Raw genomic sequence first — 54,588 nt, 5'->3', positions numbered from 1 at the left:
GGTTGAAAACCGCCAGGGCTGGGCCACGGATTGGGTGTTGGGTATCAGGGCGTCGGCACTCCAACTGGTGCCATCGAAAGACGTGTACCGGAGGTTGGCGTCACCAACGGGTCGATACGCGCAGTACAGCTTGTTGTCGAATACCGCGATCCCCGGACCGGCCGCCGATTGGTAGTTCGAGATCGGGTTGTCGGGCGTCCACTTGCCTCCGTCGAATGACGTGTACCACAGAGTGGCGTCATTACCGCCCCGATGCACACAGTACAGACGGTCGTTGAAAACCGCCAGGGCTGGAGCGGCCACCGATTGGGTGTTGGGTATCGGGGCGCCAGTGCTCCATGCCATACCGTCATAGGACAGGTACCGGAGATTCAGGTCAGCCATTTGTTTTTCCATCCCCTCTCGATCGATTTTAGTGCAGTACGAACTTTTCGGTTCCCGAGAAGATGAGATCGCACATCAAGGGCGACGCAATACGCCAGGCCGGAATGCGGGGACTCCGTTCTAGTCCTTCGACACTGGTATCGCTGATGATGATCGGCTCAACGCTTCGCTCTCCAAGAGCAGATCTTCTTAGATATTTGATGGCGGGAAGGCGCTCGTCAAGTCCGCGCATCATGATTTTTTAGCGGCTACTCAAAGGGTCCAGTTTGGGTGGTGGCACACTGTGACCAAGCGGGCTTTCGACTAAAAGTTGTTGCAGAAATCCGCGTGTGGCTGAGTTTGAAAGGCTGAGGTTACGGCGGTTTGAGGATGAGGCCGGTCTGGGCGATGAAGCCGTCGAGCAGCACGGGACGATACCGCATCCGTTTGAGTTTGGTCTTGATCAGCATGGTGAGCTGGTCGGTGTCATGGGGAGCGAGGTTGGCCAAGCCGCGTTTGAGGACCGACCACACCCCTTCGGCAGGGTTCAGCTCCGGGGCGTAGGCGGGCAGCTGGAAGACCGTCAGCCAGGGGCGGGCCTCGATCGCGGTGCGCATCGCCCGTGACAGGTGCCGGCGGTCATTGTCCCACACCAGCACGAGCGCGCCACCGAGCTGGGCATGAGCGGCATCCAGCAGCGCCGTGAACCGCGCAGGGCCGAGCCCTTGGCCTCACCCGGCTGCCCACGCCGGATCAGGACCCGATACATCAGCCGGGTACGCTCACCCGGCTTGGCGCACACCAGCCCGGCCGGCGCCACCCTGCCATAGCCCTTGCCGGTCACCGTCACCACCGGAGTGCGGCCGCGCGGCGCCCAAGTGGTCGCCCTGGGCGGTCTCAGACTCTGCCCGGCCTCGTCTTCCCAGCACAGCCAGGCGCCCAGGTCGAGCGCCGCCCTTTTATCACCGGCCATTCCTCGGCGACCCACGACTCGATCACCCCCTCGCCGCGCTCAACGGCCCGCTGCACGGGAATCTGCGGACTCCAGCCGAGGCGGTGCAGCAGATACGACACCCCGCGCAGGGTGTAGCGGACGCGGAACAAGACCGCGATCAGGTCGGCGACCCGGGCCAGCGTCCAACGCTGGTCCTCGAGGTATCCGTGCGCAGCCGGACCACGCTCCAACTCGGCCCGCAGCCGCTGCAGGCGCCGCTCATCCAACCGGCACTTCTCCCCGCCCGGCCCCCTGGAGGCCAGCGCCTCCACACCACCGGCCTGCCAGGCGCGGTACCAGCGATTGGCCGACATCCGGCTCACCCGAAACCGCCGCGCCACCTCCGGCGCCGGCACTCCTTGCGCGAACAGGTCCGCGGCCGCGAAACGCAACCGCTCCCGCCGGGCGCGTTCTGCGGCGGTCAGCCCGCCGCCCTCGGCATACCTCATACCTCCGGGATAACCGATCGCCGTAAGCCACCGCCCGGCGCCCCCGCCGTAACACCGGTCTTTCAAGCTCAGCAGCAAGGACGTCACCAGCGAGATCAGGCGAGAGCTCCTCGACCGGCATATCCGCGACGGCGACGCCTACATCGGTGAGGCGGCCCGCCAAGTCAAGCACCGCGGTTCACTGCCCATGATCCCCGGCCGGTTCGCCGGCCCGCTGCACCGCCGAGTTCAGGGTGCTCAACGTGATCGCCAGGCCCCACCGTTCGCCGAGTTCCTCGAAGCCGGTCAGCGCGCTCGACAGCGCCGCCACCGGCGGATGGGACCTGCACGACCTGCGTCACTCGCGGCTGACGCACGCCGGTGAGGATGGCGCCACCGAGGCCGACCTGATGAACCGGTCCGGCCATGAGAACCGCCGCACCCTCCAGCGCTATCTCAAACCCCGCAAAGACGGCACCCATCGCCGCCTCGACGCCATCGATGCCCGCCGTGGCCCGGGAGTGGCCGAGAGCGCCGAACCGCCGGATGGCCGCGGTCTCGTCCAGGAGGGCCCGGTCAGACTCCGAACGCCGCCGGGTAGCGGATGGTGCCGGACGGCACGGGCCGGGTGGGGTCGAAGACGAGCGCCATCATGTACTTGTCCTCGACGTCGAAGGGCGGTCGGATGGCATGGCGCGAGGCCGGGACGAAGCCGAAGCGGGGGTAGTACTCGGCGTGGCCGAGCACGAGCACGAGGTTTTCGCCCTGCTGCCGGGCGGCGTCGAGGGCGGCGTGAATGGCGGCCGAACCGGCGCCGCGCCGCTGGTGCTCGGGCCGTACGGCGCACGGGCCCAGGGTGAGCGCCGGAGAGCCGTCGACGTGGCAGCGGGTGAGCAGCGCGAATCCGGCGATGGAGCCGTCGGGCGCCTCGGTGACCCAGGACAGGCCGGGGATCCACGCCTGCCGGTCGGCGCGCAGGGCCTCGACCAGGTCGGCCTCGTGAGCGGTGGGGAAGGCGGCGAGGTTGACCTCGCGGATCTGGGCGAGGTCGGCGGTGGTCTCGGGGCGGGTGATCCAGGAAGTGGTCATGGGAGTGTTCGAGTCCGTTTCTGTGCTCGCCTGCGGGCGCAGGACGTAGCCGGTGTACTGGTAGTCCGTGCCGTGCTCGTGGCGCATGGCGATCTCTTGCAGGGTGGCCGCGACCGCTTCGCGCATCCCGGCCACGGTGAGGTCGGCCGCGTGGGCTCGTTCCGACAGCGGCGTGTAGTACTCCTCGAACCAGTCGTTGTCGGGGAGCGGGTACAGCGCGGTGACGGCATATCCGGCAGCGCGCGCCGCGGCGGCGTTCCGGTCCTGGGTGCGCAGCCGGTAGTGCCGGTCCCAGAACACCCGTGCCTCGGCGGACGGGGAATCGGTGGTCCATTCGCATTCGGTGACGACCAGCGTGCCGCCGGGGGCGAGCAGCCGCCGCCAGGAGCGCAGCGCGGTGTCGAAGCCGATGTGGTAGGCGGATCCTTCAGCCCAGATCAGATCGAAGCTCTCATCGGGGAAGGGCAGGTCCGCCATCGACGCCCGGACGATGCGGACGGCGTGGCCGACGCCGCGGGCGGCGGCGGCTTGTGTCAGCTCGTCGAGGAACGGCTGGTGCACATCGAGCGCGGTAACCTCGGCGGCGGCCTCCTCGGCCAGCACCAGGCAGGCGCGGCCCGGCCCGCAGCCGATGTCCAGCACGCGCGGACGCGGCGGAAGCGGTCCGGCCAGGGCCAGCAGCCGGCGGGTGGTCGCGTCGGAGCCGGGACCCTGGCGGGGCAGGCCGTGGTGCAGAGCGAAGAACGCCGCCACGACGGGGTCGGTGACCGCGTCACGCAGACCGCGATCCACCGGCGAGATCCGGGCCGGTACCAGGCCGGTCTCGCGGTGTTCGGCGCAGGCGTTGTGGAGTGTTTCCGTCCGTCCGTACCGGGACAGGCCGGCGTCGGAAGGATCCGTGAAGGGATTGGGCAACGTGAGACACCTTGCGGGAAGGGGCCCCGACGAGACGCAGACACCACCCCCGCCTCGTAAGCCGGACGGCTCACGGCGAGGGGAAGAAGTGGGTCAGACCGGGGCCCGGGACGTGAGGAATGTCCGGGCGCTGCACACGGCAGCGGTCTTCACCGCGGTCATCAGACCTCACCTCCCTCTCATCCGGCAATCCGACACCAAACGATCAGTAGCTTAACACTCCCGGCGGAATGCCTGCCACGGGTTCCTGCGCCGGAGGGTCAGGAACCTCGTGTTCCGGCTCCTGCCGCAGGTCGTCACGGGGCGAGTTCGCCGGTGGAGGTGGGTCCGGTCCCCGGCAGTGCCGTTGTGCTCCAGGACGCTCTCGCCGATCGGACAGGAGAACATCCTGAACGAGACGGTTCCGTTCGGCTCCGCCTCGGAGGAGCGATACAGATGGCCCTGCGGACCGTGGATGGTGCGGCCTCTGCCCACCCGGCAAGCGGCCACGACATTTGGCAGGACTTGTCTGATGAGTGTTGACACTCATCTGTCTAATCCCCACTATGGTGGCCACTGGAGTGAACGGGACAGACCGGCGCTCGCTCGAGCAGCAGGGATGTGTCCCGGCCTGCGTCATCACCGGCCATCCGCTCGTGAGAGGCACCGCAGGCCCGGTCGTGAAGGAGAGATCGACGTGACTCGGCGACATCGGACCCTGGCCGTGCAGGTCCGCGACCGGCTCCGGACTCTGGTCGTCGAGGAGGGATTGCGCCCCGGCGACAAGCTGCCCTCCGAGAACGACCTGATCGCACGCTTCAACGTGGGCCGCACGAGTGTCCGTGAGGCTCTCAAACTCCTCGAGCAGGAAGGACTCATCCAGACGCGCCACGGCGACGGGCGTTACCTGACCTCCCAGCCCAGCCTCGATCGGCCGCTGACCCGGCTGGAAGGCGTCACCGAGATGCTGGCCAGCCGCGGCTACAAGGGGGACAACACGGTGCTTGGCGTCTCGGTCCTGGAGCCCGACAGCCGCCAGCGTGAGATCCTGCGGTTGTCGGCCGGGCAGGCGATCGTACGGCTGGAGCGTTTGCGCCGGCACGAGCATGACGTGCTGCTCTATTCGATCGACTTCTTCTCCCGGTCGCTGATCCCGCGCCCACTGGACGAGGTCGACTGGACCGGGTCGCTGTTTCAGCTCTTCACCGAGCATGGGCACACCATCGCGTACGCGGTGACGCATGTCCGGGCCGTCACCCTGACCGATGAGCAGGCGGCACGGGTCGGGCGCGAGGAATCCGGCGGGGCCTGGCTGGCGCTGCTGCAGACCCACCACGACAGCGGAGGGCAGCCGTTGCTCTACTCCGAGGACTACCACAGGGGCACCGACTTCGCCTTCCACCTGGTGAGGCGCCGTGACTAGCCGCACGGCCCGCCGCCCGGTGCTCTTCGACCACGACGGCGCTCTCGACGACCTCCTGTCGCTCCTCCTCCTCACCCAGTACGACACGGTCGACCTGCGCGGGGTCACCGTCACACCGGCCGACTGCCTGCCCGCGCCGGCCCTGTCGGCCACCCGCAAGATCCTCGAGCTGACCGGGTTGCCGCATGTGCCCACGGCCGTCGGCGAGCTGGCGGGGCGCAATCCCTTCCCGCTCGTCTGGCGCGTCGACGCCCTTCGGGTCGACGCGTTACCCGTGCTCAACCGGCGCGAGCCGGCGACCCCGCCGGTCGCGCCTTCCACGACCACGGCGGCCGGGCCGCCGGCCGGCGCGCTTCCTGCCCACGAGCGCCTCGCCGCGTGGTTGCTGGAGGCGGGCGAACCCGTCACCGTCCTCGCCACCGGCCCGCTGACCAATCTCGCCTGGTGCCTCGATCACCACCCGGAGGTCGAGGCCAGGATCGAGGAAGTGGTGTTCATGGGCGGAGCCCTGGACGTCCCGGGCAACGTCGATCAGCCCGGGCACGATGGCTCCGCGGAGTGGAACGTCTACTGGGACCCCGAAGCCGCCAAGCGTGTCTTCGACTCGTCGCTCCCCATCACGCTCTTCCCCCTGGACGTGACCGACCGGGTCCCGGTGACCACCGCCTTCGCCCACGCCTTCGGCCGCCACTACGGCAAGCCGCTCAGCGACCTGGCCGGGTCGCTGCTCGCGCTGACGTTCGGCACCCTCGAGACCACGGGCCTGCCCTACTGCTGCTGGGACAGCCTCACCACCTCGTACCTGGCCGAGCCCGGCATCTGTGACTTCGACGTGGTCCACTGCGACGTCGTCACCGAGGGAGCCGGCCAGGGGCGCACCGTGCGCGACGCCGCCGGGCGGCCGGTCAGATCCGCCGTCGCCGTGGACCCCGACCGGTTCTATCGGCACTGCCTGGACGTCCTCACCCGATGACGAAGGAGTCGTTGTGCTTCACCTCGATGCCCGGCCCGGTTTTGACGAGCTGCTTGAGGCGCCGAAAGTCCTCCTGCACGACCACCTCGACGGCGGCCTGCGCCCCTCGACCATTGTGGATCTCGCCGCTCGTGACGGGTACCGCGACCTGCCCAGCATGGATCCGGAGGAACTGCGCCGTTGGTTCGCCAGGGCCCGCGAGAGTTCGTCGCTCCCCGTCTACCTCTCCGGGTTCCACCACGCCTACGGCGTGCTGCAGACTCGCCAGGCCCTCGTACGAGCCGCCAGGGAGAACGTGCAGGATCTCGCGGCCGACGGAGTCGTCTATGCGGAGACCCGGTTCGCCCCCGAACTTCACCTTCAGCGTGGGCTCACCGGCGCCCAGGTGCTGGACGCGGTCCTGGCCGGCACGAGAGAAGGAGTGGAGGAGGCGGCGGGACGCATCGACGTACGCGTGATCGTCTGCGCGATGCGTGACCGCGCCTACGTGCGGCAAGCCGCCGAGCTCGTTCACGGTGCCAAGAACACCCGGGTCGTCGCTTTCGACCTCGGCGGTCCGGAGGCGGGCAACTCGGCGCGGAAGTTCCGGGAGACCTTCCTCGGCCTGCGTGAGCGGGGCATCCACGTCACCATCCATGCAGGTGAGGGCGACGGCCTCGCGTCGATCCAGGCCGCGCTCGACTGCGGCGCCGAACGGCTCGGCCATGGTGTTCGCATCGTTGAGGACCTCGACAGCGCGACCGCCCGCCGTGTCCGCGATCAGCGGATCATCTTGGAGACATCGCCCTCGTCGAACGTGCACACCGGCGCGGCGGCGTCGTTCCGGCAGCATCCCGCGCTCCGCCTTTCGAGAGCGGGCTTTGCGGTGACCGTCAACACCGACAATCGCCTGATGAGCCAGACCACGCTCACCCAGGACTTCCACGAGCTCGCCCGTCACCAGGACCTCACGTGGTCCGACGTGGTCCGCATGACCACGGTCGCGGCGCACGGCGCGTTCCTGCCTCCCGACGAACGTCGGAGCCTGCGCGACCGCGTCACCGGCTGGTACCGGGACCGCGGGCTGATGTGAGAGGCCCGGGAGCGGGTGGGGCGGATCACCGCCGCTTCACCCGCTCCCCGACGTCGGCGAGCACCGTACGACGAGGGCCGCCCATGCAACCTAGGCAGGCGTGCGGTTCACCAGGACGCGGGCGAGGACGACGGTGATGACGCCGGCCAGGACGACGGAGAGCAGGCCGACGCGCAGGCTGACGAGGTCGGCGACGAAGCCGACGAGGGGTGGGGACAGCAGGAACCCTCCACGCAGCAGCCAGCTGACGATGGTCAGGCCGGTGCCGGCGGGCAGCCCGGGCAGTTCGTCAGCGGTGTGCATGGCGGCAGGGACGAGGGTGGCGACACCGAGCCCGGCCAGGGCGAAACCGGTCAGCGCGGTCGCGACCGACGGCACGGCCAGGGCGGCGCCCATGCCGACGGCGGCCAGGGCCCCTCCGGTGCGGACGACGGTGCGCTGGCCGAAGCGGTCCACGGCGCGGTCGCCGGCGAGGCGGCCGACGGTCATGGCGACCTGGAGCGCCACGAAGGCCAGGCCGGCGGTGGCGGCATCGGTGCGCAGGTCGCCGCTGAGGTAGATGGCGCCCCAGGACGCGCCGGCATCCTCGACGAGTGCGCCGCAGGCGGCCAGCACACCGAGCGCGGCGAGCATCCGCGTGGTCGCGCCGGCGAAGGCGCGCCGGCCCCCGCGACGGGCGGGCGGGGCGTCCGGGTGGCCGTCGGCAGCGGCGGGGTCCGGGGCTTCGGCGGGGCGTCCGGTATCTTCCGGGCCGGGCAGCAGGAACCGGTAGGCGACCAGGGCGACGACGCTGAACAGCACTGCGGAGACGCTCAGGTGGACCATGAGGGGGACGCGGAGGCCGGCGGCGGCCGAGCCCATCAGGCCGCCCAGGACCGCGCCGATGCTCCACACGCCGTGCAGGGAGTTGACGATGGACCGGCCGTAGAGGCGCTGCACCCGCAGACCGTGCGCGTTCTGCGCGACGTCGACGATGGCGTCGAGGGCGCCGACGGCGAACAGCACGGCGGCGAAGGTGATCCAGTTCGGCGCGATGGGGATGACCAGCGTCGTGGCGGCGAGCAGCACGACCCCGAGCGCCGCCACGCGTGCGGAGCGGAAGCGGCGGATCGCGGCGGCCGCGAGAAGCCCGGCCAGCAGCGCGCCGAGCGGCAACGCGGCCAGTGCGGTACCGAGGACGGCGTTGCTCAGGCCGAGGTCGGCCTTGATCTGCGGGTATCGCGGCACGACGTTGGCGAACAGGGCACCGTTGGTCAGGAACACCGCAGCGACGGCGGCGCGGGCCAGGCGCGCCTGCCGCGTGGGCGCGGCAGGCGGGGTGAGAGGAAGGGCGGCAGCGGACATCGGCTTTTCCGATCACGGAGGTGCAGGCGAAGAGCGGGAAGGGGAGGGGGAGAGGGGTCAGCGCAGGTATCGGTGGATGGCATGGCGGATCTGCTCGGGCGTCATCGGGTCGGTCGACAGGGCGCTGTGCAGCACGAGCCCTTCGATGAGCGCGTCCAGTTCCCGGGCGGTGGTGGCGTCGAAGTGGCGTTCCAGCGCCTGGCGGCTGCGCGCCATCCACGCCTGGGTGACGGCTTTCAGGACGGGGTTACGCGCTGCGGCCACGTACAACTCCACGCTGAGGACGAGGTCGTGCCGTGAGCCGAGCAGGTCGTCCGAGACCAGCGTGATGACGGCCTCGACCGCCGCGTCACGATCCCGGGCGGCGCCCAGACGCTCGTCGAAGACGCGGGCCACCGACTCGGCGTGCCGGGTGAACGCCTCGATGAGGACCTCCTCCAGGGAGGTGAAGTGGTAGGTCATCGAGCCCAGCGGCACGTCCGCGACGCGGGCGATCTCCCGGTGCGTTGTCCCGGCGACGCCGCGCTCGGCGATGACGGCGAGGGCGGCGTCGATCAGCCGGTCCCGCCGTGCGGGGTCGTGCCGACGAGGCCGCCGTGGGACTGACGGCCGCGGGGTGGCGGCGGGGCCGCTCATGCCGTGCCCGGCTCGATCGTGCGGATCACGCGGGCGGGATTGCCCACCGCCACGACGTTCGCCGACAGGTCACGGGTGACTACCGCGCCGGCGCCGACGACGGTGTTCTCCCCGATCGTGACCCCGGCCAGGATGATCGCCCCGCTGCCCAGCCACACGTTGTCGCCGATGGTGATCGGTCCGGCGGCCTCCCACTTGACCCGGCGGAGCTCCGGATCGACCGGGTGCGTCGGGGTGAGCAGCTGGACGTTCGTGCCGATCTGCACGTCGTCGCCGATGGTGATCGGCGCGACGTCGAGTGCGACGAGACCGAAGTTGGCGAACGACCGGGCGCCGATGCGGATGTGGCTGCCGTAGTCGACCCGCAGCGGCGGCCTGATCACCGTGCCCTCGCCGACCGCGCCGAGCAGCTCGGTGAGCAGCCGGCGCCGCTCTTGCGGGTCGCGGGCCGACGTCGCGTTGAAGGCGTCCATCAGGTCCATGGCCCGCAGCATGTGCTCGGCCAGCTCCGGGTCGTCGGCGATGTACAGGTCACCGGCGAGCATTCGCTCGCGCATCGAGCGACCAGCCGGATCAGATGTCATGTGTACGAGTGTACATATAGTACGTACGCCTGTACATAATGGGGAAGATGCGGCGTCGGTAACGCTCAGGCGCGCACGCACGGCGTCGGCACCGCGCCCCCGGCGCCATGCCCGCGCGCAGCCGGCGAAGGGAGAATCGTCGAACAACCATGGTTTTTGCCGATCAGTGCCTGGCCCCACCCCACGCCCGGGGGTTCCGTCAAGAAACGTGTCACCAGCCACCAACGAGAGAAGACGCAGGTCAGCGGCTTGCGCTGAGGAACTGCGACGGATCCGACGGGTCGATGCCTCTGCGCAGGCACACCTTCCCGACCTGCGCGGACGCTCTCCTTTCCGCTGGTCGCACGGACCTGGGTCGAGGGCTGAGGTGACCGGTGATCCCGTCTTCCGGCGTCGACTCCGGCACCGGCCTCGTCAGGGTCTCCAGTACTCGTTCCGTCCCCCCGTGCCGAAACCCTGAGCGGACACCTTGAAATGATTTTCGCTCAGTTCGAGCGTGGTGAGGTTGGGGAGGTCGTCCAGTGTTTCGGGCAGAGTATCCAGCATGTTGTCGCTCAGTTCGAGCGTGACGAGCGAGGTGAGGTCGCCCAGCGTTTCGGGCACGGCGGTCAACTTGTTGACGTCCCGGTAGAGGCTGGTGAGGGCGGTGAGGTCGCCCAGTGATGTGGGCAGGGCGGTCAGCTGGTTACCGTGCAGGTTGAGGGCGGTCAGGTGAGCGAGGTCGCCCAGCGACTCGGGAACTGTCCACAGGCGGAGACCGGCCAGGTCGAGCGTGCTGAGCCGACCTGTGCACGCCCCGCCGTATCCGCTTGTTCGTCAGCTCCGCGAACCACCGACGGCACCTACCTCGTCGAGGTTTTCACATCGCCCCGAGGACTCGACCTCGAGGCGCTGCTTGACGTGCCTGTGGAACTATTCGGATGGGATCGTCCGGGTGGCTTGGATGGCGCGGCGCAGCCGACCGTCGGCAGCCAACTCCCCGAACATGTAGATCTCGGTGGTGATGGTGCCGCCCTTACGCAGTTCCGCGATGAGCCGGTACCGGGCGGCGACCTGGTCACCGTCCACCAGTGCCTGCTCCACCTCGACACGGAGACCGGCGGCCCGTTTGCGGGCCGGGCGGATGTGGTCGAGCAGCCGCTTCCGGTCCAGCCGCACACCGTCGTTGACCAGCTCGTAGTCCGGCGTGTGATAACGGTCCAGCACGGTCGCCGCATCCTCGTCACCCAGCCCTGCCTCCTGTGGATAGCGGACCAGATAGCCGGCCAGATCGGTGCGGGGCGTCATTCGGTCTCCTTGAGGCGACTTATCTTTGACATGGCGTCTACGATAATGCGAGGAGGTAGATCAGACAACGTGTCAGAGATAACAGGTGGCCGGCGCCGCCGGCGGCGTTCGGACGCCGAGCGCAGCGCCGCCGCCGTACTCGCCGCCGCCGTCCAGGTGCTCGGCCGGCATCCGGACGCGAAGGTGGAACAGGTCGCCGCCGCAGCCGGCGTCACCCGCCAGACCGTGTACGCCCATTACCCGTCCCGGCCGTTGCTGGTGGCCGCGGTCATCGGCCACATCACCGCCGAAGCCGTCGCCGCCCTCGACGCCGCCGACGTGGACAGCGGCACCGCCAGGGAGGCGCTGCTGCGCTGGCTGGACGTCACCTGGCTGCTGTTCGACCGGTACCCGCTGCTCCTGCACCCCTTGGCGACCGCCGCCGACCCGGCGGACTCCGACCGCCGGCATGCCCCGATCATCGAGCGTCTTGAGAGGCTGATCAGGCGCGGCCAGGCCACCGGCGAGTTCGACGGCACCCTCAACCCGGCCTGGCTGGTCTCCGCGACCATCGCGCTCGGTCATGCGGCCGGCGGCGAGGTCCCCGCCGGCCGCATGACCACCGCGCAGACGGCGGCAGCGCTGCGCCACAGCATCCTGCGCGTGTACGGCGCCCGCGAGCCCTGATCGGCGACGGCCTCCTGCCCCTCCCATGTCCGCTCGATATTGATCGGAGCACCCGGCACGCCGGCTACCGTGGCCGGGGGGCCACGGGCCGTGGCGGCCACCGCTCACGCCAAGGTCCGCCGCGGCGGTCACCGGCACCGCGTCGCGCCCGTCGTCCTGGCGGCTGTTCGTGTCCCCGCAGTGGGATGAGCGCACCGATCCGCGCCGCGCGCGCACGGGCATGCCCAAGCAGGCCAGGCATGCTCGAGCAGGCGGGGCACGCGGAGAAGTGGCGGCCGGCGGTTGAGCTCCTGCGGGAAGTGACGGCCTGGGGGCTGGCGCCGAAGGTCGGGGCCCCCTTTCACGTGTCCGTCGGCGCCATCGATTGGGTGGCCGCTCGCCGCAGTGCGTGGCGGCATGCCTGGACGGCGGGGTGCTGGCTGCGGCCGCGGCGTACCGCGGTGAAGATGCGGCGTGTCCGCCGGCCGGGGGGAAGCGGGCGCAGCGCCACGGTCGGGGGCTGCCCGTTCCACATGAGGTCGGGGAGCAGAGCGGCGGCGTGGCCTTGCTCGACGAGGCGCAGATGGATCAGGAGGTCGGTGGTTTCGAACCGTACATCGGGTTCGAAACCGGCGGTGCGGCACAGAGTCATGGCCCAGTGCCGGGCGGCCGTGCCCTCGGGTTCCATGGCCCAGGGATGGTCGGCGAGTGAGCGCAGTGACGCCGTGGGGTCGCTCCCGTCGGCGTCGCCCGCCGAGGCGGGCAGCGCGAGGCGGAGGGGGTCGTCGAGCAGGTCTTCTTGTTCCAGTCCGGCGGGACGCCGGTTGGGGTTGCCCGGGTACTCCTCGGCGATGACCAGGTCGAAGTCGCGGGCCTGAAGTGCCGGCAGGGCCATTTCCGGTGGCATCTGCGTGACGTGTATCCGCAGGCCGGGATGGATGTCGCGCAGCAGGCTCAGTGCGCCGGGCACCAGGGTGAGGGCGGCCGTCTGGAACGAGGCGATACGCAGGGTTCCGGTCAGATCGGTCAGGGAGGCGGCCAGGTCCGCCTCGGCGCGCTCCAGGCGCTCCAGCACCGCCTCGGTGTGGGCGACCAGGATCTCCGCCTGGTCGGTCAGCCTCACGCGCCGCCCGACCGGTTCCAGCAGCCGCACGCCGACCTCTGCCTCCAGCTGGGAGAGCTGCTGGGAGACGGAGGAAGGGCTGTAGGAGAGGGCGGCGGCGACGGCCGCGAGGGTGCCACGGTGTTTGAGCTCGCGCAGCAGGCGCAGTCGGTGCAGGTCGAACATCGGCGGTGCTCTCTCCGGAGTCGCGACGAACTTTGATTGATCGGTTCAGCTGACGAATATAGGTCAGAAACATTCGCTGGACTGATCGGATGTGCGGGCCGCATGCTGGCTGCGTGTCCGAGACAGCTTCTTCCTCCCGCGCGGTGCCGTGGTGGGCGCGGCCCGCCGCCCGGTCCTGGACCTGCGTGCCCGCCCCTGCCGAGGCGCAGGCCTTCCACGCCTCCCTGCCCGAGTACGCCCCGACCCCGCTGACCGAACTCCCGTCTCTGGCCGCCGAGCTGGCGGTCGGGCGAGTCTTCGTCAAGGACGAGTCGTCCCGTCTGGGCCTGCCCGCTTTCAAGGCGCTGGGCGTGTCCTGGGCGGTGCACCGCGTCCTCGCCGAGCGAGCGGCGCGCGGCGAGGACGCGGGAGCGGTCACGCTGGTGAGCGCCACCGACGGCAACCACGGCCGCGCCGTGGCCCGGACGGCCCGCCTGCTCGGGCGGCGCGCTCACATCTTCGTCCCGAAGGGTGTCCATCCCGACGCCGTGACGGCCATCGCCGCCGAGAAGGCGGAGGTCACCCAGGCTCCGGGCTCCTACGACGAGGCCGTGCGCCAGGCGGCCGAGGCGGCCGCCGCACCGGACGCGGTCCTGATCCAGGACACCGCCTGGCCGGGCTATGAGAAGGTCCCCGGCTGGATCGTGGAGGGCTACTCCACTCTCTGTGTCGAGATCGACGAGCAGCTCGCCGCCGCCGGAGTTTCGGCGCCGGAACTGGTCGCCGTCCCGGTGGGTGTGGGGTCCTTGGCCCAGGCCGTCGTCACCCACTACCGCAGCCGTCCTTCCGGGCGGGCTCCGGCGCTGCTGTCGGTCGAGCCGGAGGCCGCGGCCTGCGTCCTGGAAAGCCTCACCGGTGGCGAACCGGTCAGCGTCGCCACCGGTGACACCACCATGGCCGGGCTGAACTGCGGCACGCCGTCCAGCATCGCCTGGCCCTACCTGCACGGCGGGCTGGACGCCGCGGTCGCCGTCACCGATGGCGACAGCGCCCGCGCGGCCGGTGACCTCGCCGCACTCGGCGTCTCCTCGGGCCCCTGCGGGGCCGCCACGCTCGCCGGCGTCCGCGCGGTGCTCACCGGCGTCGGCGCCGGGGAACGCCGCACCGCACTGGGGCTCGGCCCGACCTCGGTTGTCGTGCTGCTGAGCACCGAGGGCACGGCCGCCAACCCGTACCCCGCCGTCGATCGCTGAACGCGCAACACCGGAAGATCCCTGTGTCGAACAACCGCACCTCCGTCCCCTCTCCCACCGCTGGGCCGGCCCCCGGGGAGGCCGTGGCGTGCTGACCCACTTCGCGGCCTCGCTCGGCGTCCTCGGCCTGCTGACCATCGTTCCCGGCCCGGACATGGCGGTGGTGACCCGGCGCGCCGTCGCGGCCGGGCCTGGTGATGCCCTGCGGACCGTGGGCGGCATCACGGCCGGACTGCTGGTCTGGGGCGTGCTGACCGTGGCCGGCCTCGCGGCCGTCCTGGCCGCCTCACCCGCGGCGCACCTGGTCGTCAGGCTCCTGGGAGGCGGCTACCTGGTCTTCCTCGGAATGCAGGCGCTGCGGCAGAACCGCCACGCCCACGCGGCCGCCGCCCCGGCCGACACCGGCACCCGCCGCGCCGGCGGCAACCCGTGGCGGACCGGCCTGGTCGGCAACATCCTCAACCCGAAGATCGCCGTCTTCTACACCGGGCTGCTGCCCACGCTCGTCCCCGCCCGGATGCCCGCCGTCTGGGCCATGACGCTCCTCGTGCTTCTCCACGCCGCCCTGACCCTCGCATGGCTGAGCGGCTACGTGTTCCTGCTCTCCAAGATCCGGCCGGTCCTGGAACGGCCGCGGATCCGCCGCGCTCTCGGGCGGATCACAGGCATCGTGCTGATCGGCTTCGGCCTCGCGGCCGCGTTCGCCTCCGGGGCGTCGCCTGGATGGAACAGGCCGGGCTGACCGTCCGCATCGACCGGATGGGCGACCTCCACGGCCCGGCGGCGCGGCACCTACCGGGGTGGTGTACGCCGAGCAGCAGACGAACGTCCGCGTGCCGCAGTCGTTGCAGAAGGGACTCGCCGCCGAAGCCGTGGACGCCGATTGCCACCACCCCGAGCACCGGAGATCACCCACCTGCCTGCTGCTCGCGGCGGTTCGACCGGCGGCCCTGCCGGAGGCGGCGCGGTCGCATCAGGCGACGGCGGTCCCCTCAAGCTCGACCATCAGGTCGGGGATCGCCAGCCGTGCCACCCCGAGCATCGTGGTGGACGGTGCCACCCCGGCGGCGCCCAACCGCGACGCCAGCACGCCGTAGTGCTCGAAGAGCCGATCGACGTCGGTGGTGTAGACGTTGAGCCGGACGAGGTTCGCGAGGGACATGCCGGCCTCGCCGAGCACGGCCTCCAGGTTGTCGAGGCTCAGCGCCAACTGCGCCGCCATGTCACCGGCGTGCTGGGGCTTGCCGTCGCCGCTCATCGCGGCCTGCCCGGCGCAGTACAGGGTCCGGGTGTGCCCGGAGACGATCTCACCCTGGTTGTACCCCATCTCCACCGACCACGCCCACGGGTTGACCGCCGTTCGCTCCATTGCCACATCAGCTCCATTCGATTCGTCGACATCACGTATGTCGATCGGCTCGGTAGCCGCCATCTTTCTGGTCGTGTTGATCAGCCTCCCAACAAATCACGACATCCTGTGTCGTGTATTTCAGTAGAGTTCCTGTATGCGCGCCGACCGGTTGGTCTCGCTGGTACTGCTGCTGCGACAGCACGGTCGGCTGTCCGCGGCCGCGCTGGCCCGCGAACTGGAGGTATCCACCCGCACCGTGCTGCGTGACATCGAGGCGCTGTCCGCAGCCGGCGTCCCGGTCTACGCCGAACGCGGCCGGCACGGCGGTTTCGCGTTGTTGCCCGGGTTCCGGACCGAGCTCACCGGACTGAACCCCGACGAGGCCCTCGCCCTGCTGGTCGCCGGATCGCGGCGCGGCGCGCAGGCATTCGGCCTCGGCTCGGCGCTCGCTTCGGCGATGCTCAAGGTGGTTGACGCGTTACCCGAAAGCTATCGGGACACCGCGGCCGGCGCGGCCGAGCGATTGCTCATCGACCCGGAGACCGACCTCCTCTCGCGTCGGCTGGTCGCGGAGGAGGTGCCTGACGCCATAGCGGCCGAGGTCCTGCGCGCGGTGTTCGCCGGACACAAGCTGCGCATCCACTACGCGGCTGCGGACCAGACCCCGAAGTGGCGCACGGTGGACCCGATCGGCCTGGTCACCGTACGCGACCGGGGCTACCTGTTGGCCACGAGGTCTGGCGCGGACCGCACCTACCGGCTGTCCCGGGTCTTGGCCGCCGAGCAGCTCGCCGAACCCGCACAGCGACCGGACCGGGTCGATCTGGACCGGGTCTGGCAGGAACGCGGCACGCGGTTCCGGACCGGCGGCGACCAAGTCACCGTGCTGGTACGGGTGGACCCGGCGCGGCGGGAGGACCTGGTGGGCACCGCGCTGGCCGTCCGCGCCGAAGAAGCCGACTCGGACGGCTGGCTGCGACTGGAGGTGACCTTCCAGGATCCGAGACACGCCGAATGGGCGCTGTGGCAGCTCACCACGGACGCGGAAGCCCTGGCCCCGCAGTGGTTGCGCGACTCCCTGCGCAACCGCGCCGCCGCGATCGCCACCCGCTACGGAGTGTCATCCTGAGAGTTGTCGCCTTCCGCGGGCCGCCGCTACGCCACCGGTGGGGTAGCCCTCGCCGACCCGGCGGCCGAATACAGCGTCGGGCGCCCCACCATCCACCGCATCGTCCACGGCCCGGCGCACGGAAAAATCTGATCGACCAGCCCTCTGCCGGGCGGGTCAGTCGCTACCGACCGTTCCGGTCCTCCTCGCGGGCCGATCGGGCCGACATCGGTTGAACAGGGCGGCTCAGGCGTCCTTTGCGGACAGCCGGCCGGCGGAATCAGCCCGCGTTGCCGGGTTCTCCGATTCACGCCGGGTGAGCACCAAGGGGGCGTCCTCGGTGATGGCCACCGTGTGCTCGGAGTGGGCCGTGCGCGAGCCGTCCGCCGACCGAATGGTCCAGCCGTCGGGGTCGTAGACGATCCGGTCGGTCGTGCGGGCGAACCAGGGTTCGAGCGCGAGGGTCAGGCCCGGCCGGAGCGTAAGGCCGCGCCCTGCCCGGCCCTTGTTCGAAACGTGGGGCCCCTCGTGCATGGTGCGGCCGATGCCGTGGCCACCGAACTCGGTGTTGACCGGGTAACCGTGGTCGTGGGCTACCGCCCAGATGGCCGCCGAGATGTCACCCAGGCGGTTGCCCGGACGTGCCACCTCGATCGCCGCCTCCAACGCTTCCTCGGTGGCGCGGATGATCCGCAGGTCCTCCTCGGCGGCGGTCCCGACGACGACCGTGCGCGCCGAGTCGGCCACCCAGCCGTCGATGCTGACCGCGAGGTCCGCGCTGAGTACGTCGCCGTCACGCAGCGTGTAGTCGTGGGGCAGGCCGTGCAGGACGGCGTCGTTGACCGACAGGCAGATGACGTTGCGGAACGGGCCGCGTCCGAAGGACGGGGCGTAGTCCCAGTAGCACGACTCCGCCCCGCGCCGTTTGATCATGCCGCGCACGTGGTGCTCCAGGTCCAGGAGGTTGACGCCCACGTCGGCGAGTCGGCCGACCTCGGAGAGCACTTCGGCGACGAAACGCCCGGTCACGTGCATGCGTTGGATCTCCGCAGGCGTCTTCAGTTCAATCACGAATACCTCGCGTCACAGGGTGTTGGTATTACTATACCGGTACCCTAACACTTGCCGGTATAGTAATACCACTCCTATCCTGGGAGCATGGTCCGCCAACCGCTCACACCTGAGCAGATCGAAGCCGGCAGGCGTCTCGGCGCCCTGCTGCGCCACGCGCGAGCGGGACGCGACCTGGCGGAAGTCGCGCACGCGGCCGGCATCTCGCCGGAAACCCTGCGCAAGATCGAGGCCGGACGACTGCCGTCCCCCGGATTCGGCACGATCGTCTGCCTCGGCGAGGCGCTCAACGTGCCGGTTCAGGAGTTGGCAGCTACCTGGCGCGGCAACGACCTACCGCTGGAAGCCGTCTCGTAGCCGCCGTTGCGCCCGCCCACGGAGTCCCGGTGGACACCGGCCGACCCGCTGGCACCCTGCCTTCGGGTGGCCGACGCACAGGGACCGTTGTGCGCCTTTTGCTGCGTTTATCTAATGGTGGCGGCTGCTGGCAGTGACCCGCCGTACCGGCATCGACTACGGGCTGACCAGCCTGCTCTCCTGACTCGGCGAGCTGCCTTGCGGCTCGCCGTAGCCGTAGGTGCCGAGTTCCGGGCCGTGACGTGGTAGCCCGCGCACTACAGTTCTGCCATGGACAGCGAGAGCAATGATCTCGCCGGAGACGTGCGCGGCATCGTGGCTTCGCACCTGCCCGGCTATCGGATCGACTCCGTGGCGCTGCTCGGCGAGGGTGCGGACAACATCGCCTACGAGATCAACAAGGAGTTGATCGTCCGCTTCGGCAAAGACCCCGACCCGGCGAGCCGGACCGCTCACGTCACCCGCGAGAGTCGCCTGCTCGCCGCCGTCGTCGACATATCGCCGCTACCCGTCCCGAAGCCAAGCTTCACCGCCGCGGAGCAGGGCTGCCTGGCCTACTTCAAACTCCCCGGCCTGCCCCTGATCCACTTGCCCCTTCCGCAACGATCGGCGCACGACGCCGTAATCGGCAGGAGAGTCGGCGAACTGCTCGCCGCGCTGCACCACGCTCCGATCGACCGGATGGCCGAACTGGTGGACGTCGATGATCAGCCGGTCGCACTCTGGCTCGAAGAGGCCGCCCAGACCTACGCCATGATCGCCGCAAAGGTGCCGGAAGCGCACCGCCCGGCCATCGAGGCATTCCTTGACGCGCCACCGCCCGCCGACGGATACGCTCTGGCGTTCTCCCACAACGACCTGGGGATCGAACACCTTCTCGTCGACCCTGTCACGATGGCCGTGACCGGCGTCATCGACTGGAGCGACGCGGCGATCTGCGATCCGGCCCATGACTTCGGTCTCCTCTACCGCGACCTTGGCCCCGCCGCGCTCCACAGCGCTCTGCGAAGCTACCGAACCGACGTCCACCAGAGCGAAGTGATCGGTGCGCGCGCCGCCTTCTACGCCAAGTGCGGCGTCCTGGAGGACATGGCCTACGGGATCGAAACCGGGCAGAACGTCTACCTCGACAAGAGCCTCGCCGCGCTGGACTGGCTCTACCCGGCGTAACGAGGGGCGAGGAACGGTCATCGGCGGTGAGCCGCCACCCCGGACAGGCCGGCCGGATCGCGTCGGCGCCCTCGGCCGGGGGACGTTGAAAATCTTCGCTGTGCCGCCGAGACCCCGGTGCGTGTGCGGGTAGGCCGGTGGCATGCTCGCCGTGCTGGTCCGCTGGGGTCTCCGCCTCCTCGCCTCCCTGGTCGGCGCCTGCCTGGCCCTGGCGTTTCCGGCCGTCAACGCGTGGTGGTGGGCGTGGGTGGGGCTCGTTCCCCTTCTGCTGCTCCTGGCCCGCGCGGGATCTTTCCGGGAGGCGGCCTGGCGCAGTTGGTTCGCGGCGGGCGGCTTCTTCGTGACGCTGCACCACTGGGTGCTTCCCTACCTGGGGGTGTTCTCCGTGGCGGCGGCCGGGGTGGTCGGTTTGGTGTGGGTGCCCTTCGGGCTTGCCGCCCACGGGCTGCTCCGGCGGGCCTCGCCCGCCAGGGTGCTGGTGGCGATGCTCGTGCTGCCCTCGGTGTGGGTGACCGCGGAGGCACTGCGCTCCTGGAAGCACCTGGGCGGGGCGTGGGGGCTCCTCGGCCTCAGCCAGTGGACGGCGCAGCCGGTGCTCGCCGTCGCCGCCCTCGGCGGGGTGTGGCTGCTGAGCTTCCTGCTGGTCGCCGTCAACACCGGAGTCGCCGCCGCGCTGGTCCCCGGCGCCGTGCTCCGGACCCGGCTGGCCGGCGGGGGAGCCGCCGTCGCCCTGGCCGCGGCCGCGGTCGGTTACGGGATGCTCCGGCCGGAGCCGGTGGTGACCGGCGACATGCGGGTGGCGGGCGTGCAGACCGGCATCGTCCCCGGCCCGGAACAGCGCATCGCCGCTCACCTGCGGCTCACCCGTGAACTCGCGGGACTCGACCACGACGTCATCGTGTGGGGTCAGAGCAGCGTCGGGCTCGACCCCGCGCAGCGGCCCGACGTCGATCGCCGGTTGCGCCGGGCCGCCGCCGAGGCGGGTAGCGACCTGCTGGTCAACGTGGACGCCCGTAACCCGTCCGGGCAGGTCACCAAGTCGACCTACCAGTACACCGGCGAGGGGATCGTGGCCACGTACGCCAAGCAGCGGCTGGCGCCCTTCGGCGAGTACATACCGCTGCGACCGCTGCTCGGCTGGATAGCCGACTACACCGGGGCCCCCGAGCAGGACCGGTCCGCCGGCGACAGGCTGACGACGCTGGACGTCTCCGGTACGAAGGTCAGCCCGCTGATCTCCTACGAGTCGACCTTCCCCGACATGCGACGCGGCCTCGCCCGCCTGGGCGCCGACATCACCATCGTGCAGGGCTCGCTCACCACGTTCCACGGCAGCTGGGCGCACTCCCAGCAGGCCGGCTTCGAGGCCGTGCGCGCGGTGGAGTCCGGCCGCCCGGCGGTGCTGGTGGAGCTCGACGGGACCTCGGCGGCGTTCGACGCGCGAGGCAGGATGCTGGCGTGGGTCCCGCCCGGGTATCGCGGCACCTTCGTGGTCGACGTGCCGCTCTCCCGTGAGGAGACGCCGTACGTCCGGCTGGGCGACTGGGTGCCGGTCATGTCCGGTGCGATCGTGGTCACGGCCGTCCTTTTCCTCCTGCGCGGCCGCCGCCCGGGGTTCCTGCGCGGCCGCCGGCCGGGCTGAGGCGGCGGTACCCGGTGCCCGGGTCGCGTCCGGGGGTCAGGAGGCCGGCGGACTCCCGGAGACGCGGGGCGGACGCGCGCGCACCGAGGTGGGCGGCCACCGCTCCGACGCGCATGCGAAGCATGGGCGATCGCCGGGTGCGCGGTGGCGCCTGTCATGCTGCGCCGGATGGCGCGGCGCGAGTCCGGTTCGAGCGTGGATACGCGACGGAGAAAAGCCGTGCAACAGCCGTTGTAGGCTTGCCCGGTTACCTCCTTGCAGCATAAATCATCAGTCGAGGATGGAAGGGTTCCGTGGTCCCCAACCACCAGGAAAGCAGCGTTCAGCACCCTGACGATCTCCGCAGATCGGATCACACCGCAGCGGACAGCCACGATCTCATCCAGGTCCGCGGCGCCCGGGAGAACAATCTGACCGGCGTCTCCCTGGACATCCCCAAACGACGGCTCACCGTGTTCACCGGGGTCTCCGGTTCCGGCAAGTCCTCACTCGTCTTCGACACGATCGCCGCCGAGTCGCGGCGACTGATCAACGAGACCTACACGGCGTTCATCCAGAACTTCATGCCGAGTCTCGGCCGCCCGGACGTCGACTCGCTGCGCAACCTGAGCGCGGCGATCATCGTCGACCAGGAGCGGATCGGCGGCAACGCCCGTTCCACCGTGGGCACCGTCACCGACGCCCACACCATGTTACGGATCATGTTCAGCCGGATCGGCACCCCGCACGTCGGCCCGCCCTCCGTTTTCAGCTTCAACAGGGCCGAGGGCATGTGCCCGGAGTGCGAGGGGCTCGGCAAGGTCTCCGAGATCGACATCGACCAGCTGGTCGACAGGGAGCTGTCGCTGAACGACGGGGCGATCAAAGTCCCCGGGTTCGGAGTGGACAACTGGTACTGGCAGGTGATGGCGCACTCCGGCCTCGTCGACCCCACCCGCAAGCTCAAGGACTACACCCCCGAGCAGTGGGAGGACTTCCTCCACAAGCCCGCCACCAAGGTGAAGGTCGGGTCGAACAGCTTCACCTACGAAGGTCTCGTCATCAAGGTCAAGCGGCTCTATCTCGCCAAGGACCGGGAGTCGATGCAGCCCCAGGCGCGCGCGTTCGCCGACCGGGCGGTCAAACTCGCCACCTGCCCCGCCTGCGACGGTTCCCGGCTGAACGAGGCCGCCCGGTCCGCCATGATCGACGGCCGCACCATCACGCAGTGCTCGGCCATGCAGATCGACGACCTGGCCGAGTTCGTCCGGAGCATCCGGAACACCTCCGTCGGGCCGGTGCTGGAGACCCTCCGCGAAACGCTGGACTCGCTGGCCGGGATCGGCCTCGGGTACCTGAGTCTCGACCGGGAGTCCTCCACGCTGTCCGGCGGTGAGGCCCAGCGCGTGAAGATGGTCCGGCACCTCAGTTCGAGCCTGACCGACGTCACGTACGTCTTCGACGAGCCCACGGCCGGGCTGCACCCGCACGACATCCGGCGGATGAACGACCTGCTGCTCCAGCTGCGCGACAAGGGCAACACGGTGCTCGTCGTGGAGCACAAGCCGGAGACGATCCGGATCGCCGACCACGTCGTCGATCTCGGCCCCGGTGCCGGTACGGCGGGCGGCCGGATCTGCTTCGCCGGCGACCTGGCCGGGCTGCGCAAGTCCGGCACCCTGACCGGCCGCTACCTCGACCACCGCGTGCCGCTGCGCGAGAAGGCGCGCCGCCCCGACGGGCACCTGCCGGTCAGGAACGCCTCCCTGCACAACCTGCGGGACGTGAACGTCGACATCCCCCTCGGCGTGCTCACCGTCATCACCGGCGTCGCCGGGTCCGGCAAGAGCTCCCTGATCCACGGGTACGTCGCCGGGCAGGACGGCGTGGTCGTCGCCGACCAGTCGCCGATCCGCGGCTCCCGCCGGAGCAACCCGGCGACGTACACGGGGCTGCTCGACCCGATCCGGTCGGCGTTCGCCAAGGCCAACGGTGTGAAGCCCGGTCTGTTCAGCGCCAACTCCGAGGGCGCCTGCCCCGCGTGCAAGGGCATCGGCCTGATCTACACCGACCTCGCCATGATGGCCGAGGTGGCCGCGGTGTGCGAGGAGTGCGAGGGGAAGCGGTTCACCCCGAAGGTGTTGTCGTACCAGTTGCGCGGCAAGAACATCAGCGAGGTCCTCGGCATGTCGGTGACCGAGGCCCGCGAGTTCTTCCCCACCGGTCAGGCCCGGGTGATCCTCGACCGCCTCGGGGCGGTGGGGCTCGGCTACCTCGGCCTCGGCCAGCCGCTCACCACGCTGTCCGGCGGCGAACGGCAACGGCTCAAGCTCGCCATCCACATGGCGAAGAACGGCACGACCTACGTTCTGGACGAGCCGACCACCGGCCTGCACCTCGCCGACGTGGACCAGTTGCTCGCCCTGCTCGACCGCCTCGTCGACGACGGCAACACGGTCATCGTCATCGAGCACCACCAGGCCGTGATGGCCCACGCGGACTGGATCATCGACCTCGGTCCGGGCGCCGGCCACGACGGCGGACAGGTCGTCTTCACCGGCACCCCCGCCGAACTCGTCGACACCGGAACGTCCCTCACCGCCGTGCATCTCCGCGACTACGTCACCCAACGGTAGGGACTCGCCGTACGACCGCGAGGACCGCGATCACAGAGGCCGCCGGGGCCGAGCGGTCGTGCGGAAGCCGGCCGACGGCCGGGGGCGCCGCGGTGGCGCTCCCGGCCGCGGGGCCACGGCGGTCAGGGTCAGCGCGCCCGCGAGATCCGTGAGGTCGTCGTCCGCATCTCTCTGTTTGCTGATTCGGCAAGGAGCTTTGTCAAACTTCCGGGTGTGGGCGGATCATCTCCGTGAACGGAGGTACCGGACATGACCGTACAAACAGAACAGATGATGACCGCCGCCCCCGGCGGCGAGGAAAAGCGCTACGACGTCGTGGTCGTCGGCGGCGGCGCCGCCGGGCTGAGCGGGGCGTTGACCCTGGCCCGGGCACGACGCTCGGTGCTGGTGATCGACGCCGGCCGGCCGCGTAACGCTCCGGCGGCCGGCGTCCACTCCTACCTGACGCGTGAGGGCACGCCCCCCGCGGAGTTGCTGGCCGCGGGCCGCGCGGAGGTGACCGGCTACGGCGGCGAGATCGTGACGGGCCACGTCACGGCAGCCGAGCGCCCGGAGAGCGGGGGCTTCCGCGTCGTCCTCGACGACGGGTCCGCGGTCCTGGCGGACCGGCTGCTGGTGACCACCGGCCTGGTCGACGAACTGCCCCGGATACCCGGCCTGGCGGAGCGCTGGGGACGCGAGGTGCTGCACTGCCCGTACTGCCACGGCTGGGAGGTGCGCGACCAGGCGATCGGCATCCTGGCCACCGGGCCGCTGGCGGTCCACCAGGCCCTGATGTGGCGGCAGTGGAGCAAGGACGTGACCTTCTTCCTGCACACCGCGCCCGAACTCGGCCGCGACGGGTACGAACAGCTGGCAGCCCGCGACATCGCCGTGCTGGACGGGCACGTGACGGCGCTGGAGGTGACGGACGACCGGCTCACCGGCGTACGCCTGGCCGACGACCGGGTGATCCCCTGCCGGGCTCTCGCGGTGACCCCGCGCTTCGTCGCCCGCGCCGACGTCCTCACCGGCCTGGGCCTTGAGGCGACCGAGCAGGAGGTGAACGGACACGTGATCGGCAGCCACATCGCCGCCGACGCGACCGGGGCGACCGCCGTCCCCGGAGTGTGGGTGGCCGGCAACGTGGCCGCCCTGACCGAGCAGGTCATCGGCGCCGCCGGTGCGGGGGTGCGCGCCGCCGCGGCGATCAACGCCGACCTGATCGCCGAGGAGACCCGCCGGGCCGTCGCCGCCCGCCGCGCGTCCCTCTCCGCGGAGACGGAACGGGAGGCCGACGGGCACCGGCACGGGCGGTGACTCCGCCCGGCATGAGGCCACGCGGGAGGACACGCCGCGGCGGGTGCAGCGCGGTGAACACGCCGCGGCGGGTACGGCGCCGGGCGCCGGGCCGGGGGAGTCGCCCCCCCGGCCGCCGCGGCGGGCCCGGTGAGAAAGTCTTCACGGGTGTGTCCATATGGCCGCGTCCCGTTCGTCGTCATGGCATACGGCGACCTCGCCGCGCGAGAACATGACACAACAGGACACACAGGAGTCGAACCGTGAAGTACATGCTGCTGATCCACAGTGCCGCGACGACCGATGCGCCCCAGTGCTCGTTCGAGGACTGGATCGCCTACGACAAGACCGTGCAGGAGGCCGGGATCCTGGTCGCCTCGCACTCGCTGGCGGACCTGACCACCGCCACGACCGTCCGGGTCGGCCCGGCAGGTGACCGGATCATCACCACGGACGGGCCGTTCGCCGAGACGCGCGAGATCCTCGGCGGCTACTACGTCATCGACGTGCCGGACCTCGACGTCGCGCTTGACTGGGCCGCCCGCTGCCCCGGGGCCCGCGACGGCGGATCGGTCGTGGTGCGGCCGGTCGCCGAGTTCGACGTCTGACGGCGATGGACGAGCGGGCCGGCGACATCGTGACGTCTGTGGAGTCGACCGTGGAGGCGATGTTCCGGGAGGAACGCGGCCGGTTACTGGCCTCCCTGGTCCGCCGCTTCGGCGACCTGGACCTGGCCGAGGAGGTCGCCTCCGAGGCGATCGAGGCGGCCCTGGCGCACTGGCCGGCCGAAGGCGTTCCGTCCAGGCCCGGGGCCTGGCTGATGACCACGGCACGACGCAAGGCCGTCGACCGGCTGCGGCGGGACAAGACCTACGCCGCCCGGCTCGCCGTCATGCAGGTGGAGGTGGAGCGGGCCGCCCCCGCTCCACCCGCGGACGCCGCCGGCGACCTGCCCGACGAGCGGCTGCAACTGTTCTTCACCTGCGCCCACCCGGCTCTTCCCGCCGAGGACCGCGCGGCGCTGACCCTGCGCTGCCTGGCCGGGTTGACGACACCCGAGGTCGCGCGGGCCTTTCTCGTCCCGTCCGCGGCGATGGCCAAGCGGATCGTGCGGGCGAAGAAGAAGATCCGCGAAGCCCGCATCCCGTTCCGCGTGCCCGGCCCGGACGAGTTACCCGAACGGCTGCCGGTGGTCCTCCAGGTCATCTACTCGATCTTCACCGAGGGCTACGCGGCCAGCTCGGGCCCGGACCTGCAACGGCTCGACCTCGCCGAGGAGGCCATCCGGCTGGCGCGGATCCTGCGCCGGTTGCTGCCCGCCGAGCGTGAGGTCGCGGGCCTGCTCGGGCTGATGCTGTCGATCCACGCGCGCCGTGCCGCCCGGACCGGTCCGGGCGGCGAGCTTGTCCTGCTCGATGAGCAGGACCGCGGCCGCTGGGATCGCACGATGATCGACGAGGGCCGTGGCCTGGTGCCGGTCGCGCTGACCGGCGGGCCGCCCGGCCCGTACGGGGTGCAGGCGGCGATCGCCGCCCTGCACGACGAGGCCGCGGACCTCGCGACCACCGACTGGCCGCAGATCGTGGCGCTCTACGACGTGCTGCTCGCGCTGGCGCCGTCCCCGGTCGTCGCGCTGAACCGGGCCGCGGCCGTGGCGATGCGCGACGGCCCGGAGGCGGGCCTGGCGCTGCTCGACGAACTGGCCGGCGAGCCTCGGCTGCGCGGCTACCACCCCTACCCGGCCGCCCGGGCGGACCTGCTGCACCGGCTCGGCCGACGCCACGAGGCCGCGGCGGCCTACCGGGAGGCGCTCGACCTCGCCGGCACCGAACCCGAACGGGCCCACCTGCGGCGCAGGCTGAACGCGGTCGAGACGTCCGGCCCGGACGGTGCGGCCGGCGCATGACGGCGCGGCGTCCCGGCCCGTCCCCCGCCTCGCCGCGCCGCCCGGCGAGCGCCGCGGTTCACGCCCGGCCGGACCTGGCCAGGGCGGCGCCTTCCAGGGTGCCGGAGGCGATCAGGCGGCCCACGACGAGCCAGTAGACGCCGGTGATCAGCCCTCCGCCGTCCTGGGACAGGATGATCTCGCAGATCCACAGCACCGGAAGGAGCGCCGCGACGAGGCGGGGAACCCGTCCGGACCGCCACAGCGACACCGCCATCACGATCGCCCCGACGAGCATGGCCAGGTTCGCCGGGATGGCCACGGCGCCGAACCACGGGTAGTCGATGCCGTTCAGGTTGGACGCCGTGGAGCCGAACGCCAGCAGGACGTGACCGACCGAGACGGCGACGGCCGCACCGAAAGCGACACGGGTGCCATGGCGAGCCAGCGCGAGGAAGCCGGGGATGAGCAGGAGCAGCGAGACCGCGAACAACCCGAGGATGACATGTTCTTCCCCGAGGATCTCGGGCTCGTCGTCATCGGGCCGTACCGCCTGCATCACTCCCATGACGGCCATGGCCAGGCCGCCCGCCATCGTCGCAAAACCCGCTGAGGTGCGCCCACGAGGCGCTGTTTCGTTCGAGGTCACGGCGCGACGGTAGACGGCGCCGAGGTCCGGGCGCGTCCGGCGGAGGGCTCGATCACCTACCACCGGAAGCTGACCCGGCTACCTCGGACGGCTGACGCCCCCGCCCCGATCGGGCAGTACGGTTCTCCGTGTGGATCCCCTCGCGCAGCTCGCCCGGGTGCCCCGGCGCCCGCTCCGCTCGGACCTGGTGCTCGCCGCGCTGCTGGCCGCCTGGGCCGTCGCGGAGGTGCTGCCCGCGGGCCCGGACCCGCTCTGGGTCGAGATACCGTTCGCCCTGGTGATGACGGTGCCCCTGGTGTTCCGGCGGCACGTGCCGCTGCTCGTGCTGGGGGTCACGGTGGCCGCGCTGCTGGCGCGGGTGGTCACCGCCGGCGGGCCGCCGACCACCGTCGCGCCGTTCCCGACGATCCTGGTGGCCGCGTTCTCGGCCGCGCTGCACGTGCGGACCCTGGTGGCGGCGGTCGCGGCGTGGGTCGTCGCGGTCGGGGGCATGGCCGTCGCGATCATCCTGCGGTTCTACAGCCCCGAGCCGGACCTCGGATCGGGGCTGGTCATGGTCTTCTTCGTGACCGGCGCGTGGACGTCCGGTCTGCTGCTGCGCCGCCGGGAGGTCCAGTTGCGCAACGCCGAGGAACGCACACGCGAGGAGGCCAGGGAGGCGGTCGCCGCCGAGCGGCTGCGGATCGCGCGCGAGCTGCACGACGTGGTCGCGCACTCGCTGTCGATCATCGCGGTGAACGCCGGGGCCGCGCGCGAGCTCGGCGCCCTCGACCCGGAACGGGCACGTGAGCACATGGACGCGGTGGCGGGGACGGCGCGCGAGGCGCTGGTGGAGATGCGGCACCTGCTGGAGGCACTGCGCGACGAGGGCGACGACGGGCTGGCGCCGCAGCCCACCCTGGACCGGCTGCCCGAACTGGTGGAGCAGGTGCGCACGAGCGGGCTGCCGGTGCGCCTGGTCGAGCAGGGCGACCGGCGCCCGCTGCCGGCCGGGCTGGAGCTCACCGCCTACCGGATCGTCCAGGAGGCGCTCACGAACGTCCGGCGGCACGCGGGTGCGGCCGACACCGAGGTACGGGTGACCTACGGCGGAACGGAACTCGGCCTGGAGGTCGTCAACGCGCCCGGAACCCGTCAGCCGCCGCCCACCGCCCCCGGGCACGGCCTGGTCGGAATGCGCGAGCGGGCCCGCCTCTATGGCGGTGCGCTACACGCCGGTCGCGCGGGGGACGGCGGGTACGCCGTCCGTCTCCGGCTGCCCGTGGAGCCGCAGTGACATTCTCCGCCCGCCCGAAAGCGGAGGATTCCGACCCGCCGCTGTACACAGAGAGGAGGCCGGGGTGATCCGTGTCCTGATCGCCGACGATCACGCGCTGGCGCGCTCGGGGTTGTCGGCCATGCTCGGCGTCCAGCCCGACATCGAGGTGGTGGGGATGACCGCGGACGGCGCCGAGGCGGTGGCGGACGCGCGGCGGCTCCGTCCCGACCTGGTGCTGATGGACATCCGGATGCCCAAGATGGACGGGATCGAGGCCACCCGGCGCATCCGCGGCGAGCCCGACGCCCCGGCGGTGCTGGTGCTCACCACCTTCGACCTCGACCAGTACGTGTACGAGGCGCTGCGCGCGGGCGCGGGCGGTTTCCTGCTGAAGGACGCCCCGCCGGGCCAGCTCGCCGAGGCCGTCCGGACCGTCGCCGGCGGGCAGGCGCTGCTCGCACCGGCGGTGACCCGGCGGCTGATCGAGCGTTTCCTGAGCGTTCCGCCCGGCGGCGGGGCGGCCCTGGAGCGCCTCACCGACCGCGAGCGGGAAGTGCTGACGCACGTCGGGTGGGGCCGGTCGAACGCGGAGATCGCCGAGGCACTGCACCTGTCCGAGGCCACGGTGAAGACCCACCTGTCGCGGGTGCTGACCAAGACCGGGTTGCGTGACCGGGTGGCGGCGGTGGTCTTCGCCTACGAACAGGGCCTGGTCCGGGTGGGCGAGGCGACGCGGCGATCACCTGGGTGATCCGCCGGGGAGAAGGGCGGGGTGCCGGTTCGTACCGGGATTATCCGGTGGATTCGCCCTGCCCGTTCCCCCTACAGTCACCGGAGCGCCACGACGTTCCCGGGAGCAGATCATGCGAGTGCACTACCCCCGCACTCCCCACCTGCCCTGGTCGCCGGGGGCGACCTCGGACGACGTGCGCGCCGGCGGCCTGGCCGGGCTGGTGGGCCGGGAGGTCGTCGTCACCGAGAAGCTCGACGGGGAGAACACGACCATGTATCCGGACGGGCTGCACGCCCGTTCGCTGGACTCGGGGCACCATCCGTCCCGCGCGTGGGTCAAGGCCCTGCACGGCAGGATCGCCCGTGCCATCCCGCCGGGCTGGCGGGTGTGCGGGGAGAACCTGCACGCCCGGCACTCGATCGGGTACCGGGATCTGGAGAGCTGGTTCTACGCCTTCTCCGTCTGGGACGGAGACCACTGCCTGGACTGGGACCGGACCGTGCGCTTCACCCGGCGGCTGGGGGTCCCCGTCCCGCGGGTACTGTGGCGCGGCACCTTCGACGAGCGGGCGCTGCGGGCCCTGCGCCCGGACACCTCGCGGCAGGAGGGGTACGTCGTACGGACCGTCGAAGGGTTCCGCCGGGAGGAGTTCGCGCACCGCGTGGCCAAATGGGTACGGCCCGGACATGTGCAGACGGACCAGCACTGGATGCTCGCGCCCGTCGTCGAGAACGGCCTGGGTCCGGCCGCCGCGCTGTGGGAGGTGCGGTCGGGAGCCGGTCCGGACGTCTCGGCGCTCCTCACCGCCATGGGGATGACGACCGGCGACCTCCGCGGTCCCGCCGCGGCGGGACCCGCCGCCGAGCGCGCCGGGGCGGCCGTGGCCGACGCCTCCGCCCGGCTGGACCTGCTGGGCCGGTCGGGGGACGCCCGGCTGGCGGGTGTGCTGGCGGCCCTGCTGCACGGCACACACCGGGCCTGGCTGGCGCCCCGGCTGGTGGCCCCCCTCGGCATGCCCCTGGCGCGGCGGGTCGCCGACCTGGTCGAGCTGCACGCCGTCCTGCACCGCCGTTTTCCCGACGAGGCGCGCAGGACCGGTCTGGTACGGCTGGCCGTCGCGGCCGACCTGGGAGTCCTGCACGCGGTCGCCGCCGCGGTCCTGGCCGGGCGCGATGACGGCGACGCCGCCGAGGCGCGCGAGCAGGTCGACTGGTCGGAGCTCCACGCCGAGGAGGCCGGGCTGCTCGGCGAGGCCCCGCTGAGGCCGCTGCGCGCGGGCCTGCGCCGGGCGCTCCGCGGACGCGCCCCCGGCGCGGCGGGCGAGGAGGGGCGTCCCGGTGCGGTGGGCGCGGGACAGACCGGCGAGGAGGGGGATCCGGAGGCGGCGGACCGGTGCTGGGCCGAGGCGCGGGAAGCCTACGCGCTGGGCCGGATCGCCACGGCCGAGGAGGCCCTGGCGTTCAGCTGGCGGTGGCGCTCCGGCGACTTCCCCCGGCTCGTCATCACGGTGGGGCCGTCAGGCAGCGGGAAGAGCACCTTCGCCCGGAACCTGCCGGGAACCGACGCCGTCGTCTCCCTCGACGACCTGCGCCAGGCCCGGGGATCCCGCGCGGACCAGCGGGCCAATCCGGAGATCCTCCGCGAGGGCCTGCACCGCCTCGACACGCTTCTGGCGGGTGGCGGGACCGTCGTCTGGGACGCCACGGCACTGAACAAACACCAGCGCTCCCTGGTGCACGCCGTGGCCCGCCGCCGCGACGCGCTGACGACGCACGCGGTCATGCTGGTCCCCGACGACGTGCTGACCAGGCGTAACGCCGACCGTGCGCACCGGGTGCCGCCGGAGGTGCTCACCGCCCAGCTCCACCGGTTCTCCCCGCCCTACCCGGGGGAGGCGCACCGCACCTGGTACATCGGATCGGAGGGGGACGTCCGCGACGTCGCCGGGGCTCTCGACGGCGAGGAGGAGTAAGCATGCGGACGAGCGAGGAGATCTACCACCGGATCCGCTGGGACGCGCGCTTCGACCCGGCGCGGTTCGTCCTGGGGATCAACGTGCGCGGAGCCGCTCCCAAGCGTGTGCCGCTGTCCGCGTTCGTCCCCGGGGGCGACATCCCCTGGCACCGGATCCTGTTCGTCGAGGCGGACGGCGAGGTGGTCTGGGACCGGTCGACGGGCCTGGACCGCATCGACGTCTCGCAGGCCGGCCGGGCGCGGGATCCGCGCAGGCTCCGGGCGCCGTTCTTCGCGGCCGGGACGCCCTTCGCGTGGGACCCGGTCACGGGCTGGCGTCCCGCGGAGGCGGTACCGGCCGGGCGGGCGCCGACGGCGGCCCGCCTGCGCGTGCTGACCTGGAACACCCTGTGGGACCGCTACGACAGCGCCCGGATCGACACCGCCCGGCGCAGGCCGTTGCTGCTGGAGGCGCTGGAGCGGGCCGACGCGGACGTCATCGCGCTGCAGGAGGTCGAAACCGAACTGCTCGGCATGCTGCTGCGCGCCCGGTGGGTCCGCTCCGGCTACACGCTGGGCACCGACCCGGTGGGCCGGGACATCGACGACGACAGCGGGCTCCTGCTGCTCAGCCGCCTGCCGGTGCGGGAGGCCGGCCGGCATGTCCTCGGCCCGCACAAGACCGTCACGGCCGTCACCGTGGAGTCCGCCGCCGGACCGATCGTGGTGGCCACCACGCACCTGACCAGCGACCATACCGACAACGGTCCCGCCCGGCGCGAGGCCGAGCTTTCCCGGCTCGCCGAGGTGCTGGCCGGTGTGGACGGGGACGTCATCCTGCTGGGCGACTTCAACGACGGCGGGAGCGGGCCCACCGGGGTGCTCGGCCTGCGGGACGCCTGGACCGAGGTCCACGGGCCCGGCGACCTGACCCCGACCTTCGACCCGCAGGTCAATCCGCTGGCGGCGATCTCCTCGCTCTCCGGCCGCGCGTCCCGTCTTGACCGCGTACTGCTGCGTGGTCACGATCTGCGGGCCACCGCCGCGGTCGTGCGGGGCGACTCTCCCGCGACCCCGGACGGCCTGTTCGTGTCGGACCACTACGGCGTCGCCGTGGACGTCGTCATCGGCGGGAGCGAGCACGGAACCGCCGGATCCTCCGGGTTCCCCGGCACCCTGGACGCGCGGCCGACGGCACGGACGGCGGTGGCCTGGATCCCGCCGGAGGAGCTCTGGCCGGCGATCCAGGAGATCCGCCGGAAGCATGACCCGCAGGTCGACAGGTGGCCGCCGCATGTCACGGTGATGCTGGGTTTCGTCCCGGAATCCGACTTCGTGGAGGCGGCGCCGCTCCTGGCCGCCGCCGCGGCCGAGATCGCCCCGTTCACCGCCCGTCTCCAGGGCGTGCGTGCCTTCCCGCACCGTGACAGCTCCACGGTCTGGCTCGACCCGGCCGCGGCGGGGCCGGAACCGTGGGCCGGACTGCGCCACGCGCTGGAGCGCCGGTTCCCGCACTGCCGGGGCCGCGCCGAGGGCTACACCCCGCACCTGACCCTGGGAAAGGTGCGGGATCCGGAGCGGCTCGTCGCGGACTGCGCGGCGCGGCTCGGCGGCAGGTCCGCGCACGTCGGCGAGCTGGTCCTGCTGTCACGCCGGGGCGCGGAGCCCATGCGGCCCCGGGCGACCGTCGCACTGGGGACGGGTGAGGTGCGCTGGCTCGACCATGAGCTCGATGCCGGGACGACCCGCCGGACCTGGCACGGGACGGACGTGTCCGGTGCCCGCGGGGCGGTCCGCGAAGATGCGGCGCGCGCTCCCGAGGCGGTCCGCGAAGATGCGGCGCGCGCTCCCGAGGACGGCCCGGGGGCCGGGACGCGCGCTCCGGCGCGGGGCGGTCCCGGGGCGGGGGAGCGCCGCCGGGCCGAGCGGGCCCGGGAGGTCGTGGAGCGGCTGCGGGACGCGCTGCCGGAAGGGGCCGTCCACGTCACCGGGTCGCGGCGCCTGGGCTGCGAGCTGCCCGGCGCGGACCTGGACCTGGTGGTGGCGCTGCCGGGAGCGGCCGACCTCGCGGACGTCGAGGGGCGGGTGAAGGCGGCGCTACCGGAGGCGACCGGGGTACGGCGCGTGGTCGGCGCGCGGGTGCCCGGACTGCGGCTGCGGATCGCCGGCCCGGACACCGGCCTGGACGTCGATCTGACCCTCGTCGCGACGGCGGACATCGCCCCCGCCGAGGCGGTGTCCCTCCGTGCCGGGCTGGACGAGGCTTCCGCGATCGCGCTGAGCGCGGTCAGCGACGCGGACGCGGTGCTCGCCGCGGTCGGCGCGAGCCGGACCGGATTCGTCGGGCTGGCCCGTGAGGTGAAGGCGTGGGCGAAGGCACGGGGACTGGACTCGGCGCCGTTCGGCGGGTTGCCGGGCCTGGCCTGGACCATCCTGGTGGCGCGGACGGTGCGCGAGGCCGGCGACCTCCCACCGGACGAGCTGCTCCGGCACTTCTTCGGCGGGTGGGCCGCCTGGGACTGGCGCCGGCCGATCGAGCTCCGGCCGGACGCCTCGCCGCAGGGGCAGGACGGGCCACCGGACGGGGGTTCCGGCGCGGCCGTGCAGATCATGACCCCTACGGCCCCGATCCGCCTGTGCAGCGATCAGGTCGGCGCCGGTGGGCGTGACCTGCTGACGCAGGAGCTCTACGACGCCTGGGAGATCGTGGAAGCGGCGGCGGAGACCGGCCGGGACCCCCGGCCCGGCCTGCTGTCGCCGCCGCCGCTCCACCGGCGGCACGCGGCGTGGGCGATCGTGACCGTACGGGCGAGGTCGGCGGAGGAACTCGGCGTGGCCGTGGGTCGCGTCCGGGGCCGGGTGCGTGGGCTGCTCACCTCCATGGAACGTGCCGGGGTGCGGGACTCGCACGCGTGGCCCCGGCCGTTCGAGACCGGGCCGGGACTGACCCGGTTCGCGATAGGGCTCGGCCGCACACCGCCCGGCGCCACCGAGCTCGCCGAGATCGCCGATCCGTGGGTCGCGGGCCTGCGCGGGGCGGAGGTGGAACGGGCGGAGTGCGGCGAGGTGCCGACCCTCCGCTGAGCACGGCCGTGGCGCGGCAGGTGTGGGACACGGCCCGTGGAGGGCGTCGGTCTCGCCGTGGAGTCCGGCACCCACCGCGCCCGGTTCAGAGCAGGAGGCGTAGCGCTGCGAGGACGGTGAAGGCCAGGGTGATCCGTTCGAACCATGTCCTGTCGATGTGACCGACGACCGTGCGCCCGGCCACCGCCCCGGCCAGGACGGCAGGGGCGGTGAGCGCGGCGAAGACGAGGGTGGCCGGGGTGATGAGGCCGAGCGCGGCGCTGAACGGCACCTTGAAGGCGTTGATCGTCAGGAAGAACCACGCGCTGGTGCCGAGGAAGCCCAGCATCGGCAGGCCCGCCGCGAGGAGGTACAGGGCCATGATCGGTCCTGCCGCGTTGGCCGTCATGGTGGCGAAACCGGAGAACAGTCCTGCCAGGGCGGCCACCGGCCGGTGGTGGGCGAGTGAGGCGTCGGGACCGCGGCGGCGGTTCCACAGATGGACGGCGGTGATCGCCAGCAGGATCCCGCCGATGAGCCGTCTCATCTGGTCGTCGTCGACCCAGCGGACGACGACGGCGCCGACGACGACCCCCGCGGCCACCCACGGGAACAGCCGCAGCAACCTGGGCCAGTCCGCGTGGCGGCGGTAGGAGGCCACGGCGACCACGTCGCCCACGAGCAGCAGCGGCAGCAGCATGCCGGTGGACTGCTTGGTCGGCAGGACGAGGGCGAACAGGGCGACCGCCACCGTCCCGGTGCCGGAGACGCCGGTCTTGGAGAAGCCGACCAGGAACAGGGAGAGCAGCACCACCGCCCACTGGGTGACGTCGAGGGAGGGCATCAGCCTCGCCGGGGGGCGCGTGCGGCCGCGGGTGCCGGTCCCATGGTCACGGGACGGGTCCGGTGGCCGGTGCCGGCCGCCGCGGCGCGCTCGCCGCGGCCGGGGTGGCGACGGTGCGGGGTGCCGCGGCCGGTGCCGGCCGCCTCGGCGACGTCGGCGAGCGTCACCGCGCGGTCACGGGCGGGTGCCGAGACGGCCGCGCTCGGGATGACGCGCCGGGTGTGCTCCCCCTCTCCGGACTGCGGCGATGCGGTGGGGCTCATACCCCGACCGTATCACTGGCCCCATAATGGGTTTATCAATTATCAAAGATGAACATTTAAGGCCCAAAATAGTAATTCGAAGTGCTGGATGTGGCGTGGATCGTCAACCGCGCGTGCCGGAAAAGGTGCGGGACCGTTCGTGGTCGAAGAGCGGCGCAGACGCCGTGCGGCACGTACGCCCCGGACGGGTTCGACCTGTGGTCCCTCCGGGAGTCGCAGATGAGCACCCCCGGTCGCCTCGCGGGCCGGCCTGGGGTCGGTGATCGCCACCGCCGACGTGGCCGCCGATGCCGCCCGCCGTCGGCGACGGGGAGCCCGCCGGTCAGCAGCCGGGATCACCGTGTTGCCCCCTCAATCACCATCTCCTACGCTATTTCGTAGATTTACGGGGGAACGTCGATGGGTGACAGAGCGGCCACGACGGAGCCGTTCGAGGCGTCCGCCTCCGTCGGCAAGGCGTCGGCCGGCGGCAGACGACGCGAACCGACGGATCCGCCGGCCCGGGGCGAACGCTCAGCCGAGGCCCCCCACCCAAGCCGCCGGGCCGGGGCCGGCCACCGTCTCCGGCCGTCCGCAGATGCTCAAGGCGGCCACGTGAACCACGACACCGCAGGTGAGCCTGTGGTTCTGGACGGCGGCGACCGCCGCTGCGTCCAGCTACTGATCGAGCTGCGCCGCCTGGTCGGCGACCTGGCCCCCGGCAGCGTCGTCCATCTGATCGCCACCGACCCGGCCGCGCCGATCGACCTGCCCGCCTGGTGCCACCTGACCGGCCACACCTACCTCGGCCCCCTGCCCGCCTCCGATCGGCCGGCCTACGCTCTGCGGGTGGAGCCTGCGGCCCTTCCCACCCGGGATCAGGCCCCCTGGCACCCCGCCGACCGCTGACCACCTGCCGGTCATGCCGCGGACGTGGGAAAATGGAGGGGTTGACACCGCTTCCCCCTGAGCGGCACTTCCATGAAAGGGGGCGGCCATGGCGACCACCGCACATCGCGCGGCCACAGGCGCGGAGTCCGGCGCACTGCGGCTCGGCGCGTCGCTCATGGCACTCGCGGGCCTGGCGTTCATCGGGTACGCCGTGATCTTCTTCGCCCGCAACTTCACGGGCGCGTTCCTGGAGCTCGGCATCGGCCCGGCCGAGGTCGACGTCGGCCGGCCCCAGATCCGTGCGTTCAGTCCCGATCTGTACGAGTACATCTCGCACCTGCACATCGCGGTGTCGGGGTTCATCGCGGCCACCGGGCTGGCCACCGCGGCACTCGCCTGGTTCGGGGTCCGGCACGGCCTGTGGTGGGCGTACGTGACGGCGGTCGCGGTGCCCGTGCTCGCCCTGGCCGTCGCGCTTCCCGCGCACTACCCGTACGGCCTGGCCACGCTCGGCCACCTCGGGCTCATCTACCTGGCCACAGCGGTCTTCGCCGTGGGCGCCCTGGTGGCGCTCAAGCCGATGCTGCAGGTACGGCGAACCTGATCAGGGGGCAGCCCGCCGGCATTGTTCGTCGAGATGGAACGCACCTTCACCGCCGAGCGCGCCGCCGACGCCGTCCGGTTCGTCATCCGCCGCCTCAGGGCACCACGGACTCCAGCAAGGCGGAGGCCACGGCGCACAAACCGGTCGCGCCGAGCCCGAATACGACCGCCCGCGCCGTCGCCCCCGTCCAGATCGCGTACACGGCCAGCGCGATCAGGGCAAGGTCGGCCGGCGGGCCCACGACGATGAGCATGCTGGTGACGTTCTGGCAGACTTCGGCGTCCCCGCAGACGCCGGAGACGAAGACCGATGAAAACCAGACCCAGACCGTCGAGAGCAGACCCAGAATGACGACGACCGCAGTGGCCAGAGTACGCATATCGGCCAGGATGGCCCCGCGTGTTTAGAGTCGGTTCCCTCGGTGTCGCTCAGTGTCGCGGAGTGACATTTTGTGTCGTTGTAGACGGAATTCTCCGCGCCGTCGTGTCGGAAAGTGATGATGGATGCCGTGCTGTATTGCGTACACGCGAGCAACCACCGAGCAACCGCGCGTTCTTGACCATCGGCATTATGTGCTGTTTGTCCGCTATCTCGGCCTGGCTGCGTAGGGCTGGGCTTGCGTGATGAGCTCGCGTTCCCAGCAGATCGAATGCCTACGAGCAATCACCGAGCAGCCGTATGCAAGCGATGCTCGCCGTTCAGCTACTGGATGGCGAGGACGCAGACGCGTCGGACCGGTGCCTCGAAGCGGCGCTCGGCACCGTGCTCGACGGCCATGCCACGGCGGCGACCACCTGCCCTTCAGGCTCTCCGACCAGTTGCCGTCCCGCCTTCCGGGTCAGGCTCGCGCGAATCGACTCTCCGGGTCAAACTCACAACCGGGTCAGTCAGCCGGCCTGGTCCGGCCTCGAGGCCGGTCGGTACTCGCCCTCCTCCGGACCGCGTGGACTCCCATTGGCGGCATCGCGATACAGATCTCCCTCCAGAGGATCACGGCACCAGCACCGTTGCATGCCTTGCCCTGGTGAGCGCGACGTAGAGCCGACGGTGCGCATTGAGGTTGTTTCGGAGGCCGTTGGCGAGTGCTCGATGGTCGTCCTCAGTCGCCTTGTAGCCGACGACATTCCACTCTTGTCCCTTGGCTTGGTGGACCGTCAGCCCTGGGATGTAGCTGAGAGCATTTGCAGCTGTACGAAGACGGATACGTTCGATGTACGCCGCAAGATGAGGGCGTTGCAAACGAAGGCGGGCGTTGCTGCGTCGAAGTATGGCAATCATCTCTTCTGACGCAGCCTCGGTCGCTCCATTCGGTCGTTGCAGCACACTTAGCGCTTGGTCCATCGCATCAGACAGATTCGTTTCTGGCGCTAGCCCGAGACGGTTTAGAGCCTCGTGCAGATAGACCGCTGACGTATTGAGGACCTTCCGCGTGATATGGTTCAGCAGCAATGTCGCGGCGGCCATCCCATTGGTCGTGGGTTGGCCGAAGGAAAGCGGCAGCACGTGTGGCCCGGCCTCCCATAGGTCCTCCCACCGGCTGGCCAATATCACATCGATCTGCTGTTCTGGTTCTATAAACGGAACGTTCGCCGGTATACCGGACCGCATTGCGGCGGACAAGCTTTGGGTGGCGGCACTGCGGAAGCGGAACGATCTCGTCAGCGAGTGGGAGAGGAACCCAAAGTCTGCGATTAGCTTTGGTACTTCTGCAGGCGTTGCGCCGCGGAACGCATACAGGGCCTGCCACGGGTCGCCGATGAGCGTCACTGGGATCCCCAGATCGCAGGCGAGACGGATGATCTGAAGGTCGAGTTCGTTACCGTCGAAGACCTCATCGACTACGAGCGCCCGAACGGCGTCAAGCATGTAGTCCGCGATCGCCCTGGATAGCGCTCCCTCTTTAAGAATCGCAGTTATAAGTGCTCGAACCTCCTCATGTGTGCAGTGTCCATCTGCAAGGGCCTCGGCAAAGACGCTGGTCTCTCGGTAGCTGACCCGGCCATTGGCGATCGTGAGATGTGGATAGATGGGTTTCCTTGGATTGATCTTGATACCCCAGATCTCCCACTTGTCGCTGACTGTTAGAACTTGGTGTCCGCCAGGCCACTGGAGGAGCCCGCGCCGAAGTAGGTTCGTGACTAGGTCGCGCAGAAAGGCGTCGAACGTGTCGACGCGGTGGGGCCAGGCTAGTGCGGTCCCACCCCACCGATGCTTGATGCGTTGCTTGAGCTCGGCGACCGCTGCCCGCGTGAAGCTAAGGGCGACCACCGCGCGCGTATCGGGTCGTGTTGTGAAGCGCAACGTGCCGAAGCGTTCCGCGGCGACCGCTGTCTTACCTGATCCCGGCGACGCCTCGATGTAAAGACGTGAGTTCCTAGATGTTACGGCGGAGAGCTGCTCACGAGTCAGGTACGTGCTGCTAATCCTGGACAAGGCTAGTCCAGATGAAGTCGTCAAGGGGCTGCTGATCGAACTCTTCCAGCGGGATACCGCCATCCTGCTCAGGGCTGGCTGCAGTCACCGGTGCGACATTCGGGTCATAGAGGAAGTCGAAGAGGTCGGCCATGTGTTTCGGCACTTGAACTGATTGGGGATCATGGTTGATGCGATCCTCAAGTTCTGCCGCAAGGTGAAGAGCAAACTCGCCTTTGTCTTTCGCGGCGGCACCTGGTGGGAGGGCAACTCCGTTATTCCTACTCGCTGCCACACCGCTGCGAAAAAGCTCGTGAATCGTGGTGGGGGAGATGGGGACTGGGTGGGGGACACCGATGGCGGTCAGTGCCTCAGCCACGGCCATCTCGTTTCCCTTGACGATGGCGGGTTCCAGTGTTGGATGGCTTGGGAAGTATCCAACAACGTCGGGAGAGTGATCTGCGAGCCACTTAGGGCGTGTGGGCACCTGCCCCATGGGCTGATCGCTGTCCCGCATGATCGCGAGACGGTCGCAGATTTCCTGGCCTTGGGCCGCCAGTAGTCGAACGGCCCATGAGCCGACTTTGTGACCCATTGGAATGATGCCTAGGGCATTAACGAACGACTGCTTCTTTCGATCCATGCCCGCCCATGACCTACCGAACTGGCGCAGGATCGTGACATCTGTGACGCCCTCAACAAGGACGAGGCGCTCGGCAAATAGAGCCGATGACCGCATCGCGTCCATATGAAGGCGCGCCTTCGTCAATACCGTGTCGCGATCCACAATGGGCAAGCTAGCCACCGTACGCGTTGCTCGTCCGCCGTTCCGGAGCTGGCGCATAATGATCAGCTCTGTGGGTGCACAGGCGGAGATGATGTCGGACGCGCTGGTCGTCAGGATAACCTGGAGCTCGGGGCGAGTCTTAACCATGCCTCGGAGGTAGCGGACAAGCCCGTGTTGCAGTTGGGGGTGCAAATGTGCCTCAGGTTCCTCGATGACCACAGTCGCGTGAAAAGCGGGCGTTGGGAAGAAGGCGTCCTCCTCCAGTTCGCGCTCTTCGTCCGCGATCCGAAGTTCCGCTTCGGGGTCCAGTTCCGCCTCTCGATCCTCGGGCGTGTCTTCGCGATCGCCGTCCTCGCCGGCACATGCTGCCAACTGGCCTGACGGAGCAGTGAGATCGGGGATGGCTGCTAGCGTCACCGCGATATGGAGCAGGTTCACATAGCCCAGGCTGCTGATCTCCAGCCGGTGAGCTTCCATACGATCGTCCGTGGCGGCGAGCAGCAACTCCAGCACGCGAGCCAGGTACGCATCATCTATTTGTTGGCCACGAACGAAGGGAACGTGCGGGTTGATCCCATCAGATAGCTCCGCGAGATACTCCCCGATCCTGCCCTCGACTTCTTGGATCAAAGGGTCCTTTGAGAGTTCCTCCAGCAGGTACTCAGCCCGGCGCCTCAAGCCGTAGAGACTGCGTCGTCCGCTGATTCGCTGCTGGTGAGCGCGGAGGAGTTCGATGAGCACTCGCGCTTCGCGCCTCGCTAGTTCGTCGACGGGGTTGCGATCGGCGGGCAGGTAAACCAACCGGATGTAGTTCTCTCCTTGCGGAAGAGCATGATCAAACTCTCTGCCGACCTGTCCCATGCGACGGAAGAGTCGCCGAGACCAGGTGATCGAGGCGCCGCTCGTCCCCACGCCTTGGGCGCCCAGCAGTGCGTCAAGAGGACCTGCGCCTGGGCTGGAGGACCCCGCCTGCTCATACGTGACGGAAACTCGGCGGGGTGTGGCCCCAAGCAGAGACCCCGGGAACCGGCCGATCCAGGGAAAGACCTCGCGATGCGCGAGGTAGATGGCCTCGCTGACCGTGCTCTTCCCCGCGTTGTTGGGGCCCGCGAGGACGCTGAACCGCCCGGGGAATTCACACTCGATGGGGCTCGTGGCGCTTGCCCGAAATCCACTCACCGTGACTCGCTTGAGAAGCATCTTTCGCTATGCTCCCATCCATGGCAGTAGCCCCGTTGTAACCCGCTAAACCCCCGTACAACAAATGATGCCGCGAGCGTACGGTGTCTCGGACACTTTGTGTTCTGATCAGAGGGTCCAGGAGCTGCCGAGTTCCGATCCCTGCACGTCATGCGAGAGGTGAGCGATAGGCCCTCATGTTGGAGATGTCGGGAGCACATGGGCAAGCTTGCAGCTGCCAGTCAGCCCGGCGGGCGAGCTGGCGTGGGCCTGCCAGTGCTGCCGGGCTCGGTGCACGACGTAACCATCACTCGGACGGCCAGCTTGATCGACGCCTTGACCCACGCTGGACTTATAGACCTCGAATGCATCCAACTACAGCTGTAGTGTCGTCATGCTTTCCCGATTCGCCCCGTCTTGTAGTAGTGGAGAGGGAGCAAGATAGGCGAGCCGGTGGTGTACAAGCGGTGTGGTCGCTTAGCTCAGTACAGGACCTGCCCCGATCTGGCTGACGAAGGTCACGGTTCGTGGTACTTCGCGATCCAGGTATTGGGCCCGAGCGGATGTAGGGAGCGGGTACGGCGGGGCGGCTTCCGCATCGCGGCACTGGCTGACCATCCTCCAGCCCGTCTGTGAGCGCACCCGCAGGGCTACGCCGATCATGTTCGGATCCACTTGATCCCCGGCTTGGGTCGAGTCCGGCTGGCGGAGCTGTCGCCGGTCAACCTGCGTCGCTTCTTCGCCAGCCGGGCTTGTTATTCGGATGCTTGCTCCCTTTGTCGCTTATAGTTGGCTCATGGCATAAGGGCAACGCGGACTACCCTCCTGATACTTAAAGTCGGAGATTGCTCCGAATGGGCTATTTGTCGTGAAGCTCTCGCGGTTGATGGCTGTCCGGCGACCCGTTTTTGTCGGTGGCGAGGCCTATGCTGCCCCGCATGGCGCAACGCACGTCGTCGACTGAGGAAACGACAGAGCCGGCCCGGCCGTGGCCTTCCGAGTGGAACACGGTGGCGATCAGCCTTGTGGCCAGTGGGTTTGTCGAACTGTCGCAGAAACTTGACCGGCAGGGGGCCTTCCCGGTGCCGTATCCGTCAGCCTTGCAACGCGGTCTCGACCGGTTGACGGCGATGGGTGTCGTGGCCGAGGCGGAAGTACCACGCAGCGTCATGGATTTGGCGGCGTGGGCGCACCGCCCGTTCTCGGAGTGGCCTTTCCGGCCCGACGTGGAGGGCCTGAACGACGACGAGTCGCTTCTGATGGACGGCAAGCCCAGCAAGGCGTGCCTGGAATGGGCGGTGGTAAGTGGAGACGTCGAGGGCGAGATCCGCGAACGCTTGCTGATCCACGGCGTACTGGACGTGTGCAAGGCGAACGACGATCCCGACGCCTACGTTCGCTTTCGGCAGCTGTTGGTGGAGAAGCCAGCCATGTCGGAGCGGGAACTGCTGGTCACAATGGCCAAACCCGGCTACGCGGTACTCGCTCACCATCTACGTAACGCCTACCGCTCCGCGCCCGCGGAAGCGCTGGTCGACGGCGAGGCGGTGGTGTGTGGAGGTTGCGGACACCTGTGGACCGTGCAGGTTGACGGTGCACGCCGGTGCGGTGAGTGGGACTGCCCAGCGCCTACGTCCATCAGGAAGCGCCTGCCCGCCTCGGAGGGTGTGGTGTGGCTGAGCCGTGAACTGCGCATGTTCGTGTCCGGCCCTGGACGTGCGGAGCTACGGATCGCAAAGGCGCTGGAGCGCGCCGGAGTCACCGTACGGTTGTGGCCCGACTTCGACGCCTGCGATGTCCTGCCGGTGGAGGTGCCGTGGGCGGCTGACGTCAAGTCGTGGACGAACCCGGTGCGGCTGGCCTGGCGGTTGACCGAGCGCCCCTTCATGATCCCGCGTGGCGCGGAACGCGGCTTCATCGTGATCGCGAAGGAGCAGACGGCGGGTCGACCCGAGTACCTGCGGGCTCTGCGAAACCACTGCACCTGGTTGAAGGGGCAGTCCCGCGTTGAGGCGGTGTCGGAGAAGACGTTCATCGAGCGGGTGGTCCGCGAGTTCCGGAAGGCGCAGGCGTGAGGGACAGCAGCACGTGGAAGAAGGACTTCGCCAGGACCCTGCGGCGTGAATCGGATGCCCCGGAAGGGCGAGCGCTCCTCCGGCTGATCGACATTGAGCTGGTGCTGTTTCTGGTCCAGCGGGTCGCGCCAGGCCAATCGATCCTCGATGCGTGGGCCTTGCTGGGTGGATACCCCTTTCTGAACACCGTCCGCACACTCATCCCCGCCGAACACGAATCCATGATCGGCGTGGCCCGGCACCTGGTGTTGTGGTTCAAGGACCGTGAGGACTGGCGTACTGCGCTGGAGGAGTACGTCGACTACCCGGAGAGCATCCGGGGCTACGAGGTGGACCTGATCACCGGTGCGGCCTCACAGCGGGAGCCCACCGTGCTGGACAACCGCTTCGACTACTTTGAGGACGTCCTGTCCAACGCGCCGCCGGATCTGACGAGCAAAATCACGACTGCCGGCCCTGGGCGCTTTTTCAACCAGGCCGAGCCGACGACCAGTGTGACGATCCCGGACTGGTTTCCCAGCCGCCCTCGTGGCCGCAGCCACGATGTGCTGGCCCGACGCGACCGCGAGCCGATTGACCTGAAGTGGTCGGAACTGGTCGCCGCGGCGCAGTGGGGCGACGATCGCGAGGCCGAGCTCGAGTGGCCTGAGAAGATGCGGTCGAACTGGGTGGACAGGCTGACGCGGGTGACGCTCGAAGTCCGCCAAGCCGATGACAGCTTCTCCGAGTCGAAGGAGCTGACGATCGCCGGGATCATGCACATGATCGGCATGGTCGGGGCTGGTAAGAGCACACTGGTGGAGGTGCTGCTTCTGTGGTGCCACCTCAACAACAAGCGCGTGTGCGTGGTCGCCGACAACGTGACGTCGGTGCTGCGTAAGACGGTGCACCTACAGGCTCTCGGCGTACGCGCGGCTCCCGTGCTGGGACAGTCCAACCGCGTCCAACACCTGACGCGCCTGCACCGGTTGACCAACCCTCGCAATGGCCGTATCGCCCCCGTGGGCGACCGAATGTTCGACCTGACCAGCACCGCCTGCTCACTGGACGGGTTGCGCGACCACGCCGCGACGCCCTGGGAACTGCGGCACTCACCCTGCTCGGGTCTGATCCCCGAAGCCGGTGACGGCGTGGACGACAAGTTGAAAGTCCAGTCGTGTCCGGCGTGGCACACCTGTCAACGGCATGAGCCCTCGCGTGAGCTGGTGGAGGCAACGGTCTGGGTTGCGACCACGGCGAGCCTCATCCACACCTCGGTGCCCAAGCAGCTCAATGAGGAACGGCTGCGCTACCTCGAACTCGCGTGGCGGCGCAGCGACCTGATCATCGTCGACGAGGCCGACCAGGTTCAGGCGCAGTTGGATTCGGTGTTCAGTCCCGAACAGCAACTCATCGGCGAGGACTACGACGCCTGGCTCGACGAGGTCATCGACCGCACCAAGAGAACAATCCGCCAAGCCGGACGTGAGCCCATGCACGAACCGCTGGTGCGGCATTGGCTGGTCAACCTCGACAACGCCAACATCGCTGTGGACATCATGTACTCGGCGCTGTCACGCGACAGCGCGCGACCGCAACCGGCCTTGTCCCGCCGATGGCTGGACAAGGCGTACTTCACCGAGTGGACGCTGTCACAGCAGCTGGCCCAGTCGTGGGCCGGGTTCGGGCCGGCCAAGAGCAACAGCCACCGCCCCGTCGAAGGTTGGGAAGATAACCAGGTCTACCGCAGATTGCGCCGCGCTTTCGATGGAATGATCGACGACCCGCTCGGTGCGAAGGACACCGACGACGAGCTCACGGAGCGGATGATCACCCTCACCGCACAGGTCCTTCGGGACGCCAACGAGTCCGTTCGTCTTCGCAGGGTCAGTGACTGGCTGGAAGCCACTGCCAAAGAACTCACCGAGCAGGGCTTGGCACTGACCATCGACAATCTGGAGCGCCAAGCCGTCCGCCTCGAGTTCACCCTCGCGGTTGCGGTGCTGGCCAAGTCCCTGGATCAGGCGATGGATATGTTCCGGGCCGTGGAGATGGAGCTGGGCCTGGAAGGCACCAGCTCCGCGCTGTTCCATCGTGCCCCGGCGGACTACCAGCCCGTCGTCCCGGATTCACCGATGGGCAACGTGCTGGGCTTCCAGTACCTCGACGAAGACCACGACCAGCGCAAGGGGCGCTCCAAAATGGGGCGGCTGCGGTTCTTCCGCTGCAGCGGCATCGGCCGCTGGGTCCTGCTTCACCTGCACGAGTTGTTCCGCAGCGACTCCGACCACGGCCCCAACGTGCTGCTGCTGTCGGGCACCAGTTGGGCCGGAACCTCGGCCCGCTACCACATCGATATCCCTGTCACCGCGATTCTGACGCCGCCGAAGAAGGAGCTTGCCGCAGTCCGGGCCAGTCGCTTCGAGTTTTTTCCACTCTTCGCTGGCGACACCACGGCCCCGATCAAGGTGTCGGGCAAGTTCGGCGAGCAACGCGAACTGGCGTTGCGGCAGATGATCGCCGAGCTGGCCAATCCCGGTGCAGGCAAGAGCATTCTGGAGCAGCATCGGGACTCCCTGCCGGTGAACCGGCAACGACTGCTGCTGCTGGTCGGCAGCTACGCCGAAGCCCGCATGGTCGCCCAGCACTTGGTCTCGCTGCGCAGTAGCTGGCAGGACCACGTCCTGCACTTGGTGGCCGACGACGAAGAGTTCACCGACTCCTGGGACGGAGCCAACGGCCTGCGACGTGGAGACGTGCACACCTTGGCCCAGACATCCGCCTGGATCCTCGTGGCACCGTTGCTGGCCGTCGAGCGCGGGCACAACATCCTCAACGACGACAGCCAGGCCGCGATTGGGGCCGCCTACTTCCTCGTCCGCCCTCACCCACGCCCCGACGACCTCAGCTACGTCATCCAGCGGGTCAACCGGTGGGCCACCCACCAGATTCGCAACAGGTTCCCGGTGGTCGACACCGCCGACCGCGCCACTCTCGGGCGATGCGCCACCGCATTCCGCTCGGCAGGCCACCGCCAATGGAGGTGGCTGCTCAACCTCAAGCTCGCTTACAGCAACCTCCCGGTACAGGAGCGAGAAGCCCTGGCCTGGACGCAGTTGGTCACCATCTGGCAGGTGATAGGCCGACTGGTACGCGGTGGAGTTCCCGCCGAGGTTTACTTCTGCGACGCGGCCTTCGCCCCCAACGCGGCCCGCCGCTCGGAGAACAACAGCGACGACGCCTCGCTGAGCTTGCTCATCGGCTTGCGGGACGTTCTGTCGCCCTACTTCGCGAACGGTTGCACGGACCCCGACACCTATCTTGTCGAAACCCTCTACGGTTGCCTGCACGAGGCGCTCGCCCAGCTCGAAGGACTATGACCCATGCCGGCCAAGCCCAAGTACGAACAGCTCCAACTCGCCGCGTTCCGGCTGCGTACCGACGTCCCCTGGGAACGCCGCCTGTACCTGCTGCGCTTCCCCGAGGCGTGGAAGAAGCCGCTGACCACCCTGGCCAAACCACGACGCAACGGCGAGGAAATCCGCTCCGTCCCGATCGCGCTGCTCAACGATGTCATCGCCGCCCTCGTACCCGACGTCATCACGGTCGCCACCCGCGCAACGATCGGAGAGAACGCGCCGTGGATATACAGCGACGTCGAGGTGGACACCGAGTCGCTGTTCCTCATCATCGCCACCTGGATCCGTGCTATCGCAAGCGACCCTGGCAAGGCTGACGCGATACTAGGCAAGCTGCACCATTCCGACCTGGTTTGGACACCGCTGGACGTCGACTTCACCACGTTGACCTCCGACACAGACGACCGGATCCGCTCCGACGAGCTCTACCGTCTTCTGCCCCACGTCATCGCCGCCGAGCTGAGCGCACCGAACCTCCAGCACGTCCACCTGATGCCGAAGAACCCCGATGCGGATCCCGATGACGAGTCGACCGAAGTCGAGCAGGTGATCTCGCGGTTCCACCGCACCCCCTCCGAAGAGGGCGCGTGCGTCATGAACTGGCCCCCACACCGCATGCCCCAGCGGCCACTGTCTTACATGATCAACATCACGGCTCAGAGCCGGGCGTTCGGCTCGCAGCCCTTGGTCCACCTCTCGGTGGGAACACGCAGGTGGGCCCACAAGGAAGCCAAACTGAGCTTCAGTCATGGGCATAGCGTCTACATGCTGCCCTCTCTGCCGTGGCTGCCTGGGCTGAGCCATTCCCGCAGCTTCCTCGTCGCATCCATCGAATCCTGGAAGAAGGAAGCGCCCGACACCGACGATGGCTTCGAGTACTCGGCCCGCTGGGCTGGCGGCAAGATCGGAAAAATCCTCCGGGAACTCGGGCTCACCGGCGACGGCAAGCTGCCCGATCCCGAGGTGCTCAAGAAGACGCCCGCCAAGTACCTCGCGGCACCCAATGCCGCGGCCCTCGTTTACAGCAACGGCATGTACCCCTTCGACCACCCCGTCGCTCCGGGAACGTCGCTTGCGGACAAAGTCCCCATCGTCGGCTGGGTCGCCAACACCCTCGCCGACCGACTGGTCCCCGTTGAACCCCTGCGCAAAGGGACCAAGACCGTGCTGGACCTCAAGAAGCTCAAGGAGAGCAAGTTCGCCGCGTCGGAAGCCGCGCAGCTGCGGCAGTCCATCGCAGACACCATCGGCGACACCCTGGGCGTCGATATCTTCTACGACACCACACACACCAAGAACTACGCCCGCGCCACGCTTGCCAAACTCCTCGGCATCGAGGTGCCCGAGGACACCGATCGCCTCACCGGCAAACCCGCAACCGTCACCACCGACGAACTCACCGTCCTCATCACCGTGCGCCCCGTCGGCGCCTGGGGTGGCGGACTGGCCAACGGCACCGCCATCACCGACAAAGATCGTTTCCAGGCCGCCGTTCACAACCGCATCGACAAAATCAGCGAAGAACTCGGCAACGCCGAAGTGCCCACAATCTCCTTGGTAGAAATCAAGGGCCGAAAGTCCTACGCCGGCAAACAACGAACCTCCGACCCCAAGTTTGCCATCAAGGCCGGCTTGTCCCGAACCGGTCGATTGGCCCAATGTGTTACCGAAGCTCCTGAACCGACGCAATCCGAAGGTGAAGAAGCCGCCACTTCGGACTCCAGCCTGGAGAAGATGCGATTCAGTTGGTACGACCTCCTGCGTCAACTGGGAGTCCGCACCGCTGGCCTTCCCGTCCAACTGGACGGAACCACCATTCAGGAAGAACCGGCTTACCTGGCCTTCTGGCTAATCCGGCAAAACCAGCGCAGTCGCTGGGAAGGCATCACCCGCCAAGTCCCGGTCGCCGTCCTCATTGATCCCACCGGACGCCACATCCAGGCTTGCGCCCCCAACGTCCGGTGGACGCCCCTGCACCTGGCCCACCACGAGATCAGCCGGCACCATATGCTCACCGACCAGAAGCGCACGCCCGAAGAGATCACCCGCTTCTTCGAGCAAGTCCTCCGCAGTGTCGCCCGCCAGTACCCATCTCTGCTGCTGCTCACCAGCGCCCAGAACCTCAGATGGGGCTGGCCACACCTCAACAACACCGACATGGCCATCGACACCATCAAGTTCGGCCAACAACCCCAGGACATCATCCGCTACCCAGGGCTGCGTCATGTTCGGCTACGCACGACCGAACGCGACGAGGTGCCCGACACTTGGGCCGTCAACAGCAAAGAAGAAGGGCACGCGCCGGGCTGCTGGCCTGATGGAAACCGCGTCTTCTTCAGCACCGGAGAAAAGCCCCGGAGCGCCAGCAACGCCGTCAAGAGCGCATCGAAAGTCGTCCCCCGGTGGAGGAAAGGGCAGCTCGTCAACCCGTCGACCAAGTCGATGGTATGGAACGCTCGCGCTCTCGAACTCACCGTTGTGGCGATCCAACCCGGCGATGATCCGGAAGAATGGGCCACGCTCGTCCACGACCTCCGCTGGGCCACACCGCACTACGAGTACTCCATCTCGCTGCCTTGGCCACTCGCCGTAGCCAAGCAGATTGCTCAATACATCATGCCTCTCGACCTCATCGAGGATGTCGAAGAAATCGAAGCGGATATCTCGTCGCCTGTGGAAGACATACAGTAGGCGCGACATAAGTAAAGACGGCCTCATCGCGGATGCCTACACCGGCGCCGCGCTGGCGGTTCGGAGAGTGCTGGCCAGCGAGACGCTGGAAGCGGCACAGGCCGAGCCGGTCGCGGTGAGCCTGATGAGCATGCCTAAGTCCAAAGGTAAGGAATTCGATGGATTCATCATTACCGAGGGACAGTATTCGGCCCCCTTGCTCAACCCGGCCTGGAGTCCGTCTCGCACCCAAGCAGCTCGACGGCTTCTGCGTGTGGCGATCGCCCGTGCCCGATACGGCGTCATGTTGGTTCGGCCCTCGAATGTCGGCCCGCTGACAGGATGAGTGCCCGCCATATGCCTAATTGCGACGCACCGAGAGTAGACCGCGCGGCATGCCTGGAGCAGGTCTGGACAGGATTCTCTCGACCGTCGATCGTACCGCCTCCGGAAGTGTGGTGGCGTCGAAGCTGACTAAACCGAGGTCCGAGGTCGTCAGTGAATCCGCGAACACAATGCGGGCCGCGGCGACGTTGCGAGAGATGAGAGGCCAGCTGGCAGAGGTTTTCGACTGCGTGAAGACGCATCGTCAGTCAAGTGGAGATTGCAAGTCCAAGTTCGTGGGGGAGCTTTGCGGCGGTCGCCTCGAGGTCTCTGGCGGCGGATGGATTCCAGCGATAGTTAGTTCTGAGAGTAGAAGTGTCTGTGACTTGCATATGCGGTCCAGGACATTGTCCTGGGTTCTGCTTGCGGCGACGCATCCACTTAGGACAGCAATTAGAGCCAGAATCTCATCGGTCATTGTTGTGGTCCACCGCTCAACCCTATTCTGGTCAAGGGCAGACGATGCTCCGACGAAGTCTATTGTTCGGTAGTTGAGCCAATGGCGGACAACTCGCATCCCGCCGACATCGTAGTCCCAGACTTCGGGTGTCACCGGATGGATGGAGCCAGTCCCGATTCGGAGCGTCTGCGAATCCTGGTTATACTTGATCTCGTCGAGGCAAGTAGGCATGGCATCAATGGGAAGGGGATTGCGGATGCCGAACCGTTCGGCGATAGCGCGGTGACCTCGCGGACGTCCCATCGCTGGATCGTAGTAACGCTCGCCAAACGTGTGCAGCCAGAGGACTATTCGGCCAACTTCTACGGCCGCGTTCCAAAGGATGGCATTTTTAGTAACGGGGATGCGAACGCCTGGATACTTCAGGTCGGCACGAAACCGTTTGGTGTACCCGGGGTGAGCTGTCACTCCAGCTATGTAAGCGAGGAAATCCTCAGGCTGCACGGGAATCCCGAGAGCGGCGGACAGATACCTCAAGAGGCCTGGTGTTATGTTCGGGGAACCGCCGTGTAGGTCTCTATAGAGTGGGCGAATCCCACCATCGCGTCCGTTGAAGTGATGTAGGTCGGGGATGAGGGCGCTGAAGGTTAGGCCTGGACCGGTTTCTATCATGTGGGAGTCCTGCTCCGACACGTAGATCTGGTGATCTGAACGGACGGCCCATAGTGGCGGGCGGGGCATCTCCATCAGGCGGCTATCGGGGATCACCCAGTGGCGGTCGAAAGGTCGATAGGCAACTCTGATCGGTTCTGGGCAGGGACCTACTTCTTGGGCGAGAGAGCGGTGCGTTGCAGGGAAGCCCGGAAGGGGATCGACAACCGTGTCGATCTTACGATCGCGTCCCTCTTTAAATAGGACGCGGCGATCGCCGCCTTCGGCAGCAAGAAGGCGGCGCCAGCGCTGCTGGAGAACCGCGGCTTCGGTAGCGTAGACCCATGAACGACCGGTGGTGACACCGCGTGATCTCCATGGAAGCAGGTCGTTCAGCGCTGGATACTCCTCCCACCCAGGTGTCTCGGTAGGCAGGAAGGGGGCTTCCCAAGTGTCCCTGCATGTCCGCCAGCATGGGTTGTCTGGTCCGAGTTTCTCGAGCTGGTCCAGCTTTGCTTGCTTGGTTCCTTCTAGGGCCAGATAGCGCACTACCGCCGGAGTGTTCAGTGATGGCTCATGTGATCGGGTGAACACTGCGATGCAGAGTTGTCGGCTCACGGCGGCGCCAAAGATTCGGGTGCTGACCTTCGATCGGTTGCCTTCCGGCGACAGGTCGAAGATCCAGCCTTCGTCACAGATGCTGCGGAGGTACTTGCGCACGCCCCGGAAGGCTTTACCCATGATTAGGCTGGCAGGGACGATAAAGGCGACGACGCCCTCGCCATGGTCGGGGTGTGCCTCGAAGGTCTTCCAGATCGCCCATCGCCAGAACAGCCACGGCATACCATGCAAGTCGGATGCGTAGCGGCCAAGCCCCGGCACGCGGAACTCATCCAGTGACGGCCGAGCCCGCCGACTGCCCGTCCCCGGCCGGCGAGGCTCTTCAATCCAAGGGGCCAGACCCTTGGTGTTTTGGACGTGTGGTGGATTGCCGATCACCACCATCACGGGGACTTCTCGCTTGAACCGATTCGCCTCGCGGCGGGAGCGCTCCAATTGCCAGGTGGCCGCGCTGCCGATTCGTCCTTGCTGTACGGCAGGATTCTCTAGGGCGTCGCTGAGGAAGCGAGTCTCCAGCCGCGGCACCTCGGTGCCGAACCTGGAGAGCGCTTGATGCACGCGGAGCTCGGTGATCGCATAGGGAGCAACCTGGATCTCGAAGCCGACCAGACGCTTCGACAGCAGCTCTCGCAATCGCTCGTTGCGGGCGCCGCCGCCTTGGGTTTCCTCGATGGTGTCGGCGACGCGCTGGACCACCTCCACGAGGAAGGTCCCTGTCCCCATCGCTGGATCTACGACGATGACGTCGTCATCGGCAAAGCCCCAGGGGATGGAGTGCCTGGTGCGCAGTATCTGGTCGACAAAGCTGACCATGGAACGGGCAACGGGCTCGGGAGTGTAATAGCTGCCGCTCTCCTTGCGTCTGTCGGGATCATAGGAGGCGAGGAACTTCTCGTACAGATCCACGTAGATGTCTGGACGGATGCCTTTGGGCCGGCTGAAATCCACCACCCCGATGACTCGGTGCAGCGTTTCGATGGTACGGAGCTCTTCCACGGCGGCGCTGTCTAGTAGGACTTGGAAGGCCCGGCCGATGAGGAGATGCTTCTTGCTGAGCTGGCGGCCGATTTCGAAGAGGGAGGTTCCCTGGAAAACGATGCCGTCGAGCCTGGCCAACAGCATCGCGAAGACAATGGTCTGGGCGTAGGCGTCGGCGAAGCCGAGATTGTCCAAGCCGGGGAACAGCAGGTCGCGCCAATCCTGCGCGAGTAGATGGAGGCCCTCGTAAGCACGATGGTCGGGTGTGCCGCGCATGATCGCTGCGACCTCGTCGCGCAGTAGCCGACACAGGCCCGCGACTCGGCGTACGAGCTCTGGGACGGAGGCTAGCCTTTCGGGCTCCCAGCATAGGAAATCGAGGACCAGTTCAGAGAATGCTTCATCGGTGATGCGCAATGGAGCGCGGAGGTTGGTGAGATCTCCATCGAGAGCGACGAAGTTTTTCGGTTCGCCGAATGAGTAGCGCCCCCAGGAAGTTCCATCCGTGTAAACCAGGTTGGGCAGTGCTGAGAGGCGCTTCCACTGCTCGCGTTCACGCTTGTCCGGCCGCCAGTGTGGCGCTCCCGGAACACCCCTATTCGGGGCTTTGACCTCTAGATAACCGACCCTGCCGCTGCCGACGTCGACGGCATAGTCGGGACGGGCGCGTATGCCCTTGAGGTGGACCTCGCCGTAAGCAACGGCGTCGAGGCCGAGACCGATCGCGACGCGTTTCAGCAATACTTCCAGCGGTCCGCGGAGTTGGTCCTCCTGAGCGCCGCCTCTTCCCAGCTTCGCGCTCACGTCCGCTCCGAACGCCGCAACCGCGTCCCGTATCACATCGCCCGACAGATGCTCAATGCGTCGGGCGTAGGCCATCGAAGCTCCTATCCCTGGCCCCCTGAAATGGTTTTCTCTTTTGGACTATGACTCCCAGATGGGTAATCGACAATGGGAAAGAATGTGCGAATGATCTCAGGGGTCATGTGAGCACGGTTGAACCAGGGATGGTGTGCGGGCGCTGCTGCGATGCCTCGGGTGCAGTGGCCGCCTAGATTTTGGACGGTCCGAAATTGCTATTAGTGCTGCGGTCGTTGCTTCGGATCGGTAACAGCCGACCCTGCTGATGCTATGAGGAAGAGAAGAAACTGAAGTTTCTTCCGATGTGGGGGATGGCCTCGGGCGTCTTAAGGTTGAGCCGAGCGGGCTGAGCAGGGGTGATCAGTGAGTTTCTTGGACCGATTCCGGCGTGAACCCGCTCCAGCGACAAGGACCGCTCCGCAACCTGGATCCACCCGACATCCGCCCCCTGCCCGCCCTGGCCGCCACGCGATGCACGCTTCTGCCCCGCCAACGCCGCAGGCTCGTTTGTACGCTCCCGTAGATTCATGGCTGCGTCCGGGGACGGGAGTGACCATCGCGGGCTACAACATCGTCGGCGGGCTCCTCTATGTCGGTACCCACTTGGCCGCGCCCTCGGACTACATGGTGGACCCGGCCCTGATCAACCCGGCATTGCCCATAGACCTGCGTCGGCCCGACTGGGACGGGCGGGGTTTGGACTATTGGCCGTCGTACAGCGACATTCCACCGCAGTCGAGGGCCGCCTATCTGGCCTGGCTCGCCGATGGACGGCGCTTTCCGCAGGCGCCGATCGGTTATGTGTTCCTCTACTTCTACGGGCTGGAACGGCGGGTGCTGTACGACCTGCAGCGGGACCGTTCCATGGCGGCCTCCGAGCTGCCGATCATCCATCAGGAAGTCCGACGTCTCCTGGCCGTCTACGGCGGCCACAAGGCTTTCAAGCGCTACGCGGGACAGTTCGAGCAGGTGCTGGACATGTTCACGGCTGAGCCCTCCGCGAAGGCGCCGGCGCCGACACGCGACTACCCGCCACCGTTACGGTTGCGCGCCGGTCTGGGCGCCTTCGCGGCGCAAGGCGTGCCCGTGCCTGCCGGCTGGGCGCTGACCTGGGGGTCTTTCCCCTTGAACGTGGACACCTCGGAGACTGAATCTTGAGGTCCAGGGGAAGAGATATCCCTGATGGTGATGAAGAACTACCCGCCC

Annotated in this window: 44 protein-coding genes and 2 pseudogenes; 25 read left to right on the top strand and 21 right to left on the bottom strand. The window is 68.8% G+C overall.

All coding sequences use genetic code 11. The features are described 5' to 3' along the window. The 6 genes and pseudogenes from ABD841_RS26295 to ABD841_RS26270 all read right to left on the bottom strand — a co-directional run. On the bottom strand, positions 1–384 hold a 384-nt coding region (locus ABD841_RS26295), incomplete at its 3' end, for a DUF6242 domain-containing protein (RefSeq protein ID WP_344977261.1). Between the two features lie 353 nt (positions 385–737). After that, positions 738–1,016 (bottom strand): transposase, encoded by a 279-nt coding sequence (locus ABD841_RS26290; protein WP_344977258.1) that lies wholly within the window; start codon positions 1,014–1,016, stop codon positions 738–740. Positions 1,017–1,260: 244 nt separating this feature from the next. After that, complete coding sequence (locus ABD841_RS26285; RefSeq protein ID WP_344977255.1) at positions 1,261–1,806, bottom strand: winged helix-turn-helix domain-containing protein; 546 nt, start codon at positions 1,804–1,806, stop codon at positions 1,261–1,263. A gap of 178 nt (positions 1,807–1,984) precedes the next feature. Continuing rightward, the gene (locus ABD841_RS26280; RefSeq protein WP_344977252.1) at positions 1,985–2,116 is read right to left on the bottom strand and encodes a hypothetical protein; all 132 of its coding nucleotides are present in this window, start codon (positions 2,114–2,116) and stop codon (positions 1,985–1,987) included. Between the two features lie 245 nt (positions 2,117–2,361). Beyond that, complete coding sequence (locus ABD841_RS26275; protein ID WP_344977343.1) at positions 2,362–2,874, bottom strand: GNAT family N-acetyltransferase; 513 nt, start codon at positions 2,872–2,874, stop codon at positions 2,362–2,364. A 228-nt stretch (positions 2,875–3,102) separates the two neighbouring features. Then, positions 3,103–3,627 (bottom strand): annotated as a pseudogene (locus tag ABD841_RS26270) (class I SAM-dependent methyltransferase); the annotation flags it as partial. An 838-nt stretch (positions 3,628–4,465) separates the two neighbouring features. Between ABD841_RS26270 and ABD841_RS26265 the strand changes: the two are divergent. The 3 genes from ABD841_RS26265 to ABD841_RS26255 are packed head-to-tail and all read left to right on the top strand — an operon-like array spanning position 4,466 to position 7,236. Continuing rightward, complete coding sequence (locus ABD841_RS26265; protein WP_344977249.1) at positions 4,466–5,191, top strand: GntR family transcriptional regulator; 726 nt, start codon at positions 4,466–4,468, stop codon at positions 5,189–5,191. Next, on the top strand, positions 5,184–6,164 hold the full coding sequence (locus tag ABD841_RS26260; RefSeq protein ID WP_344977246.1) for a nucleoside hydrolase: 981 nt from the start codon (positions 5,184–5,186) through the stop codon (positions 6,162–6,164). Before ABD841_RS26265 ends, ABD841_RS26260 begins: the two co-directional genes overlap by 8 nt. 13 nt (positions 6,165–6,177) lie before the next feature. Beyond that, complete coding sequence (locus tag ABD841_RS26255) at positions 6,178–7,236, top strand: adenosine deaminase (RefSeq protein ID WP_344977243.1); 1,059 nt, start codon at positions 6,178–6,180, stop codon at positions 7,234–7,236. Positions 7,237–7,326: 90 nt separating this feature from the next. Here the strand turns inward: ABD841_RS26255 and ABD841_RS26250 are convergent, their stop codons facing one another. The 5 genes and pseudogenes from ABD841_RS26250 to ABD841_RS26230 form a co-directional block, all read right to left on the bottom strand. Beyond that, entirely contained in the window at positions 7,327–8,580 is a 1,254-nt protein-coding gene (locus tag ABD841_RS26250) for an MFS transporter (protein WP_344977239.1), read from the bottom strand. 57 nt (positions 8,581–8,637) lie between these two features. Next, complete coding sequence (locus tag ABD841_RS26245) at positions 8,638–9,216, bottom strand: TetR/AcrR family transcriptional regulator (RefSeq protein ID WP_344977236.1); 579 nt, start codon at positions 9,214–9,216, stop codon at positions 8,638–8,640. Further along, positions 9,213–9,800, bottom strand: coding sequence for a sugar O-acetyltransferase (locus ABD841_RS26240; RefSeq protein ID WP_344977233.1), 588 nt, complete (start codon positions 9,798–9,800; stop codon positions 9,213–9,215). Before ABD841_RS26240 ends, ABD841_RS26245 begins: the two co-directional genes overlap by 4 nt. Positions 9,801–10,214: 414 nt before the next feature. Next, positions 10,215–10,571: pseudogene (locus tag ABD841_RS40935) on the bottom strand (leucine-rich repeat domain-containing protein); the annotation flags it as partial. Positions 10,572–10,712: 141 nt separating this feature from the next. Further along, the gene (locus ABD841_RS26230; RefSeq protein WP_344977227.1) at positions 10,713–11,087 is read right to left on the bottom strand and encodes a nuclear transport factor 2 family protein; all 375 of its coding nucleotides are present in this window, start codon (positions 11,085–11,087) and stop codon (positions 10,713–10,715) included. Between the two features lie 69 nt (positions 11,088–11,156). Between ABD841_RS26230 and ABD841_RS26225 the strand changes: the two genes are divergently transcribed. Further along, positions 11,157–11,753 (top strand): TetR/AcrR family transcriptional regulator, encoded by a 597-nt coding sequence (locus ABD841_RS26225; RefSeq protein WP_344977224.1) that lies wholly within the window; start codon positions 11,157–11,159, stop codon positions 11,751–11,753. 340 nt (positions 11,754–12,093) lie between these two features. On the opposite strand, the gene ABD841_RS26220 is transcribed toward ABD841_RS26225, so the two are convergent. Further along, a complete protein-coding gene (locus ABD841_RS26220) occupies positions 12,094–13,020 on the bottom strand; it encodes a LysR family transcriptional regulator (protein ID WP_344977221.1) in 927 nt (308 codons plus the stop codon). A 113-nt stretch (positions 13,021–13,133) separates the two neighbouring features. Here ABD841_RS26220 and ABD841_RS26215 point away from each other — a divergent pair, with 113 nt between their 5' ends. Continuing rightward, positions 13,134–14,252, top strand: a complete 1,119-nt coding sequence (locus ABD841_RS26215; protein ID WP_344977218.1) for a diaminopropionate ammonia-lyase — start codon at positions 13,134–13,136, stop codon at positions 14,250–14,252. A gap of 88 nt (positions 14,253–14,340) precedes the next feature. Next, positions 14,341–14,994: a LysE family translocator gene (locus tag ABD841_RS26210; protein ID WP_344977216.1), complete on the top strand. Its 654-nt coding sequence runs from the start codon at positions 14,341–14,343 to the stop codon at positions 14,992–14,994. Between the two features lie 231 nt (positions 14,995–15,225). On the opposite strand, the gene ABD841_RS26205 is transcribed toward ABD841_RS26210, so the two are convergent. Next, a complete protein-coding gene (locus tag ABD841_RS26205) occupies positions 15,226–15,621 on the bottom strand; it encodes a RidA family protein (RefSeq protein ID WP_344977340.1) in 396 nt (131 codons plus the stop codon). Between the two features lie 136 nt (positions 15,622–15,757). Here ABD841_RS26205 and ABD841_RS26200 point away from each other — a divergent pair, with 136 nt between their 5' ends. Continuing rightward, the gene (locus ABD841_RS26200) at positions 15,758–16,732 is read left to right on the top strand and encodes a helix-turn-helix transcriptional regulator (RefSeq protein WP_344977213.1); all 975 of its coding nucleotides are present in this window, start codon (positions 15,758–15,760) and stop codon (positions 16,730–16,732) included. Between the two features lie 225 nt (positions 16,733–16,957). Here ABD841_RS26200 and map read toward each other — a convergent pair whose 3' ends face one another. Then, entirely contained in the window at positions 16,958–17,782 is an 825-nt protein-coding gene (gene map, locus ABD841_RS26195) for a type I methionyl aminopeptidase (protein WP_344977210.1), read from the bottom strand. Between the two features lie 87 nt (positions 17,783–17,869). Here map and ABD841_RS26190 point away from each other — a divergent pair, with 87 nt between their 5' ends. From ABD841_RS26190 to ABD841_RS26160, 7 genes are all read left to right on the top strand, one after another. Next, positions 17,870–18,139 carry a helix-turn-helix domain-containing protein gene (locus ABD841_RS26190; RefSeq protein ID WP_344977207.1) on the top strand — a complete coding sequence of 90 codons (270 nt, stop codon included), beginning with the start codon at positions 17,870–17,872 and terminating at the stop codon, positions 18,137–18,139. 270 nt (positions 18,140–18,409) lie between these two features. After that, positions 18,410–19,309, top strand: a complete 900-nt coding sequence (locus ABD841_RS26185) for a phosphotransferase family protein (protein ID WP_344977204.1) — start codon at positions 18,410–18,412, stop codon at positions 19,307–19,309. Positions 19,310–19,451: 142 nt separating this feature from the next. Beyond that, positions 19,452–20,951 (top strand): apolipoprotein N-acyltransferase, encoded by a 1,500-nt coding sequence (gene lnt / locus ABD841_RS26180; RefSeq protein WP_344977201.1) that lies wholly within the window; start codon positions 19,452–19,454, stop codon positions 20,949–20,951. A gap of 380 nt (positions 20,952–21,331) precedes the next feature. After that, positions 21,332–23,566, top strand: coding sequence for an ATP-binding cassette domain-containing protein (locus ABD841_RS26175; protein WP_344977337.1), 2,235 nt, complete (start codon positions 21,332–21,334; stop codon positions 23,564–23,566). Between the two features lie 249 nt (positions 23,567–23,815). After that, positions 23,816–24,865: an NAD(P)/FAD-dependent oxidoreductase gene (locus ABD841_RS26170; RefSeq protein WP_344977198.1), complete on the top strand. Its 1,050-nt coding sequence runs from the start codon at positions 23,816–23,818 to the stop codon at positions 24,863–24,865. 251 nt (positions 24,866–25,116) lie between these two features. After that, positions 25,117–25,452 carry a YciI family protein gene (locus ABD841_RS26165; protein ID WP_344977334.1) on the top strand — a complete coding sequence of 112 codons (336 nt, stop codon included), beginning with the start codon at positions 25,117–25,119 and terminating at the stop codon, positions 25,450–25,452. A gap of 5 nt (positions 25,453–25,457) precedes the next feature. Further along, on the top strand, positions 25,458–26,750 hold the full coding sequence (locus ABD841_RS26160; protein WP_425582042.1) for an RNA polymerase sigma factor: 1,293 nt from the start codon (positions 25,458–25,460) through the stop codon (positions 26,748–26,750). Between the two features lie 58 nt (positions 26,751–26,808). Here ABD841_RS26160 and ABD841_RS26155 read toward each other — a convergent pair whose 3' ends face one another. Beyond that, positions 26,809–27,378, bottom strand: coding sequence for a hypothetical protein (locus ABD841_RS26155; RefSeq protein WP_344977192.1), 570 nt, complete (start codon positions 27,376–27,378; stop codon positions 26,809–26,811). A gap of 130 nt (positions 27,379–27,508) precedes the next feature. Here ABD841_RS26155 and ABD841_RS26150 point away from each other — a divergent pair, with 130 nt between their 5' ends. The 4 genes from ABD841_RS26150 to ABD841_RS26135 all read left to right on the top strand — a co-directional run bounded on the left by ABD841_RS26150 (position 27,509) and on the right by ABD841_RS26135 (position 34,406). Next, the gene (locus tag ABD841_RS26150) at positions 27,509–28,654 is read left to right on the top strand and encodes a sensor histidine kinase (RefSeq protein WP_344977189.1); all 1,146 of its coding nucleotides are present in this window, start codon (positions 27,509–27,511) and stop codon (positions 28,652–28,654) included. 64 nt (positions 28,655–28,718) lie between these two features. Further along, positions 28,719–29,387: a response regulator gene (locus tag ABD841_RS26145; protein WP_344977187.1), complete on the top strand. Its 669-nt coding sequence runs from the start codon at positions 28,719–28,721 to the stop codon at positions 29,385–29,387. A 112-nt stretch (positions 29,388–29,499) separates the two neighbouring features. Next, positions 29,500–31,341, top strand: coding sequence for an RNA ligase family protein (locus ABD841_RS26140; RefSeq protein ID WP_344977184.1), 1,842 nt, complete (start codon positions 29,500–29,502; stop codon positions 31,339–31,341). Positions 31,342–31,343: 2 nt separating this feature from the next. Next, on the top strand, positions 31,344–34,406 hold the full coding sequence (locus ABD841_RS26135; protein WP_344977181.1) for a poly(A) polymerase: 3,063 nt from the start codon (positions 31,344–31,346) through the stop codon (positions 34,404–34,406). Between the two features lie 85 nt (positions 34,407–34,491). Here the strand turns inward: ABD841_RS26135 and ABD841_RS26130 are convergent, their stop codons facing one another. Continuing rightward, complete coding sequence (locus ABD841_RS26130; RefSeq protein ID WP_344977178.1) at positions 34,492–35,229, bottom strand: sulfite exporter TauE/SafE family protein; 738 nt, start codon at positions 35,227–35,229, stop codon at positions 34,492–34,494. Further along, entirely contained in the window at positions 35,229–35,492 is a 264-nt protein-coding gene (locus tag ABD841_RS26125; protein WP_344977176.1) for a hypothetical protein, read from the bottom strand. The genes ABD841_RS26130 and ABD841_RS26125 overlap by 1 nt, the downstream gene beginning before the upstream one ends. Positions 35,493–36,086: 594 nt before the next feature. On the opposite strand from ABD841_RS26125, the gene ABD841_RS26120 reads away from it, so the two are divergent. Continuing rightward, entirely contained in the window at positions 36,087–36,380 is a 294-nt protein-coding gene (locus ABD841_RS26120; RefSeq protein ID WP_344977173.1) for a sulfurtransferase TusA family protein, read from the top strand. A gap of 88 nt (positions 36,381–36,468) precedes the next feature. Continuing rightward, entirely contained in the window at positions 36,469–36,966 is a 498-nt protein-coding gene (locus ABD841_RS26115) for a hypothetical protein (RefSeq protein WP_344977171.1), read from the top strand. Between the two features lie 94 nt (positions 36,967–37,060). On the opposite strand, the gene ABD841_RS26110 is transcribed toward ABD841_RS26115, so the two are convergent. From ABD841_RS26110 to ABD841_RS26100, 3 genes are all read right to left on the bottom strand, one after another. Further along, positions 37,061–37,345 carry a hypothetical protein gene (locus ABD841_RS26110; protein ID WP_344977168.1) on the bottom strand — a complete coding sequence of 95 codons (285 nt, stop codon included), beginning with the start codon at positions 37,343–37,345 and terminating at the stop codon, positions 37,061–37,063. 611 nt (positions 37,346–37,956) lie between these two features. Continuing rightward, positions 37,957–39,462 carry a UvrD-helicase domain-containing protein gene (locus ABD841_RS26105; RefSeq protein WP_344977165.1) on the bottom strand — a complete coding sequence of 502 codons (1,506 nt, stop codon included), beginning with the start codon at positions 39,460–39,462 and terminating at the stop codon, positions 37,957–37,959. Continuing rightward, positions 39,386–41,026 (bottom strand): ATP-dependent nuclease, encoded by a 1,641-nt coding sequence (locus ABD841_RS26100; protein ID WP_344977162.1) that lies wholly within the window; start codon positions 41,024–41,026, stop codon positions 39,386–39,388. The genes ABD841_RS26105 and ABD841_RS26100 overlap by 77 nt, the downstream gene beginning before the upstream one ends. Positions 41,027–42,282: 1,256 nt before the next feature. Here ABD841_RS26100 and ABD841_RS26095 point away from each other — a divergent pair. The 4 genes from ABD841_RS26095 to ABD841_RS26080 are packed head-to-tail and all read left to right on the top strand — an operon-like array spanning position 42,283 to position 49,833. After that, positions 42,283–43,419, top strand: a complete 1,137-nt coding sequence (locus tag ABD841_RS26095) for a restriction endonuclease-related protein (protein ID WP_344977159.1) — start codon at positions 42,283–42,285, stop codon at positions 43,417–43,419. Continuing rightward, the gene (locus tag ABD841_RS26090; protein ID WP_344977156.1) at positions 43,416–46,778 is read left to right on the top strand and encodes a pPIWI_RE_Z domain-containing protein; all 3,363 of its coding nucleotides are present in this window, start codon (positions 43,416–43,418) and stop codon (positions 46,776–46,778) included. Before ABD841_RS26095 ends, ABD841_RS26090 begins: the two co-directional genes overlap by 4 nt. Before the next feature lie 3 nt (positions 46,779–46,781). Further along, positions 46,782–49,508 carry an RNaseH domain-containing protein gene (locus tag ABD841_RS26085; protein WP_344977153.1) on the top strand — a complete coding sequence of 909 codons (2,727 nt, stop codon included), beginning with the start codon at positions 46,782–46,784 and terminating at the stop codon, positions 49,506–49,508. Next, complete coding sequence (locus tag ABD841_RS26080; RefSeq protein WP_344977346.1) at positions 49,456–49,833, top strand: hypothetical protein; 378 nt, start codon at positions 49,456–49,458, stop codon at positions 49,831–49,833. Before ABD841_RS26085 ends, ABD841_RS26080 begins: the two co-directional genes overlap by 53 nt. A 243-nt stretch (positions 49,834–50,076) precedes the next feature. Here the strand turns inward: ABD841_RS26080 and ABD841_RS26075 are convergent, their stop codons facing one another. Further along, entirely contained in the window at positions 50,077–53,400 is a 3,324-nt protein-coding gene (locus tag ABD841_RS26075; RefSeq protein WP_344977150.1) for a type ISP restriction/modification enzyme, read from the bottom strand. A gap of 531 nt (positions 53,401–53,931) precedes the next feature. Here ABD841_RS26075 and ABD841_RS26070 point away from each other — a divergent pair. After that, a complete protein-coding gene (locus ABD841_RS26070) occupies positions 53,932–54,540 on the top strand; it encodes a TerB N-terminal domain-containing protein (protein ID WP_344977147.1) in 609 nt (202 codons plus the stop codon). Positions 54,541–54,588 lie beyond the last annotated feature (48 nt).

Origin of the sequence: Streptosporangium fragile (genome assembly GCF_039534445.1) — a bacterium.
Taxonomy (GTDB): domain Bacteria; phylum Actinomycetota; class Actinomycetes; order Streptosporangiales; family Streptosporangiaceae; genus Streptosporangium; species Streptosporangium fragile.
The sequence above is the reverse complement of the archived record's forward strand: the minus strand, read 5'-3'. Positions and strand labels throughout refer to the sequence as shown.

Bases quoted from the DNA above. Each gene is read 5' to 3' on its own strand.
- ABD841_RS26285 (WP_344977255.1), bottom strand. From the start codon at position 1,806: ATGAGGTATGCCGAGGGCGGCGGGCTGACCGCCGCAGAACGCGCCCGG.
- ABD841_RS26275 (WP_344977343.1), bottom strand. From the start codon at position 2,874: ATGACCACTTCCTGGATCACCCGCCCCGAGACCACCGCCGACCTCGCC.
- ABD841_RS26250 (WP_344977239.1), bottom strand. From the start codon at position 8,580: ATGTCCGCTGCCGCCCTTCCTCTCACCCCGCCTGCCGCGCCCACGCGG.
- ABD841_RS26245 (WP_344977236.1), bottom strand. From the start codon at position 9,216: ATGAGCGGCCCCGCCGCCACCCCGCGGCCGTCAGTCCCACGGCGGCCT.
- ABD841_RS26240 (WP_344977233.1), bottom strand. From the start codon at position 9,800: ATGACATCTGATCCGGCTGGTCGCTCGATGCGCGAGCGAATGCTCGCC.
- ABD841_RS26230 (WP_344977227.1), bottom strand. From the start codon at position 11,087: ATGACGCCCCGCACCGATCTGGCCGGCTATCTGGTCCGCTATCCACAG.
- ABD841_RS26220 (WP_344977221.1), bottom strand. From the start codon at position 13,020: ATGTTCGACCTGCACCGACTGCGCCTGCTGCGCGAGCTCAAACACCGT.
- ABD841_RS26205 (WP_344977340.1), bottom strand. From the start codon at position 15,621: ATGGAGCGAACGGCGGTCAACCCGTGGGCGTGGTCGGTGGAGATGGGG.
- ABD841_RS26200 (WP_344977213.1), top strand. From the start codon at position 15,758: ATGCGCGCCGACCGGTTGGTCTCGCTGGTACTGCTGCTGCGACAGCAC.
- ABD841_RS26190 (WP_344977207.1), top strand. From the start codon at position 17,870: ATGGTCCGCCAACCGCTCACACCTGAGCAGATCGAAGCCGGCAGGCGT.
- ABD841_RS26185 (WP_344977204.1), top strand. From the start codon at position 18,410: ATGGACAGCGAGAGCAATGATCTCGCCGGAGACGTGCGCGGCATCGTG.
- lnt (WP_344977201.1), top strand. From the start codon at position 19,452: ATGCTCGCCGTGCTGGTCCGCTGGGGTCTCCGCCTCCTCGCCTCCCTG.
- ABD841_RS26170 (WP_344977198.1), top strand. From the start codon at position 23,816: ATGACCGTACAAACAGAACAGATGATGACCGCCGCCCCCGGCGGCGAG.
- ABD841_RS26165 (WP_344977334.1), top strand. From the start codon at position 25,117: ATGCTGCTGATCCACAGTGCCGCGACGACCGATGCGCCCCAGTGCTCG.
- ABD841_RS26160 (WP_425582042.1), top strand. From the start codon at position 25,458: ATGGACGAGCGGGCCGGCGACATCGTGACGTCTGTGGAGTCGACCGTG.
- ABD841_RS26140 (WP_344977184.1), top strand. From the start codon at position 29,500: ATGCGAGTGCACTACCCCCGCACTCCCCACCTGCCCTGGTCGCCGGGG.
- ABD841_RS26135 (WP_344977181.1), top strand. From the start codon at position 31,344: ATGCGGACGAGCGAGGAGATCTACCACCGGATCCGCTGGGACGCGCGC.
- ABD841_RS26130 (WP_344977178.1), bottom strand. From the start codon at position 35,229: ATGCCCTCCCTCGACGTCACCCAGTGGGCGGTGGTGCTGCTCTCCCTG.
- ABD841_RS26125 (WP_344977176.1), bottom strand. From the start codon at position 35,492: ATGAGCCCCACCGCATCGCCGCAGTCCGGAGAGGGGGAGCACACCCGG.
- ABD841_RS26115 (WP_344977171.1), top strand. From the start codon at position 36,469: ATGGCGACCACCGCACATCGCGCGGCCACAGGCGCGGAGTCCGGCGCA.
- ABD841_RS26110 (WP_344977168.1), bottom strand. From the start codon at position 37,345: ATGCGTACTCTGGCCACTGCGGTCGTCGTCATTCTGGGTCTGCTCTCG.
- ABD841_RS26105 (WP_344977165.1), bottom strand. From the start codon at position 39,462: ATGGCGGTATCCCGCTGGAAGAGTTCGATCAGCAGCCCCTTGACGACT.
- ABD841_RS26100 (WP_344977162.1), bottom strand. From the start codon at position 41,026: ATGGGACAGGTCGGCAGAGAGTTTGATCATGCTCTTCCGCAAGGAGAG.
- ABD841_RS26095 (WP_344977159.1), top strand. From the start codon at position 42,283: ATGGCGCAACGCACGTCGTCGACTGAGGAAACGACAGAGCCGGCCCGG.
- ABD841_RS26085 (WP_344977153.1), top strand. From the start codon at position 46,782: ATGCCGGCCAAGCCCAAGTACGAACAGCTCCAACTCGCCGCGTTCCGG.
- ABD841_RS26080 (WP_344977346.1), top strand. From the start codon at position 49,456: ATGTCGAAGAAATCGAAGCGGATATCTCGTCGCCTGTGGAAGACATAC.
- ABD841_RS26075 (WP_344977150.1), bottom strand. From the start codon at position 53,400: ATGGCCTACGCCCGACGCATTGAGCATCTGTCGGGCGATGTGATACGG.